Source organism: Lactobacillus helveticus DSM 20075 = CGMCC 1.1877 (genome assembly GCF_000160855.1).
Classification (GTDB): domain Bacteria; phylum Bacillota; class Bacilli; order Lactobacillales; family Lactobacillaceae; genus Lactobacillus; species Lactobacillus helveticus.
Genome location: NZ_GG700752.1, coordinates 312,438 through 365,916 on the forward strand (window position 1 = coordinate 312,438; position 53,479 = coordinate 365,916).

Consider the following 53,479-nt stretch of genomic DNA (forward strand, 5'->3'; position numbering starts at 1 on the left):
ATATTCGATATATTTATTATATATGACACTATGTCACTATGCAATAAACGTTTTTTGTTGCAGTAAAAGTCTTTTTTTGTTAACATAGTAAAAATTTTAGTGAATTTATGGGGAGGAATAAAAAATGGGATTAAATGCTTATATTCAAGGTTTTAATAGTTTAGAGTCAATCGATCGTGCACCGGGCTACTTTAAATATCATCATCATTCAGTTGCCGATCACTGCTTCAGAACAGCTGAACTTGCTCAAATGATGGGTGATATCGAAGAAGTTCATGGCAAGCAAAAGATCAATTGGAAGGCTCTTTACGAAAAGAGCTTGAATCACGACTATACTGAACGCTTCATCGGTGATATTAAGACGCCTGTTAAGTATGCCACTCCTCAACTTAGAAAAATGATTGGCGACGTCGAAGAAACGATGACCACCAAATTCATCAAGGATGAAATTCCTGAAGAATTCCAAGAGATTTATACTAAGCGCCTTTCAGAAGCAAAAGATGATACTCTAGAAGGAAAGATTTTATCTGTTTGTGATAAGCTTGATTTGCTTTATGAAGCATATGGCGAAATTGAGTTAGGCAATCCGAACCCAGTTTATATACAAATGTTTAAAGAAAGTCTTGAAACTATTAAGAAGTTCGATGATTTAGTTTGCGTGCAATACTTTATTAAAAAGATTTTGCCAGATTTATTTAAAGGCGATTTTGCAGGTAAGGATAAGATGCAATGGATAGCTTTTAGTATTCTTTTGTTAAGGAATGATGAATAGGTGAAATTTTTGTGCAGTTCATGCGGTTTGCGCATGGACTCTTTGCATTTTAAGCAGGAAGGGTTAATGAACCCTAAGCTAACTAGTATTTGTGATATTTGTTTAATTCGCGGCTTAAATGCAGATGATTATGCTAACGATGCGGTGGCTACTTTTGCCAAAAGTTTGCTCTATACTTTTGTAGGCAAAGAAAAAGATACTGCTCAACCTGATCCGATTGTAAAAAATAAAAAGCTCCGTAAAAGATACGAAGCTTTTTTGCAGGATTATGATGGTAACGAAATAGCTAAGAGGCAGGTTAAGCGCTCAGACTTAAATTTAGCTATGATTAAGAGCGAAGATGGGAAATTAGACTATGTACCCGATCAAGACGTAACCTTTGCTCAGAACATGGAAAAAATGGGTTTACGGGTCGATTTTCAATTAAATGAAGTAGATTATATTGATCGTGAACGTATTCGGGCAAAATATAAGTATCGTTGCCAGTATTGTGGTAGACGTGGTCGCAGCGTAGATCATAAGGATCCAGTGTCACTGAGCCATAATAATAGTCTTGATAATTTGACTTTGGCTTGTGCAGAGTGCAACAGGATTAAATCGGATATGCCATATGATTTGTTTATTAAATTAAATGATCAAATTTCTGGTATTAATAATAAGCTAGTCAAATATGAGAATGCTTTGGGAACCTTAAAAGAAGAATTTGAACATCGTAGGCGCTATCTGGCTGCTCAAGTTCATCTCAAAGGTGTAGTTAATGATCCCGAGCTTAATGCGATTCGGAAGGAAAATAAAAAGTTGCAGGATGCAATTGATAGTTTGCAAAGCGATTATGATGACCTGCGTATGACTCGGAAAAGTTATTTCGATACTGGATGGAAATTAGCACGAATTAAGCAAAATAACGATATTATTTAATTGAATAAAAAAATAAGCTTGAATTTTAATTTTCAAGCTTATTTTTGTTGTTTTAGAAGTCCATCTTTCTAAAGTTGCTTAAGAACTTCTGTGTCTTTTCATTTTGTGGATTGTCAACGATTTGATCAGGTGAACCCTGTTCAGTAATTACACCATCACTGATGAACAATACTCTATCAGAAATGCTCTTAGCAAAACCCATTTCGTGGGTAACAATGACCATTGTTAAACCAGTAGTAGCTAATTTTTGCATAACGTCTAGTACTTCGCCAACCATTTCTGGATCAAGGGCACTAGTAGGTTCATCGAAGAGTAATACTTCGGGATTCATTGAAATAGCACGAGCAATGGCAACACGTTGTTGTTGACCACCTGATAATTGTTGTGGCTTAGCCTTGATGAAAGGTCCCATACCAACTTTTCTAAGGTTTTCCATAGCGATCTTGCGTGCTTCATCTTTAGAACGTTTAAGCACTAATTCTTGACCAATCATGCAGTTTTCCAAAACATTTTTGTTTTCAAATAAGTCGAATTGCTGGAAAACCATACCAACCTTTGATCTGAAAGTATTACGGTTGTAGCCAGGAGATAAAATATTTTCACCGTGGAAATCAATCTCGCCGCCAGTTGGTTCTTCAAGCAAATTGATGCAGCGAAGAGTAGTAGACTTACCACCACCAGATGGCCCGATGATAGTAACGATTTCGCCTTTATTGATATCGCATGAAATATCTTTTAATACTTGGTGATTACCATATGCCTTTTGCATATGCTTTAAACTTAAAATTACTTCGTTTGATTTAGTCATTAATTATTTGCCCCCGCATCTTTTGGAGTACCAACTTGAACTTGGTTAGCCATCAAGTTGTAGTTCTTTTTACCTTCAAGCTTCTTTTCGATAAAGTTGAAGATTCTGGTAATAGTAAATGTCAAAATTAAGTAGATTGCTGAAATCATTAAGTAAGTTGGGAAGAACTTAAATGATTGACTGGCAATAGTTGTACCAACGAAGAACAATTCAGAAACTGAGATGATACTCAATACTGAAGTATCCTTGATGTTAACGATAAATTCGTTAGTAATTGATGGTAAACAGTTCTTAATAGCTTGAGGCAAGATAATGTGCCACATTTTTTGGTTGTGGGTCATACCTAAAGCACTAGCCGCTTCAAATTGTCCTTCTGGTGTAGAAATAATACCACCACGGATAACTTCGGCAAGGTAGGCACCAGTGTTAATTGAAACAATGATTAAAGCGGCAATAGTTCTGTTCAAGTTTAAGTGCCAGAATTGAGCAATACCATAGTAAATTACGGCAGCCTGAACCATCATTGGAGTACCACGGAAAATTTCAACGTAAACTGATAATAACCATTTTACAACGTTCAAAGCCCAGCGCTTACCGCGAGTAGTTGGGGTAGGGATGGTACGAACGATACCTACAAGCAAACCAATGAAGAAACCAACAACAGTACCAACTAAAGCCAAAAGCAAAGTCATGCCAATACCGGACATAATCATGCCGCCGTATTGCTTCCAAGTAGTTACTAACCAGTTTTCCTTCTTGGTTTCGTTACCAGCCTTAGGTTGTTCTCTAATAGCTTGTGACATTAATTGTTCACGCTTTTTGTTAGAAATAGTTCTTAAAGTAGCGTTAACTTCGTTAAGCAACTTAGTGTTGCCTTTCTTAACACCGATACTAGTTACGGAATCATCATGATCAACCTTAAAACCAGTCATCTTATTCAAGTTAACGGCAATGATGTTAGGATTAACATTGTGGTAACTTTCAAATTCGATGTCTTCTGCAACGTAACCATCGATGGTGCCAGAAGCTAAACTTTGACGCATGGCTGAGAAGTCACGCATAGCTGGTTCACGCTTAGCACCCTTTAATTGCTTGATTAAGTCGTAGTGCAAAGTACCTTGTTGAGCAGTTAACTTAGCACCCTTAAAGTCGGATAATTTCTTAGCGTTTGAGTATTTACTTGCTTTATTGGTAATAACGACAAAAGTACTTTTTCTGTATGGTTCTGAGAAGTTGATAGCCTTACGTCTTTCAGCAGTTGGACTCATACCAGCGATGATTAGATCAATCTTGCCAGAAGTTAAAGCAGGCAATAAACCATCCCATTGAGTCTTTTCAACTACAACTTTTTTGTGAAGTCTCTTACCAATGATTTTGGCGATTTGCACGTCGTAACCATTTGCATAAGAATTTGAACCATCAATTGGCACAGCACCGTTTGTCTTTTTAGGCTGAGTCCAGTTGTATGGTGGGTAATTGGCTTCCATACCTATTTTTAATACGCTGGAATCTTTTTTAGCAGCTTGGGACTCGCGGCTGTTAAAGCTGAATCCAATAAATAAACTGATTAGGATTGTCAATAATGCAGCAATCCATCTAAATCTTGACTTCAATGAAAAACCCTCCAATGTTTTTAACATAAAGCCAATACAATAAAGCGTAAATAAAAACCTCGTTGCTCCGTTCACAACAAGGTTATAATCATCAGTATTAAAACCAAATCACATAGCGCTCACTGGGGACTAACCAGGACAGTCTATAGAATGTTGTTCTATAGCCCAACAGGTCAACACACGAATATTAAACCTATTTCGGCAACAATCCTAAAATAACCTTCTTCGTCTTCGTGGACTCCAACTTACTTCGTGATTGTTGCAACCTCTATTGCATTGGAATATTATTTAACTATGGAAGAATAATAAAAGAAAAATGAAAAGATGTCAAGCCCATCCATTGTTTTTCGCATAGTTTCTCTTTTTCATATCTGAAACATAAGGATTGCCAGCGACGTAATAGCGTAATTTTTTATTAGCCCAAACAGGATCTGATTGGTTAATGCCAACTCGTTTGTCTGCAATAATTTCTTGAGCGGGCTTTCTATGATCGTCTTCAAGATCAATTTTAAATGGCGAATCAGAAAGAAAATGCAGGTTCCAATTTTTATCGTGTATTCCGAAGGCTTGCATCATTTTTGCTGGGCCGTTGGTAAGCAAGACACCGCTTTTCCCGCTTCTGTTTTTGATCATAGTATCAATTCCCCAGATGGGTTCGATTGCTCTGATAAGTACTCCTTGAGGCTCGTTTTCTTCTTGACAAGCAACGTCGAAAAAGAAGTATTGCCTCTGCGCATAAATATAAATGGTGCCTCCGCGGCGATAAAGCCCATCGTTGGCAGGACTCTGCGATGGCCGCCGTAAGAGTGGGCTGCGCGATCATTTTTGCCCATATATGCTTCAGCTTCAACAATATAGCCACCTAATTTTTCTTTTCCATTATCATAAATAAGAGGTCGTCCAACTAAATCACGCGTAATCTCATCTGTAGGACGATTGGTAAAGTAATCTGAATAATTCATATGATGCCTTTCTGGTTTCATTTTTTCTGTCTTAGCTATAGACTAATCTAAAAAAGAGGATTTTATCAAATGAGTGAAATAAAATTAGTAAGAATTTATGATCATGAACAACCTGTCGGTTATAGAATGCTCGTGGATCGGATGTGGCCACGGGGAATGAGTAAAATTAAGGCTGCTCTAGATGAATGGGATAAGCAAATTGGACCAACAAATGAATTAAGAAAATGGTTCAATCATGAGGATGAGAAGTTCCCTGAATTTAAGGCTAAATATATTGAAGAACTTGATAAAAATGAATTTACATCTGAATTTATAGAAACGGTTAAAAAGCAATTGATAAAAAATGATGTTCTCTTTTTATATGGTGCTAAGAATAGGAAACATAATCAAGCTGTTGTTTTAAAAGAATATGTACAAGAAAAATTAAAGTAAATGAAAAAGCTTATCGCAGTAGATAAGCTTTTTTATCTAGATATGTTTACGTCCATGGCGTTTGACGCGCCAGAAGTGAAACAGAATAGTCAAAATTAAAATAGTAAATACAATAATAGCAAAGACGGTGTTTGGCAATTCAAAGTGAAGTGGTGGAAGTGCTAAAAGCAATTTTAAGGCGATGATAGCAATTAACAGATAAGCCATTGGCTGCAATTCAGGAATGATATCCATTAATTTAATGATAATTTCCGCTACGCCTCTCATGCAGATGATACCAATCATTCCACCGATTAAAACTACAACCGGATTGCTTGAAACGGCTAATGCTGCAAGCACTGAATCGATAGAAAAGACGATATCCATTGATTCAATTGAAATAACTGTACGCCAGAATAAAGATAAGACGTGTTTCTTCTTCTTTTTGCCTTTATGATGAGCAGCTTCACGCTCTTCTTTTTCTTTTTCACGTTCAGCGGCCTGCTTAGGGTGACGCTGATCATAGAAAAATTTAAAAGCTAGATAGAATAAGTAGATACTACCTGCCAATTTAATTTCCCAAAAGTGAATTAAATATGTTCCGATTCCGATAACGATAAAGCGGAAAAGGTAGGCACCCCATAATCCGTATAATAATGATTTTTCCTTTTCTGCTTTTGTGGGCAGCACTTGCGTTTGCGCTGCCAAAACCACAGCGTTATCAACCGAAAGCAGGCACTCCATTAAGATTAGGGTAAGGATAATCATCCAATCCTTGTCACTAGTTAATACATGGGCCCAGTTGCCTAGGTCAAAAAATGGAGCATACATTTTAAAGATTGCCATGTAAATTACTCTTTTCTAATTCAATTAATCTAACTTTTTCTTTTTGTCCTAAACGGTAAGTACCCACTTGGTTATTAGATAGAATAATTCGATGATCTGGAATAAAAATCAAAACTGGATTTAACGCTACAGCATGTGCTACTGCACGTGAAGATGTGGCATTTGGTAACGATGTTGCGATATCACCATAGTTGGCTGTAAAGCCATATGGGATAGTCTGTATAAATTGTAACGTTTTTCTTTGAAATTCGGTACCAAATTTCGAAATATCAATAGGAACGTCAAATTTTTTTCTGGTCCCAGCAAAATACACTTTTAGTTGCTTGACATAAGGAGTTAGTTTCTCAGGGTCATGTGCAAGCATTCGGTGAGGGTAAAAGCTGAAGATAGGGGAAACACTTTCGTCTCCTTTAAGCCCTACATAAGTTAATCCAAACCTGGAAGCCGTTAAAAAGTAAGTCCACGGTTGGATTGTTACATAATCATAATAAAAAACCTCTGCCATGTTTTCACCGCCTGTATAATTTTTGTTTTGAAAATATTAAATGTTTATATATTAATTCAAGAATTTAAATACATCAATAGCATCACCAATAATTTGTTTAATTCCTGGCGTAGGAATTTCAGTTTTGTTAATGGCAATAATCTTTGCCTTCTCGTTGCTATAGGCTAAAAGTTGAGCAAATGGATATACCACAAAACTAGTTCCACAAATAATAACTAAGTCGGATTTTTGCATGATCTCAATCGATTTAGTTAAAGTTTCAGGATTGATTGATTCATCATATAATACTATTCCTGGTCGAATAATGCCACCACAATTTTGGTGGATATAATTTTGAGAATATTCTTCATAAGAAATTGAATGGTGGCATTTAGTACAATATATATTATATAGATTTCCATGAAACTCTGTCACGTGTTTATTTCCAGCTTTTGTATCCAAACGATCAATATTTTGGGTAATTAAATCACCTTTTTTATTACAGATTTGAGCAATTTTTTGATGAATTAGGTTAGGTTGGGCTTTTGGAAAGTACATATTATTCATTACAAAATGATAGAAAAATTCTGGTCGCTCATAGAGAGTATTTTCACTGAGGATAGTTTCGGGACTTTCCTGTACGCCGTTATAAATGCCGTTTTTTGAACGATAATCGGGGATGCCAGAATGAGTTGAAACACCTGCCCCCGTTAAGAAGACGATATGTTTAGCATTATCACTTTCCTTTTGCAATTCAGTTAAATCAGTTTGTTTCATAATTTTTGCCTCTATTCTGCAATCTGTTTATTTAATCATAAATCATGTCTTTGTTATAATGAAAAGAAATAAAGTTTTTGAGGGGATTTTTATGGCTTATATGTCTTACTTTTATATTGTAGTGAATGTATTAATGCTAGCTTATGCTTGTTACAGTTGGTATTGGCAGGCAAAAGTAGAATTTCGTGGACATTATCGCATCTCTTCAATCGTGTGGGCTCTTATTTTTATTTGGCTAGGTTTTACCTGGAACTACATTGAGAAAGGTGATCCAGGTGTTAATGTATTTTTGGCCTTATTCTTGTTAATTAGCATAGTTGATGGCTTTTCAGGTTTTAGTCCTAAAAAGATGGTAGTTTCAGGCTACTTTAAGCGAACAGTTAAATATAATGAAATTTCTAGCGTTACATTAATTAATGTCCCTAATCCTAAAAAGCCATTAGTAATGGCAATTTTTAGAACTGACAATAATAAGGCATACATGATGCGGTTCCGGATTAAAGTTAATGAAGTCATTGCCGCATTGCAAAAATATATTGGTAAAAATATTCCCATTGAAATTCAATCATAAGATTGGAGAAAGCATCCGTGAAAAACTTTGCAAGGTTCGCAATATGCGACCTTGCTTTTTTATTTCTTCACGAGTAAGCAAGTGAGATTTCTTCATGTCAGATTCAAAAACTTCAGTCATTTTTTTAGTAAATTTTTTATCATAGAAAATGGCATTATCTTCAAAGTTTAAGTCATATGAACGATAGTCTTGATTCATCGAGCCAACGGTCGAAAAACTGTCATCGATGATAGTGGTTTTGGCATGTAAAAAGCCATCTTCATAAATATAAATTTTCACGCCGCAACGAGTTAATTCGTTGGCATACCATTGGGTGGCACGATAAATAAAAGGATGGTCTGGCTTGCAAGGAATCATGATTCTCACATCAACACCTGACATGGCAATCGTCTGCCATGTGGCGAAAACGGCATCGTCAGGAATTAAGTAAGGAGTTTGAATCCATAGGCGTTTTCTAGCTAGTTGCATTAACCGCATCATGCCGTTACGCATATAGGGAATATAACGGTCAGGTCCATCAGAAACAATTTGGGTAGCAACATCTCCGCGATGGATCTTTTTTTCATCAAGATCAGGGAAGAGAGCGGAGTTAAAGCGGATAAGTTGTTCAGGGCACTTGATAGAGGCGTTCCAGTCCATTACAAAACGCTCTTGCAATAGCAAGGAAGCAGAACCAACGATGCGTACCTGGCTATCACGCCAGTGACCAAATTTCTTTTTTCGTCCTAGATATTGATCACCGATATTAAACCCACCAGTCCAAGATATGCGTCCGTCGATTACAACTATCTTACGGTGTAAGTGATAGTTAATGCGGTATCTGGTGATCATATTTCTAGAAGTAATGAAGGGCAAAACTTCTCCGCCTGCTTTACGAAGTTGATCAAACCAGGCTTTAGTTGCACCCATTGATCCCCATGCATCATAAATTACGCGGACTTTTACACCTTGCTTAGCTTTTTTTATTAAAAGCTGCAAGACACGATTGCCGATGTTGTCGCTATAAAAAGTATAGAATTCAACATTAATGGTTTCTTTTGCACGAACTATATCTTTGAGCAGATCATGAAAGAAGGTCTCACCTTCAGTATAAAGCTCTACGTTGTTGTTCTTGGTTAAAGGCGACTCATTATTTTGATTAAAAAAATGAATTGCAATTTCCCCTAATTTAGAAGTATCTGAGGGGCTAACCTCTTTAGGTGCCTTGGCAATCGATTTTTGCACATTTCGCAGACCAATGTGATGCTGCTTATTAATGGAAAAAATGTTTTCCTGGGAAATACCTCGGCCAAAAAAGGCATAAAGGGTAATACCAACTACGGGAAAAATTAGTAAAATAATAAGCCAAGCCCAAGTTGTAGAGACCGATCGTCTTCGGTGGAAAACGATGTAAAAAGCAAGGAGTGTGTTAGTAATAAAGATAATTCTGATAAAATCATGCCACCAGACCATGTTCTTCCTCCAAAATAGTTTATTTTTTCAAGTTAAGAAATTTATCAACAATATCAATCACGAATGGATTATCATGCATCCAGCTATGTTCGGCGTCATTTTTACCACGAACTTCTACTTCTTGGTAAAAATGTGCTTTAGGAGCCAAAATATAGCGGATGCTTTTGGCTGAAACTACAGAAATGAATTTGTCGGTGTTGGTATTATCAAGCACATTGCCATAGATGTTTAGCACTAAAATATTAGAATTAAATTTTCTGCGATTAAGAAGCAAATATAAGTAGTGTGGATTCATCATACTGGGGCGACCATTCTCATTAAGGATGTTTACGTTGGGAATATCACCCAAATAAGTTACGCCGTCAAAAGGTCCAGCAATTAATGCACATTTGACTAAATGAGGGAAAGTTTTGCTGTAGGCGTGTTTCATTTCAGTTCTAATAATGCAAGGACAGGCTAGGGAGTGAGCTACAGCAATATATTTTTTGAAGTGGTATCTTTTGGAAAGAAAGGGCAAAACAAAACTGAGGTAGTAATCGATTCCGTAAATTCCTACGATTCTTTGACGAAAAGCAACTTGTACGATGGGGTGTTGATCATTGGTCCAAGTGCCTTCTAACTTAAAATTGCCTAATAGATCAACCGACACCTTTAAAAATTTATCGGTTCCCTTATCTTGCATTGCTTGGTGAACCATGACGTTGGTGGTGTAATCTCCACCGCGAAAGCCATGAAAATAAATAATAGGAACTTGCTCTAGTGAGCTTTCTTGAATGACTGCTTTGTTTTCAATACGTCTTTTGTGCAACTTGAGGAAAATACGTGTAGGGGCAAAGGAGGCAAGCAGACCCAGTGAGATCATGTTAAACATGCTAGGTTCCTGCTTTAGATCATGTTTATGATTCTTTTCAGCTTCTTCGGCATATTTTTTGGAGTTAAAGAACATTTTTGCCACCTTCTTACATAATTCCCTATAATGAATAATAATTATATTTTAACATTGAGTAGAGATTTTTTGTTTTTGAGGTGAATCATGAAGTTTTATGCTGTAAAAAATGGTCGTGTGCCAGGCGTCTACCGCACATGGGATGAAGCAAAAAAGCAAGTAGATGGCTTTTCTGGGGCAGAGTATAAATCGTTTGAAAATATTACTGATGCAACGGATTATTTAGATTTAAATAAAGAAACACAACAGGATATTTTGCAAAAGGGTGAAGATACTTTACAAAATGCCATTGCAAAGATTAAGCAAGAAAGCAATAGGGTGAAAAATAAGCCACAAGCTAAGAAAACAAAGGCTCATCAAACTGCAGACTTTTTTGCCGTAACCTACACTGATGGCGGTACTCGCAATACAGGTGTTTATAAGGGCGGTCACGTTAAAAAGACAGACAAGGCAGCGTGGGCTTATTTGATTGAATGGGATGATCAAGAAGTTCATGGCTCAGGCGGTGAATATGGTGCAACCAATAACAAGATGGAACAAACTGCTTTGATTAATGCCTTGAAAAAATTAATCGAACTTGGCTTTAATGAAAAGCATTTATTGTTTGTATTGGATTCAAAATATGTTTTAAATGCGATTAACCAGCACTGGTTAGCCGGCTGGAAAAAACGCGGTTGGAAACGGTCTGGTGGACCATTGAAGAATGTGGCAGAATGGCAAGAACTTGATCGTTTGCTTAAGCATTTTCCAGACAGTACTTTTGAATGGACTAAGGGCCATGCCAATAATCGAGGCAACGAATTTGTAGACCATGAATTGAACCGTTATATGGATAACAAGATGTAAAAAGCATAAAAAAGACCTGACTTCAAAAGAAATCAGGTCTTTTTGTTTACTTAAACAAGCCGCTGAAGAAGTTGACAATGCTGTCCCAAATTTGTTGGAAAAAATTGTGATTTTCAGGAGTGTTGAACTTGTTAAAGATGTTCTTAGCACCATTTTCAATTTGGTTAGAAAGCTTAGCAGCTTGGCCCTTAAAGTCGCCATTCTTTAAAGCACCAGAATCACGAATCTCAATTAATAAATTAATGATTTGATTCTTTTGATTATTGTTAATGGTGTTGCCTAAGTGATTGATATTAATTTGATTATTTACAATGTCACGAATTTGACTATCGGAAATATTCTGTCCTTGCTTAGCCATTTCAGACTTGGCACCAGCAACGGCATTGTTTAATTGAGCATCAGAATAGCCATCTTTATTTTTGTTTTCTTTAGTAATGCCACTCAAAGTATTCATTTCATCTTGAGCTGCGTTGACTTGTTTTTGATTCAAGGCATTGCCGTTTTTGGCATAAGCTGCATAAACACCGGCTAAGGCACCAGAACCATCAATTGGAATAGCGCTGGTTACGTAGATGTTAGCGTCAGTAATTCCGGCGGTTAAAGCCGCATTTTTATATTGGTTAGCGGTGATAGATGTGATATTGTTTTTACCGTTATAGTCTAAAATCTTAACGTTAATTCCTGAACCTTTGTTAGTTTTTTGAATCATTGCACTGGACCAAACACCGGATGAAGTGGTGAAATTATCACCAGATGGGTTCAAATACTTAACTAGGTCTGAACCAGTAACTGTAATAGTTTGGTAATCGCTGCCGTTTAATGGGGCAGTCAAGGTCTTCAAAGTACCTTGTTTTTGTGATTCGGTTAAGGATGTACCTAGAGTAACAACTGGGGTATCGTCGTCAGCGAGTACCGTTTCTTTTTTACTAAAAGAAAATATCGCGACTACACTAAGCAAGATTGCTGTAATTAATGTAAGTGATTTTTTCATGATTAAATCTTCTTCCTCTTTTTATCGAAAATATATTCTGTTTAATACGCCCCATTATACTAGAATTTTGAAAAAATTTAATAGGACTACATTCTAAAACTTTCTTAAGTTCGACCTAATTCCTAAAGATGATATAATAAGTAGCAACAAAGGGGGACGTTATGTTACAAGTGCCAAAGTTAACTATTATTATGCCGGTTTATAATACGGCACAATACTTGCCACGTGCTTTCGATGCTTTGCTTAAGCAAGTTAATAAAGCATTTAAGCTAATTGTGGTTGATGATGGCTCAACTGATAATTCGGTTGAGGTAGCGCAAAGTTATGCCTCTCGTTTCCCATATTTCAAATTAATTCAAAAGGAGAATGGAGGCCCATCTGATGCACGTAATGTTGGTATAAAGTACATCGACACGCCATATGTCACCTTTCATGATGGCGATGATTGGGTAGATCCAGGTTATACTGCATTCTTTATTAATGCCTTTGAAGAACATCCAAATGTAAATCTTGTATCATGTGGTTATTGGATTGATTATCCTGATAAAAAAGAACGTGTTATTGGCCACCCAGAAGGTGGATTTTTAACACGTGGTGAAACTTACATTAAATTAACTAATGTATTTGGTTCACCAATGAAAGGATATAGCTGGAATAAAGCTTATAAAACAGCGATCATCAATAAATATCATTTAAGATTTGATTGTGATATTTCTTTGTTAGAGGATCAAATTTTCAATGTTAAATATACTTCAGTAGCTAGAGGCGTGTACTATACCCAAAAGCCGTATTATCACTATTGGCAAAGAAAAGGCAGTATTATTCACCAACCTAACTTTAAAAAGGTAGCAGATAATTTCCGCGGCAATTACCGTGTATGGCACAAGATCATTAAGACTATCATGAAAGATCGTGAAAAAGAGAAGATGCGTAAGAAGCTAAATCGTTCAGCTTTGCGTGATAGTGAGGCTCAGTAAGAGAGGTTTTTATGAAAAAAAAGGTTAATGGCATCGAATTTTATTATCATAAATTAGGCAAAGGGGCACCTTTGCTTCTTTTGCATGGTCACCATTTAGATGGAGGTATGTTTGATAAAATCGTTGCTCCACTTTCTCTTTATTACACTGTCTATGTACTAGATATGCGTGGGCATGGATTAAGTGAAGGCGATATTGCGGAACATTATCATACCGAAGTAGAGGATGTCTACGCTTTTATTAAACAAGTAGGCATCGAGGGGTGTTACTGTTTTGGTTTTGATGCAGGCGGATTAGTTGCCATGATGCTAGCTAGAAAATACCCAACAATTTTTAAGAAAATGATTGTTGCTGGTGTATTTGTCAATGGTGCGGGCATTCGTCCATACCACTATCTGACTGAAGGCTTCCACCGCTTTTTTAAGCTTGATCGCGATAGCCGCGTGGAATTAACTGAATCTTTTATTGCAGAAAATGACCTTAAAAAGATTACTACGCCAACTTTATGTGTGGTCGGAGAAAGAGATTGGGTTAAGGTTGAACACGTTCGCTGGTATAGTCAATTTATGCCTAATGCACGATTAGTGATTATGCCACGTCAAACTCATGAGAGCTATGCAGTGCGTAGCCTTAAGCTATTAGATTTGATTAAAGAATTTTGTAAATAATTAAGAAGGAGAAAAATTATGGTTAAAGTTGTAGTACTTGGTGCTCACGGACAAGTAGCACAAATTGCTGAAAGATTTTTGTTTGCTGATAAAGATGTTGAAACTTCATTGTTTTTACGTAATGCTAAACGCATGGAAGATAAAAAGAACCAAGCTACAATCTTTGAAGGCAGTGCAACTGATGCCGCACAACTTGAAAAAGCTATGAAGGGTCAAGATATTGTCTATGCTAACTTAGGCGGCAAGGATGATATTGATATTGAAGCAGAAGCCGTTATTGAAGCAATGAAGAATGCTCGCGTTAAGAGATTGATTTGGATTTCTACTTTGGGCATTTATGATGAAGTTCCTGGCAAGTTCGGTGAATGGAACAAAGAAACTTTAGGCGACTACATTACTGAATATGCTAAGGCTGCTAAGAGAATTGAAGAATCAGGTTTAGACTACACTATTATTCGTCCAACTTGGATGAATAATAAAGATGAAATAGACTATGAAAAGTCTAAGAAGGGCGAACCAATCAAGGATACTGAAGTATCACGTAAGTCAGTCGCTGCATATGTTTACCATTTGATCAAGAATCCTAAGGAAGACGTTGGCGAATCAATTGGCTTAGGCAAGCCAGGTACAGAAGGAGACAAGCCTGGCTGGTATTAGAAATGTGGATCATTTTAGTAATTAACTTATTAGTGGCAATGGCAATCGCCTATTTTGGCCTTAAAGAAAGACAAGAAGATTTTAATTTATTTACTGCAGGTGCAGTTTTCATAGTATTTGGACTGATTTTAATTATAGGATTAGTTCTTGTGATGAATAACTTTGAAGAATTATCAGTATTGCAGTTTGTTGGCGGAATTTTAATTGCTATAGGCATCATTAGTTTAATTATTGGTTTTGTAACAAAAGCAGTCAGAACTGTCAGCTTACGGGATGTGGCCATTGCGATGGAAGTTGCCGTAGTTTGTTTGCTTTATTTAACGCATAATGCCGGCTTAAGCTTTATGAACTTAGTAGTGCCAGAATTGGCAGCGATTGTCAGGTTGCGAAAAAATCTAAATTTGCGCGCAAAAAGGGACGTAAATTCAAAGTGAAAATAGAATTTCTTAAATAAAGAACCTCCTCTTTTATTCATCAGAGAAGGTTTTTCGTATATAATGGGTCTGTATATGATTTTTATTCAGAAGAGGTAGCTATGAACAAGGAAGAACTCCATAAATTATTGCACCCAATGAAGGTGATCGGGTTAGGTGGTAACCCAGCATTAAACGAAATGATTGCTGCAATTTTGCGTCAACCATTAATTGAAACTGCAGTTCATCACTTCAGCGATGGTGAAATCCAAGTTAATATTGGTGAAACTGTCAGAGGTTGTGATGTCTTTGTAATTCAATCAATTCAAGATCCAGTTAACGAAAACTTCATGGAACTTGAAATTATCTTGGATGCATTGCACCGTGCGTCAGCTCATACCATTAACGTGGTAGTCCCATATTTAGCATATTCACGTTCAGATACTAAGACTAGTTCACGTGAACCAATTACCGCTAAACTTGTTGCTAACTTGCTTCAATTAACTGGTATGGATCGTTTAATCACAGTTGATTTGCATGCTTCACAAATTCAAGGTTTCTACAGTGTTCCAGTAGATCACTTGCACGCTATTCCACTTCTTGGTCAATACTTCTTAGATAATGGTATTGCTACTAAGGAAGATGATGATATCGTAGTTGTTTCACCTGATCACTCAGGTGCTAAGCTTGCACGTAACTTTGGTCAATATTTCAACGCTCCAATCGCTATTGTTGATCAACGTGGTGCTCGTTATGATACTGAAGTGCACGATATTATTGGGGATGTAAAAGACAAGAAGTGTATCATCGTTGATGATATAATTGATACTGGTTCTCGTATTTCATCATCAACTAAGTCAGTTATTGGAGCAGGTGCCAAGAAGGTTTATGTTGCTGCAACTCACGCACTTCTTTCTAAGAATGCAACTGAAGTACTTAATGAATTACCAATTGAACAAATTGTTGTAACTGATACTATCAAGCATAATCGTTACCCAGACAGAATGGTTCGTATTTCTGTAGATCAACTTCTTGCTTGTGGTATTGATTACGTTTATAACGATCGTTCAATTCATCAAATTTTTGATGAACAAAATCGTTTAAAGTAAAAAATATAAATAGTTGATATATAATAATCCTCATCTGAATGAGGATTATTTTTATTTAAGATCGAGTTATAAAACTATTTATAAATAGCAATGATTGGTATAATTGATTTGTGTTGTATAGAATAGAAAGAGGAAGATAGAGGAATAACCATGGCACGACGGAAAAATATGAAAAGACGGAGAGTTATTCTTAGCAATACTTTTCATTTAATCAGAGAAAATGGAATGGATAATGTTTCTTTGCAAATGATTGCAGAAAAATCAGGCATTTCAAAGTCCCTGCTGCAGTCATATTATCCTCATAAAGCCAAGTTGACTAATGACATCATTCGTAATCTTTTTAACACTTTAGGACAACAAGTAAATAATTACGATATGGCTAATAGCAATACCCCATATGCACGAACTAAGGCTTTTATTTATACTATTGCCATTTTGGGGATGCACGATGAAGGCTTGGACCGAATTATCTCAGAAGCTTTTGTCAGCAACGCAACCCTAGATAACTGGGGCGTAATGCTTAATGATTGGATCAATGTCGATCACTTATTTGATGATGTTGATGTTGACGAAGACGAGCTTGAAACGGGTATTGCATTTGTAACTAGTGGTATTGGACGACTTTATCATGATCGTAAGAAGTACCACTTATCCGCAGAAGCTCTTGCAGATTATGCTACAAGTGCATTGATGCTTAGTTTCTTGCATTGCTCTTCTCGTGAAATTGATCAAGCTCTAAAAGAGGGACATGAGATCATCGAATCAGCTGATATAGAAGTTGTTCACCGTGCAATTGATACGATGTTTGATGAAGGTAAAGGAATTTTCAGCTAAAGGGGAATTGTTATGGTTGAAGGCAGAAGAGCTAATTTGCGACGAATGGGGCAAGAACAAGCCAGCCAGTATAAGCGCATGATGGCTTTTGTGATCTTTTTGGCTGCGGCTTTAACATTGATAACGGCTACTTTTCTAAATCCTATTTTTATGAAAAAACAGATTAGAACTAGTTATAATCAAGCCGTTGTTGTACGCCAAGTTAATAAAAATTTTGATGTTTTGGCAGATGTAATTGATGCTCGCGACGAAGATGATGCAAACTTACTTGCTCAGGCACAAACCCAGCCAATTGCCGACCATATAATTGATTATACGTTAGGCATTCACTGGTTTAAGGTTAATAATCTGGGACTTGCTCAACAGATTTTAACGGATATTAATCAAGGGATTGATAAGGGCTCTTCAAGTGGAGCACAAGTAATCAATAATAAATTAAAAAAACAGGGTGCTAATGCACCGTATGCAATTGTTAAGGCATTTGATTTAAATATCGTTACATTAGGTGCCAATATTGCTAGTTTATTGCTCATTGTTAATGTAATCATTGTAATTGTGACTATTATTACTCTGATTTCATTAATTAATGACATGAGATCTAAGGCTTCTACAAGAATGCTAATTCATAATGCGACTGCGGCAGGAATGTGGGCTGGTTTTTGGTTGATCCTAATTTCAGGATTATTAGCACTAGTTCCCGTAATTTTTGATGTTGATAACATTGAATTTGGTTCAATTCTTGAAATCGGCAGTAGCGTCTTCTTAGAATATGTCATTGTTGGAGCAATTATTTACGTTATTTGTGCTATTCCTTGGCAAGCCACTTCAACTAAATAAGTTTAGAAACCGTAATCATGCGACCATGATTGCGGTTTTTCTTGCAATGACGAATTTTCTGTATATAATTAAAAAATAATTAATAATTTTAGGTATATTTAACGAGAAAAATAGGTGAATTTTATGAAAAAAGCAAAAATTGTTAATTTGTTTCTTGCTTTCATTACAATAATTTCGACCCTTTTTTTGTTTAATCAACCAGTCGCTGCTGCAGATAAAAAGGTAGCCAGTGACTCCGTAATGAAGAAGATTAAACAGTCGAAAGAATTAGTAGTGGGCACATCTGCAGACTACCCGCCACTTGAATTTACCACTAGTGTAAATGGCAATACCAAGTATGTTGGGGTAGATATTGAACTAGCTAAAGATATTGCAAAGGATTTACATGCTAAGCTTGTAATTAAAAATATGAGTTTTGACTCTCTTTTAGTTGCACTTGAAACGGGCAAGGTTGACATGGTTATTTCTGCCATGACACCTAACCCTGAAAGAAAAAAGAGCGTAGACTTTTCACAGATTTATTACAAGCCAAGTGGTGAATATTTCTTAATTAATAAGCGTGACCAAACTAAGTATAAGAAAATTAAGGATTTTGCTGGTCAAACCGTTGGTGCTCAAACTGGTAGTATTCAATATCAATTGATTCAGTCGCAAATGAAAAAATCTAAGGCTAAGGGTTTAGGTAAGATCAACAACTTAGTTTTGGCTTTGAAGTCTGGCAAGATGTCTGGTGTAGTAATGGAAGAATTAACTGCCAAGGCATATGCTAAAAATGATAATAGCTTAATGGCTGTTAGAAGTGATTTGCGCGAAGAGCAAGCAGGTAATGCGGTAGCGATTGCTAAGGGACAACCAGGCTTAGTAAAGGCGGTTAATAAGACAATTAGCCGCGTTGAAAAAGAAGACTTGATCAACAAGAAGTATTTGCCTGAAGCCGCTAAATACATGAAGACAGCGCAAAAGACTAATACGATGGCGAAATACGCTCCATATTTTGTTAAGGGAATCGAATACACCATTATTATCACTGTCTTCTCTGTTTTAATTGGTATCGTATTAGGAATGCTTTTAGCATTAATGCGCTTGTCCAAGAACAAGTTGTTACACTGGATTGCGGTTTGCTACATTGAATTTATCCGTGGTACGCCGCAAATGGTCCAAATTTTGTTTGTTTACTTTGGCGTTGGGGCCCTTATTTCAAACTTATCTGCATTAGTAGCAGGTATTATTGCGATTGGACTTAATTCAGGTGCTTATGTTGCTGAAGATATTAGATCAGGAATTGCTTCAGTTGCTAAGGGACAAACAGAAGCTGCTAGATCTCTTGGTTTGAGTCAAGCTAAGGCATACCGTTACGTAATTATTCCACAAGCATTGAAGAATATTTGGCCAGCTTTAGATAACGAATTTATCACTTTGCTTAAAGATAGTTCATTAGTTTCAGTGATTGGGGTAACTGAATTGATGTACCAAACTGAACTTATTCAAACTTCAACTTACCGTGGCGTATTGCCATTATTCATTGCGATGATTATTTACTTCATCATGACCTTTACTTTGACTAGATTGCTTAACTATTTCGAAAGACGGATGAAACACAATGACTAAAATGATTGATATTCAACATCTAAAAAAGACTTTTGGTGAAAATGAAGTATTAAAAGATATTTCAGCCACCGTAAATAAAGGACAGGTAATTTGTATTATTGGACCTTCTGGTTCTGGTAAAAGTACTTTTTTGCGCTGTCTAAACGTGTTGGAACATCCTACAGCTGGAAAAATTGTTTTTGATGGCACAGATTTAGCTAGCTTAAAAGATGGCAAAGAATTAGATCAATTACGAGAAAAAATGGGAATGGTTTTCCAGAACTTCAACCTTTTCCCTAATATGAATGTAATTGAAAATGTAAAGCTTGCACCAATGAAAGTTAAAGGCGTTAGTGAAAAAGAAGCTGAGCAAAAAGGCTTAGAGCTTTTAGAAAAAGTAGGCTTGGCTGATCGTGCTAAGCAATTCCCAGCTAGCCTATCAGGTGGTCAACAGCAGCGTGTGGCCATTGCCAGAGCTTTAGCGATGGATCCTGAAGTAATGCTGTTTGATGAACCTACTAGTGCCTTAGATCCAGAAATGGTGGGGGAAGTTTTAAAGACAATGCAAGATTTGGCTAATTCAGGGATGACAATGGTAATCGTAACCCATGAAATGGGCTTTGCTCGTGAAGTAGCCGATGAAATCTGGTTTATGGCAGATGGCTATTTGCAAGAAAAAGGAACTCCTGAAGAGGTCTTTGAACATCCAACTAGTGATCGTGCTAAAGATTTCTTATCAAAAGTTTTGTAAACAAAAATCCAAGCGTTTTGCTTGGATTTTTTCATTTCATTCTGTGATGATGAGATTTTTCAATGCGTACTGTCTTATAAAAAAATTTTGATTCCATCCATCTTCGGCTAAAGTATTAAGCAGATTGTTGGATTGGTTTGGCAGAATTGCAGCCTTAGGCATAATAACAGCACGCAGAATTTTATTTTGCTTTAGTAAAGGTGACTGCACTTCCGTTTTATTGCTTAAAGTGGTAGCAGATTGATTGGCTACTGGAGCAGTAGTGTAGTTGGTGGTATCGTTAGTACCATCTTGTTTGAACAGTTTAAAGGTATATTTATAAACGCCCTTAATATTTATTTCGTATTCATGTCCAGCTACAAGTTGCGTATTTGCTGGAGAATAAGTAATAATCGTTTTGAAATTGCCATAGCCACTAGAACTATAATTCTTGACGTGAGTGGCACTGGTTGTGATCCCTGTATCTAAATCCTTGATTGATATTTCTGGCTTGGAGTTAACTGTTTTGTCAGATAAGTAAAGTGACCAAACAGTTTTGTTACCAGTAGCTAATTCTACAGGGAATAAACGCATGCTAGGGTAGGCCACTACAGGTTGGTTAGCTGCTCGAAACATATCATTGGTGTTCAGTACTTTTTGAACAGAATAGCGGTAGCCATTTTTACCGTATGCTGCTCCAATTCCAGTAGTAGTCAACCGAGTGGAAAGAAGCCAAGCACGGTGTCCTGTATCTGATCCGGTTAAGTTATAGTGGTCAGTTACAAGGTCCGTGATAACGTCACCAGCTGATTGATGCGAAACGTTGAAATTCAAGTTGGAAGTTTCAGAAGTATCTTTAGCTAGTTTCCAAGTGCCTTTTGAAATATAACTAGGTCTTTTCTCACTGGGAAGACCATGCTGATTAATAAACGGATTGGCATTAATTGCTGCCATCACTGCTGCAGTTTTTTGAGCATTATTGTTAAAAGTAGTAGTTGCAGTTACATTGGGTAAACCGAACAAAGAACGATAATAATTAATGTAATCGACTTGTGTTTGAATATATTTTGGATTTAAAGCTCCTGCATTGAATTTCTTCTTTAAATGTGGCTTTTTGGCGTAAATGTTTTGGATACTATAGCGGGTTTTATTGAGATTGCCGTATTCTTTTTGAAAACTGTGTACTTCGTTAATCTCTTGAGTAGTAAAAGTTGCACCCTTTGCAGTTTGACCAATAAATGGCACACATAAAATCGCTGCAATTGTAGTGATAGAGATTTTCCGTAGAAGCATATTTTTAACTCCCTTCTAGGATCTTTTAGTCTATTTAAATAATTATAAACTATTGTGAAAAGGCTTTAGTAAAAAAATATTCTATAATTTTAAGTTTTTTTGGTATTCTTTGCGTATAATAAAGGTTTGGTAACATTTAAAAGAGGTATAAAACAATGACTAAAAAAACACAAGTTGGATTGATTTTTGGTGGTAACTCATCAGAATATGAAGTATCAATTGTTTCATGTCGTAATATTTATAAAGCAATTGATAAAGAAAAATTTGATGTACACCCAATTTGGATTACTAATGAAGGCTACTTTGCAAATGAAGAAGAAAGTTTCAAGGTTTTAGAAGATCCTTCATACCAAGTAAAGAACCCACACAAGGTTCACAATATTTCTAATTTAATTGAATTAGAAAACTTACCAGAAATTGATGTCTTTTTCCCTATTGTTCACGGTAACTTGGGTGAAGACGGCGTTTTACAAGGTTTATTCCGTTTGATGAATAAGCCATTCGTTGGTGATGACGTCTTGGCTGCTGCCGTAACCATGGACAAAGAATTTACCAAGATTTTAGCTCAAAGAGTTGGCGTTCCTGTTGCTGACTGGATCACAATTAAACGTTTTGAATACGATGACAAAAATAATGATAAACTTGATTATGAAAAAGTTGCTGAAAAACTTGGCCGTGACATGTTTGTTAAGCCATCTAACCAAGGTTCATCAGTTGGTGTTAGCCATGTAACTAACGCTGATGAATATGCAGCAGCATTAAAAGAAGCATTTAAGTACGATGACAAGGTATTAGTTGAAGAAACTGTTCCTGGTACTGAAGTAGAAACTGCCGTACTAGGTAACGACAAGCCAATTGTAGCAGGTGTGGGACAAATCACCAATGCAAAAGGCTCATTCTACAGCTATAAGAACAAATACGATGACAATTCAACTTCTAAGTTACAAATCCCTGCAGATTTGCCACAAGAAATTATTGACACCGTAAGAAGAAATGCTCGTAAAGTTTATGAAGTTACCGAATGTAGTGGTATGGCTAGAATTGACTCTATGCTTACTCCAGGTGGTAAAGTAGTATTGACTGAAGTTAATGCTCTTCCAGGCTTTACTAATATCAGTATGTATCCTAAGTTGTTTGAAGAAGCAGGTGTTCCTTACACTGAGTTAATTACTCGTTTGATTGAAGTAGGAATGGAACGTTTTGATCATAAGAAGACTTTGCTTCATAAGCACGATTAATACCCAATTTTATAGAGGTAGATTTTAATGACGACTAATAAGCATGATTTTGAAGAACTCGCTGCACCTAAGGTAGCTGCAAAAGAATTAGGAATAGGTGTTGCCACATTAAGAAAATATTCTTTAATCGTGGAAAAAGTAACGGGCAATTCAAACTATTTTGCCCGGACTAAGCAGAAGGCACGTTTATATCATCAAAAGGATATTGACGATTTGAAGGCTTTCCATCACTTGTCTAAGAATAGTGGCTTGACTTTGCAAGAGGCGGCTCGTCAAATTTATGCTGTTAGTGAAAAGGGCGAAGAACCTAAGGTCAAGGAACCTGTGCGCTATACTGCTAATGATGTGATGGATACGCAACAAGTAGTTAAGCTTTTGAATACCTTGCAAAAGACTATTTCAAATCAAAATGAAGCGATCAGTTCTTTGCAAAAACAATTGAATGTCATTCAAAAGCAGAATGAAGATTTGATTGAAGCACAAAAGCAACTTGCTGCACCAAAAGATAATAGCGATAAAATCGCTGCTTTACCTGATATTTCTGGCGTTGTTGCTGATGACGATGAAAAATCAAAAGATGTTGCAGAAAAACGCGAAGAAGTAAAAGAAGACATGCATAAGAATCAAGAAGAGATGCATGACTAAATTATTTCTAAAGCAAAAGAAAATGCTAAAAAACGGGCAACTGCAAATGTTCATCGTACCTTAGAGGATATGCAGCTTCCAGAAACTAAGGAACATTGGTGGCAAAAAATCTTTAAGTTTTAAGAAAGATTTAAGCAAAAAAGTAAAGAATTAAAAGGTAGCTTAACATAGGGCTGCCTTTTGTTTTACAGTAATAACTGTGAAAAAGAAATAGGGAGTTGTTACCGTTGAATTTTAAATGGAAAAAGCGCTACACAGCGGCAGTTATTGCTGCAATCGTTGGCGCTATTTTGACAGTGTTAACGTATTTTGCAACTGATATTTATCAAAAAGATGAAGTTGCACTTATTACGGACAGTCAGATTAAAGATACTTTGATTGAAAAGAATGAGGATGTTTATAAGAATCAGGATCAAACGAGAGAACATATTCTACATTTAAAAGTATTATCTGGCAAACATAAGGGTGAAAAATATACCACCAAGAATATATATTATCCTTCACAGTTAACAACGCAGAAATATCGTGCTGGTCAACGTATTTTTGTCAATATTAAAAAGGGCGATCCGGCTATTGTTAACCCTAAACGTGATTGGGTATTAGTGATGGTAGTTACGATTATGGTAGCGTTAATGATCGCCGTATCGGGGATGCATACGATTGCGTTAGTAGTCTCTATGGCAATCAGTTGGGCACTGTTTTATTTAGTCATTGTTTGGGATGTTCACCTAAATGGGGCACACATTATTTTGCTCTTCGGTTTAGCTGATATTGTTTTATCCTTCTTCAGTTTATTGATTGTTCAAGGCTTTAATAAAAAAATGCTGGCAACTTGGTTAGCTACAGTTTTAGGTATTTTTGTTTCCTTTGCTTTATGCTACGTAATTATGCATGTGACCGGCGAATCAGAAATGAAATATGAAACAGGAGACTATGCAACGCAAGATCCACGTGGCTTGTTCCTAGCTCAAACATTAATCGGAATACTGGGAGCCGTTATGGATGAGGCAACCGATATTATTTCTAGTTTATATGAATTGATTCAAACTAAGAAAGATATTACTATTCGTCAATTAGTACACAGTGGTCGAACCATGGGACAAGAAATCATGGGACCATTGATTAATGTGTTAGTTTTAATTTTTATTGCAGGCGCATTGCCTGAAACAATTTTGTATTTGCGAGATAATAATACATTGGGCTCAGCATTTGGCTTCACCTTATCGCTTGGAGCAACGCAAAGTGTAATTTCGGCGATCGGAATTGTATTAACAGTCGTCTTTGCGACAGGCTGTAGTTTGCTTTTTGTTAAAGATAAAGACTGGAAGAGTTTATTTAGAAGAGAAGGTGAGAATAAATGAGTACGTTAATGGCATTAATTGTTGTTTTGGCTATTTTAATGACAATTGTTGGCGGAGAAACAGGAATTCGTAGTTTCTTTAGTGTCTTGATTAATACCATATTGTTAATTTTGGTAGCGATGCTAATTTCTTGGGGAATTAATATTGCAATTTTGACTTTGATTTTTATTCCATTAAAGCTAGTCACGATTATTTTCTTAGGTACGCATGATTATACAGTTGCCAAAAACTCGTTTTATTCTGCCTTCTTGATTTGTTTGATTGTGAGTGCATTTATTTGGGGATGCCAATATTTTGCTCAAGCTGCAGGCCTTGGCCCAGAAGCTGGAGAATTATTAGTTGGTCTTTCTCAGATGCCAGGACTAGATTACCCAATGATTGCAGTTGCAGTCGCAATTTTCTCAACGTTGGGTGCAATTGCGGAAGCAGCGGTTGCAATGAGCTCAGGCTTATTAGAAATTAAAAAGCATAATCCAAATATCAGTGAAGAAGAATTAATGAGCAGTGGCAACGCTATTGGTACTGACGTGTTAGGTACTGCGATGAACACAATTCTATTCGGACTGTTTGGTAGCTTTTTAGCTCTGTTTTTATGGTATTTCCGTTTGCACTATACGATCGGTGAAGTCCTTAATGAAAAACTTTTTGTTAATGAAGCCTTAATTATCATGTATTCTTTAATAGGGGTTATTTTAACAGTGCCTCTGTCATCCTTTATGTTGTCTAGAGGGATGAGTAAGAAGGGACTAAAAAATGAAAGTAGAAAATCTGACCATAACTAATTTTAATAAGCGTGAATTTAAGATCCATACTTATGTGCTGGATCAAAATCCAGAATTAGTGGAACAAAAACGCCCTTTAGCAATTGTGGTTCCAGGAGGTAGTTTTAATCATTTATCTAAAAGAGAAGGCGAACCAGTAGCACTCGCTTTTAATAATCAAGGCTTTAATAGTGTGGTTATGGAATATAACTTAGTTCAAGCTCCAGGTAAGATCTATCCGGATGCTGGTCTTGATGTACTTACTACGGTTAAATATTTTAGAGATCATGCAGATGAGTATCATTTGGATCCTAATCGCATTTTGACGGTTGGCTTTTCCGCTGGTGGTCACGTAGTTAGTTCGGCTAATAACATGGCTTTGAGCAGTGATTATCAGAGTAAATATGGTTTTAATAAAGATGATGTATTGCCTAATAAGACGATTCTAGGTTATCCATTGATCGATATTAAGAAAATTGGTTTTCCAATTCCAAATGATCAAAAGGATAAGATGCCAGTAGAACCGGAATTATTAGATAGTGCATTAGGTGTTACACCTGAAATACCAGATACATTTATTTTCCAAGCTTGGGATGATCCAATTGTCTTGATTGGCAATTCAATTGAATACATTGGTGCTTTGAATAAGAATAATGTAAAAACTGAAGCACACTTATTCAATCATGGCTATCATGGCTTTTCTTTAGCACGTCATAATGTGAAATCTAAGGGACGTGAATGGCAGGAAAATCCACATGCGGCTCATTGGTTTAACTTGGCGATGGAATGGCTGAGAAGCGAATGGGGTGAGTAAAAAAGCATTGCGTCATCGGCTTTAGTTTGTGCTAGAGTTGGTACTTAATAAATGAAATTAAGGCTGTTGAAACTATGCATGATATCTATCACGTTATTTTGAAGAATCGTAAAATCGATCGTTTGATTATGCCATTTGAAGCATTGTATTGCGTGTGGCTGATTATTACTTTGATCTTGAATTTTAAATTATTTGCATATTCAATCGATGCGCAATTTGTGTTAATTACGTTGTTTTACTTTAGTGGTTGGATATCATCATTGGTTAAAAAAACATAAAATGAAGCAGTAAAAAAGAGTTCTCATCATGAGAACTCTTTTTTACTTAATCATTATTCTTTTTTTCTTTATAGAAGATAACTTCTTCAGCAGCAACAATCGGACCAGATGATTTGTAAACCCTGATTTTCATTGCCTTAGCTTCGACGCCTCTCAAACCAACGACCTTATTCTTGCTATCAGACTTCCAAGTAAGTCGTTCGCCGTATGGCTTAAAGTTAGTGCCATCAACAGAAGTTTCGACGCTGACTTCAACAGGATCACCTTGATGGTCAATCTTTCTTGGTACCCAAACCATTCTGCTTAAGTGTTCCAATTGATTAAACTTGAAGGTTAATTCAAGTGGTTGATCTTCACTGACGCCATTAACAGTTTCCCATTCACTAGCTAGTTTAAGATCAGTCAAATACTTCAAAGGATGATCTTTTTGACTAGTCATATTGCTAGTAGTGTGAATATCTCTGATGGCGAAGTTCATTGGATCTGGTTTAGTAATTGCACCAAATGGATCTGACCATTCAGAGACCTTGTTTTTGGCAACATAACGCAAACGCATGCTATAGCGAGTATTAGGTGCTAATCCGTGGAATGTGAATGAGCTGCCATCGATACCATCATGCAAAATGCCGTTAACTTCAATTTGAACTTGATCAGTTAATTGTGGCCAAACTACTGTTAATGAATGTGAGCTGATCTTTTCTGGATCAACTGTTGGCTGCTTAGGTGAGCGCAATAATGAATCAGTAATTGCGTGTACTAAGGTTTCATTACCGTAATTAAAGTTGCGGATAACAATTTCAATTTTAGAATCGGTAATGTCACGTTTAGCTAACTTAATTTGCAAAGCAGTTTGCTTCTTTTCTTGATATTGATCAAATTCAGGCATCCAGCTGTAATTTGTATTGAAGAAGAATCCTTCCTTAGCATGTGCGAAGGTATCAACTGTACCATATTCCTGCATGTCAATGACCTGATCATTAATCTTAACAGTCAAGCCATCCGGATAACCATCACACATAATATTCAAGTTAGTGGTGCTCTCTGTTTGGAAGGTATTGAAATCGCCTTGAGTTGGATAAATCGTAATCTTAAGTTTGCTTGCCTCAAGTTCACTAGTAATTTGTGTAGCAACATGGTTTCTTGAATAATCGTTATAGCCATTATCGTCATAGGTAACCATCTTGCTGCGGCCTTGTGGGTAAAGGACATAGTTGCGTTCACCCAAGTCGAAAATAGAGCCGCCGCGAACAAAGACTGGCAAGTGCCAAGATGGGTATGACAACTTATTGTAAACTCGACCACCTAAGTATTTCTTGCCATCGAATAAATCAACCCACATTGTACGGTGATTTGGCAAATAAAGATTATCTTTTCTAGAATTGCCATTGCCGTCTTCTCGACCATTAACAATTGGTGAAATGAGCAAGTTAGGCCCAAGCATAAATTCATGGCTAACTTGTGGGGTGTAGTTGACTTGTTCATGTGGAAATTCTAGGAATAATGGCCGCATGATTGGTTCACCGACTTGAGCACGGTAGATCAGCGTGTACATATAAGTTTGCAATTGTTCACGTAATTGCAGGTATGCACGATTGATTTGCGTCATCTTGTTGTTATAAGCAAATGGCGTCTTGCTAAATTTACCTTGATCATCAAGATTGAAGAGCAGTGGAGTGAAGGCTTTCCATTCAAAGTCACGAATGCTGATTTGAGCATTGCCACCACCAGCGGTTCCATCTACAGCACTACCGATTAAAGGTTGACCAGATAGACTAGCACCTAAAAAGCCAGCAACTTGAGTTGGAATATTTTCCCAATTGCCGCCAATATCGCCGAAAGCGAGCATCGTTCTACTTTGACTGCCAGCAATTCCAGTATTTGAAAAGATGAGCGGTCTTTTAAGTTTTAGATTATCACGTAAAATCAAGGCATCGTTTTTCAAAATCTTAGGATCACTAGTATTGGTTTGAATAAAAGTGGTATTTGGGGTTACCTTTGGTGTTTGGTTCTCACTCCAAAGACCAGCATTAACGTCTCTACTTGCAGCGTAATCACTGAAGCTAGTCATTGCTTCCGCATTGAAATCTTGTACCTGGTAGTTAGGAACGATCCAGCTTAGCTTGAAATGCTCTTTTTGATAACGATCGACCATCGCACGAGCGGAGAATTGGTATTCTTCTTCCCCATTTAATGAAGCCTTGCCGTTGGCATCTTCAGGATTAGTAGTCCTAGTGTAATAGTTGCCATCTTCGAACATGGTTGCATTACGTTCTTTAGCTTCTCCTGGCTGCCACATTGTAGTTAAGAAGTTGCCGACATGGCCCAAACCTAAAGCGTATTTAGGCGGCATCAATGGTTTACCTGTTAGAAGATAATACTTAGCCAAAATATCCTTAGGTGAATTACCTAATAGGTAAAATGTATCGAACAACTTGCTATTGTGAGTTAAGATTGCGGCATCTTGATTGGTTTTACCAAAATCATAGCTCCCAGTGGTGTCAGTATTTCTTAATTCACCAAAGCCAGAGTTAGCCCAGAAAAATGGTACTTGAGTTAATACTCCGCCTTTGCCTGTAATATGGTCGCGTTCAATTTGAATAATTTTGCCTTTATGACTAAAGTAGCCATTTTGCATCCCGCCACCGAAATAAAATTCATTTTTGTGTTGTTTTAAAATTTCGGTAGTTTGATTGCTGCTTAGTTCAATTGGACTAAGCTGAGACAAACGACTACGATGCAAAGTCTCGTCAAAAATAGTCATGACTGCAGGCTTTTGTTGAAAAATTAATTGATAGTTGCTGGTTTGAATGATTAAAGAATCGCTAGTAGCCTTTGCTTTAGATTTTTCAAAGTAACTATTATTAAATTGAGACAGGTCAACGAAAGAAGAATGATTTTCGTCGAATTCCTTAGCTGGGTCAAGGAAATAGCGGAATATTCCGTCAGCTAAAATATAAAGACGAGCAACTTCTCCGGTAGAATAGTGAAGTTCATAGTAATGATCACGTTTATTCGCACCGATGAGTTGACCTAATTGATGTCTTTCTATTTGATTTTGTGTCATATTGCTTTCTTCCTAATAAAACTTGTTACCATATATTATAGCGAAAAAATCTTAACTTTTTGTGCAATTATGCTAAAAGGATAGTAGTCAAAGAAAAATTAATCTTTTATTTTAATGTAAGCGCTTTTACTTTTGGGAGAAATGTGCTATATTATGAGTGTAAAAAAATTAAGAAATAATATTAAAAAGAAAAGGTGAGGCCAATGACATAGTTAGTGTAGTTAGTCAGATATAAAGAAAGGCTTGTGATACCAATGGGCATTGAAAGCTAAATAACAACTTAGTAGTAAGATAATATGCCAAGTGATATATGATTTACATAAGTGACTCGGACTTCCATATGAAGTGGGTATAGAATAATAATTTTTTTGGAAAATCACTTGGAGTATATTTATTAAGAAAGATTTTATACATGACAGATAATATTAAAAAATGACCTATCGCAATTTTTAAGCGATAGGTCATTTAGTTTGCTTATTTTTTAATATACAGCTCCGTCGTAGAAATTGTAGCGAGGCTTGTTAAAGTCGAAGTCTTTTAATTCACTGATCTTGATGGCATTGTCACAAACGCCCCAGCTCATTAAGTTGATTGGCTTGCCGTAATCTTCATCTGGGATAACCAATAAAATATATTTTCCTTGAGATAATGCGTAGCCCAGTTCCATGCCTAAGCCGACGTCTTCTTCTTCTGGCAAATATACGCCAAGCATGACATCAGAAGTCTTAATTCCTACTAAATCATTGTGGTAGGTTGCAGAAGCCCATTCAATGTTGTGCAAGTATTCTGGATGTTCATCAATGCGAATACCCTTGTATTGGTTTTCAAGGGGCACATAACTATTTTCTAAATCAACTGTTGGATTTTCTTTTAAAGCTGCCATTGCTTCTTTGTAAGCTTTGTTTTGCTTTTCATTAAACCAACCGGCACCAAAATATAAAGTCTTTTTCTTGTTCATAATTTTCTCCCCATAAAAATTGCTGACGAATTAACTTTAACATATTTTCGATTGAAAAAAACGTCTTGTTAACTTACGCTAAAAATAGTAATTCCATAATGGAAGGTAAAATTCAATGACTAATACTGAAAATTTTTTTGCCCCAGATGCAGTTTTTGTAACAGATCAAATTAAGCAAGATTTGGTTTTAAAAGAAGTTTATGACAAGCTACTTGAACGAGGCTGTGTAAAAGGTAATTTCTTATCACATATTGTTGAGCGTGAACATAATTTTCCTACAGGCTTGGATACGAAGACACTAGGTCAAAACATTCCTAATATTGCAGTTCCGCACACAGAAGGCGAGTTTGTTAATACTCGTTTAATTGTGCCTGTTGCTCTTAAAAATCCGGTTCTTTTTCATAATATGATTAAGCCTAAGGAAACATTAGAAGTGAAGTTTTTGTTCATGCTTTTAGATAATGATCCTGATGGGCAGGCTAAGTTGTTAGCTAGCGTGATGGATTTTTTTGCCGATACTCCAGCTAATGAATTGCGAGAGGTATTTAATTTTACCGATCCGCAAGCTATCTATGCATTTTTAAAACAAAAATTCATGAAAAAAGAAGACTAGAATTTCTAGCCTCCTTTTTTAGTCTTCAAGATAAATTTCACGCAATTTCATAATGTCTGCGCTAGAGAGCTTCATCACGTCACGTAAGTAGTTATTGATGCCGCCGTATTCGTCATTCAATACCTTAATTGCATGATCAAGATATTCTGGACGAACGCTTTGAATATCTCGAATTGATTGAAGAACGTTTTCGTTGCGGCCGTTTTGACGAGCGTGTTCAACCATGCTGTCAACGAAGTCCTTAGTAGTGATGTTAGTTAAAAGGTAGTCTTTTTTGATAGTGCTGAACGGCACGCCTAAAGCACTTAAGACTAGCATTGCACCAAAGCCGGTTCTATCTTTGCCTGCAGTACAGTGGAAAATGACGCTTTCGTTTTCGCCATCGTTTTTAAGCAATACTTCAAAGAGCTTGCGATAAGCGTTTTGAGCAGATTCGCTTTCGATCATGTCTTCGTAAGCATAATGCATGTGATCAAAGCCGAAGTCGGCATCATTAGCGGCTTGTTTATTCAAATCATTTAGACTCTTGGATGAATTGGTTAAGTCTTCGCTAAAGACAGGATCGTAAATATATTCCACACCATCTGGAACACGGTCAGGTTGATTATATACTTCTTCTTTACTTCTGAAGTCAACGTCGTATTTTACGCCATAATCAGTTAAAAATTTCTTGTCAAATGGTGATAGATCAGCCAAATTGCCGGTTCTAAGCAATTTATGCATCTTGATTTTCTTGCCAGATAAAGTTTCATAACCTCCAAGTTCACGGAAGTTGCGGCCACTGGTTACGCCGATTAATTGATTAGTTAATTTTTTGGTCAAAAAATACTCCTTTCTGTAATTAAATCTTGTCATGCATATTATTTTAGCAACAAATATGAACCTAAACAATTATTTAGAAAAGTAATAGTTTACAAAATTATGTTAAAATAAACATTAAGAATAAAGCAATCGGATAGGAGATGAATAGAAGTGGCAAAAGATAAAGAAAGTATTTTAGTTCCAGTTGATGGTTCGGAATCAGCAGAAAGAGCTTTTGATAAAGCTGTTCGAGTTGGTTTGCGTGATGGTGCTCACGTTGATGTATTGAACGTTATCGATACTCGTCAATTTATGGGTGAAATGCAAGACACTTTGATTTCTGGCGATACTATTTACCAAATGACTCAAGACTCTGAAGAATATTTGAAGAGTTTAAAGAAATGGGCTCATGATAACTTTAACTTTGATGATGTAGATTACCACATTCGTTATGGTAGTCCTAAGCGCATCATTTCTTATGACTTCATCAAAGACCACCACAATGACTTGATTGCTATGGGTGCAACAGGTCTTAATGCGGTTGAAAGAATGTTAATGGGTTCAGTTACTGAATACGTTAACCAACACGCCTTAGCTGATGTTTTGATTGTTAAGACTGATATGGCTAATAACCCGGTTAAACCAACAATGAAGAAGAACTAATTAAATAGCGGTAATAGCTAGATGAGTATAAATTCATCTAGCTGTTTTTATAAAAAAACTTTCCTAAAAGGCTTGATAGAACCCGAACGTTTTTGGTATTATTTTAACAATGAACGTAGAGTTGCTGAAGGGAGTGGATGAGTTTTGCTTATGGGTGTGGATAAATTTATTGTTACTGGCAAGTCATCCGCTTTTGGAGACGTTTTTTTCTGTTCGTTTTACTAACTATATGTGCTATTAATAAGGCTTAATTATTGATCATTTTTGTCGACCCGTAATTAAGTCTTTTTTTATAGCGTTGATTGTTTTATCACTATTTTGCCCATGGAGGACAATATGAAAAGATTTAGAAAAATCTTGGTAGCAGTAGTTGCATTACTTGTTGCAGTGGTTGCAACTGCATGTTCAAGCAAGAGTAGTAGTTCATCTGATAAAGAAAACTACACTCCAAAGTCATTAACTATTCAATTTGTGCCAAGTCAAGCTGCAACTAAGTTGCAAGCTCGTGCTAAGCCTCTTGAAAAGATGCTTTCAAAGAGATTAGGTATTCCTGTTCATGTTTCTATGTCAACTGACTACAACACTGTTGTAGAAGCAATGAAGTCAAAGAAAGTTGATGTAGGTTTCCTTCCACCAGATGGTTACGTTTTAGCTCACAAGCAAGGTGCTGCTGATTTGCTTTTGCAAGCTGAACGTTACGGCGTTAAGCAACCAGGTGGTAAAGCAACTAAGGATTTAGTTAAGAACTACCGTGCTGAAATCCTTGTTAAGAAGGGTTCAAAGATTAAGTCATGGAAAGACTTGAAGGGTAAGTCAATCTCAGTTCAAAACCCAACTTCAGCAGCTGGTTACGTATTCCCAGTTGCTGAACTTAAGGAAAAGGGCTTAGACGTAACTAAGGATTCTAAGTTGGTTACTGTAACTGGTCACGACCAAGCAGTATTGAACGTATTAAACGGTGATACTGATGCAGCATTCGTATTTGAAGATGCACGTAACATTGTTTTAAAGGACAACCCTAAGATTATGAGTCAAGTTGTTCCAATTTACTTCACTAAGCCAATTCCAAACGACACTATCTCAGTAATTCCAAGCATGTCTAAGTCATTCCGTAAGAAGCTTGCTAAGGCATTTATTGCTGTAGGTAAGTCAAAGGAAGGTAAAAAAGTTATTGAAAGCGTATATAGCCACGAAGGTTACGATTACGCTAAAGATAGTGACTTTAACATTGTACGTAAATACGACAAGATGGTTGAATCATCTCAAAAATAGTAAATCAATTTAAGGGAGTTAAGAGTTAAATGGCAGATAAGCCAATGATCCAATTAAAAGATGTTTCTAAAGTTTATGACAACGGTACTGTAGGCTTAAAGGACATTAAGTTAACAATTAATAAAGGCGAATTCGTAGTAGTTGTTGGTTTGTCTGGTGCAGGTAAATCAACTTTGCTTCGTTCAATCAACCGTCTGCACAATATTACTTCAGGCGATATTTTAATTGACGGCAAGTCTATCACTAAGGCTAAGGGGAAGAATTTGCGCAACTTACGCCGTGATATCGGTATGATTTTCCAAAACTTTAACTTGGTTAAGCGTTCAAGCGTTTTGCGCAATGTCTTAGTAGGACGCGTTGCTTATTACCCAACTTGGAAAACTACATTTAATTTGTTTTCTAAAGAAGACAAGCAAAAGGCTTATGAAGCTTTGCAAAAAGTTGATTTGGCTGACAAAGTATATGCACGTGCCGATGAATTATCAGGTGGTCAACAGCAACGTGTGGCCATTGCTCGTGTATTGATGCAAGATCCAAAAATTATTTTAGCCGATGAACCAACTGCTTCACTTGATCCACAAACTTCAATTAAGGTTATGGATGACTTGAAGATGCTTAATGAAAAATATGGCATGACAGTATTGGCTAACTTGCACAGTGTTGAATTGGCACGCAAGTTTGGTCAACGTGTAATTGGTATTCGTGCAGGACAAGTAGTTTATGATGGCAAGATGGAGGATACTCCTGAATCAGTCTTCACTGATATTTACAACGGCGGAGACGGCAACAAGGAGGCAAAATAATGCCTGAAAAACAAAACTTGATGAAATTACCTAAGCGCAAATTTAAGGTGATGAACCTGGTTTGGGCAATTATCATGATTGCAGGGCTATTTATTTCAATTAATGTAACCAATACTCACATTAGCGTATTGTTCAAAAACTGGGATCAATTTGCGGATATTTTTGTACAAATATCACATCCCGATTGGAGCTATTTAAGTGTCATTTGGCCTAAATTGATTGAAACTATCAAGATGGCTGTTTTAGGTACTGTAATCGGTTCTGTAGTTGCATTTATTTATTCATTATCGATTGCCCGCAACATCGTTAAAAATAAGGCAGTTACTGGTGTGCTTCGTTTTATTATGAACATCATCAGAACTATTCCAGATTTGCTTTTGGGTGCAGTCTTCGTAGCCATCGTAGGTATTGGTCCAGTTGCCGGTGTTGTGGCCTTGGCCGTAGTTACATTCGGTATCGTAGTTAAGCTTTTTTATGAATCGATTGAAACTATTGATCCAGGTCCAATTGAAGCTTTGACTGCTGTTGGTGCCAATAAATTGCAAATTATCCATCATGCAGTTATGCCACAAATTATGACTTACTTTATTTCTTATGTTTTATATGCATTTGAAATTAATGTCAGAGCATCAACTGTCTTAGGGTATATTGGTGCCGGTGGTATTGGTCTTAACTTGCAACAAACTTTGCAGGTCTTCAATTATGCTCAAACTGGTACCATCATCATTGTTATTATCGTAGTGGTTGTTTTAATTGACTACGTTTCATCTAAGTCACGGGAGGCGTTAATGAAATAATGGATACTACTATGAAAAAATTACCCGCTAAACCCGTTGACCGTAAAAAGCAAATAATTCATTGGTTAATTGCAATTTTAACTATCGCTTTAATTGTTTGGTCATTTACTGATATTGATTTTGGTGATATTAAAGCAACCGCTGGTCAAATTGCCGGAGCTATTTTTGCTGGTATTTTCCATCCTGATTGGAAATACGTTTACAACGGTTCTGGTGAAGACCTGATTTCGCAATTATGGCAAACTATTTGTATTGCTTTCTTAGGTACATTTATTTCTGCTATTATTTCATTGCCATTTGCTTTCTGGGCAGCTCATACCAAGCACAAACATTGGTATACTTCTAGAACTGGTAAGATTGTCTTAGCAATTATTAGATCTTTCCCAGAAATTGTTTTGGCATTGATGTTCATTAAAGCCGTAGGACCTGGTTCTGCGGCCGGTGTATTGGCATTGGGTTTTCACTCAGTTGGGATGCTTGCTAAATTATTCTCAGAAGAAATTGAAAACTTGGAAGATGGACCAAATGAAGCTGTTGTAGCTGCTGGTGGTTCTAAGTTCCACGGAATCATGTTTTCAACCATGCCTAACTTAATGCCAGCACTTATTTCCAATACGTTGTATCGTTTTGATATTTCCATCCGTTCCGCATCTATTCTTGGTTTGGTAGGTGCCGGTGGTATCGGTTATCCACTGATCATTGCTTTGCAATACCGTCAATGGGATCGTGTAGGTATCATTTTGCTAGGAATCATCATTATGGTTGTCATTATTGACTGGATTTCTGGTTGGATCAGAAAGAAATTAGTTTAATTTTTAATTCCTAAAAAAGAGAAGACGCGCGTCTTCTCTTTTTTATCCATTATTTTTGAAGTAGCAATCTTCAAGATGGTCATTAATTAGGCCAATTCCTTGCAAGTAAGAGTAAATGATTACAGGACCTACGAAAAAGAAACCATCTTTTTTCATTTGCTTGGCAATCTGCTTAGCGATGTCGCTTGTGGTCGGAACCTCATCAATCGTATCGGGATGATGAACGATGGGTGAAGGGATAAAGTTTTGCAAGTATTTGGCAAAACTGCCGTATTCTTTTTTTACTGCTAGGATTGCCTTGGCATTTTTAATTGCGGCATTGATTTTAATATGGTTGCGGATAATACCCTTGTCTTGCATGAGTAGTCCCGCATCGTAATCAATCATTTGCGCCATTTTTTCTGCATCAAAATCTTTAAAAGCTTTTCTGAAATTTTTGCGTTTATGCAGAATCGTTGCCCAGCTAAGTCCAGATTGAAAAAGTTCAAGCACTAACATCTCATAGAGATATTGATCATCTAAATTTAATTTCCCCCACTCATGGTCATGATAGTTTCTCACTGTCGCATCTTGTACATCGCCCCAAGGGCAGCGAAATATCCTAGTTTCATTCATAAAAATTTCTCCTTTTAAAATAATATTTTTACTCTCTAATATTCATTACGCAAAAAAAAGTGGATTTTTTCTGAGAAATTTTATTTTTAAGTTTGAAATGCAGGCTTTAATTCCTTTTTTTGCTATAATTAGGGGTGAATTTTGAGGAGGTTCATATGGAGAAATTAGATACCATGATGTTGGCTGATGATTTAGCCTTATCACAAGACAAGATTTTGAATGGTGAACAAGACTTTGACGCTGAAGCTGTCTATAAAGTGATTGATAACTTAGGCGTTTTGAATAATCCTATTAAAGATTACTTTGATATGACCGAAGAAGAATACTACGAAGCAGAAAGCGATCATAAATTAACTTTGATCAAAATGGCTGATAAGTTGACTGATTTGCATGACCGTATCTTAACTAACCACGTTGATGGTTACGTTGATAAGGATGAAATCAATTTGACTTACAACCATGAAAATCCATATGAAGATGATTTCTATGATCCAGCCACTGATTATCGAGTTATCGTTTACAGTTTAAAGGTTATTGGCGCAGTTCAATCAATTGCTGCCAAGGATTTACAAGAAGTATTGGCTAAAGACGCTGTTTTGTCAGTAGGACTTGCTGCTTATGCTTTAGCACACAACGCATAAATTATTTGAGTCGGGTCGCGAGAGTCGGCTTTTTTTGTCTTTGGGGCGAAAAAATGAAGCTATTGAAATATACAAAAGGAATAGTTGATAAGATCATAGGAGCAAGAAAGCGTTCAGCCATGAATAAAGATGGTGAGCTGCTTGATCCTATGCAAAAATATACTACTATTGGTGAATACCATGTTGATGCAGAAGATGGTACGCCAGATGGTAAAAAATTTGTGCTAACAGTTTATCAAGATAAGGACGGAGTATTGCGTCAGGCACTTAGTTCAGAGAGTACTACTGAACTGGCTCCTGAATATGTTCGTAAATACAGCGATGAATTAGGCCGCTTTAGAGCTTTTCATAATAAAAAGACGGGTCGTCGTTACTTAGTAGAAGATTATCTTGATGATTATGTGAGTGAGGTCAAAAAACACATTCGTGATGGCAAAAATTCAGTCAATCTCGGGGTAATTACTGATACTCACTTTAAAGATAAAGATAGTGTTGATTTCTATGGCTGGAATGGTTTGCAGCATGTCCAAGAATTTTCTTATTTAGAAAAGTTTGGCTTACTAGATCTGAAAGCACACCTTGGCGACTGGATCGACGGCTCTGATGCTGGTTTGATTGGTGAAAGCGAGCTTATTAAATTAAAAGATTCATTTAAATCAGATAAAGTTCCGTATTTGAATATTAAGGGAAATCATGATGAAAATGATAAGTTTGACGAGCATCATGATCCTAAAGCCTCATTCCCTGAAAATGAGTTTGAAAATATTATGTGGCCTGATATGTATCGTCAAAAGGGCATTCACTATGTTTCTCGTCAACATGGCGTAGCTTATTTTGATATTGATGATGTTCGCGTGGTTTCCGTTAATACTTCAGATGTGCCATATATTTTGGATAATAAAGGTCATAAACGTTACGATAATAAGATTACTTTAGCAGTACGTGAAGACCAGATTGAAGAAATCATTGAAATTCTCACCAAGTCTTCTAATAAAAAAATTGTTTTCATGAGTCATGCTAATCCAATTAATCGTAAAGGCTCGAATGCATTGAAATACAATGGTCGTTCACTGCATGAATTGCTCGTTGCCTTTAATCAACGCGAAAAAGGACGCATGCATGCTAGCGAAGGTGAACCAGCAGAATTTCGCTTGTCTAATTACTTTGATTTCACTAAGGTGAAAAATGCTCGCATTATAGCCTACTTCTGTGGTCATCGTCATCGTGAAGATCAATATCGCATTAACGGTATTCAATATATCCTGTTCAATTGCTCAGCTTTAATGGGCCCAAATCATTCGTTAACAACTAAATATAATAAAAACTTGAACCGTAAAATCGATCATAATAATGAGTTTGCGGGATACATTGTAAATATTGATTTGAAGCGTCATCGAATTCAATCGTTTGGTTATGGTGCAGCTTCAAGAAGACGCGTTTACTTTATTTAGTTAAAGAATGGTAAAGCCATTTGGCTATTACAAGTCTTTAGCTTATAATAAGAAAGTTAACGTGAAAAAATAACTAGATATAATTTTAGAGAGATTAACTTAGGGGAATTTGACTATGTGCGGAATTGTCGCATTTTATGATCCAAAAATAAATGAAAAACAAGCTGTCATTGGTAAGATGATGGCGACGATCAAGCACCGTGGACCTGGTTCCGACGGTTATTACACTAATGATGAAGTTGCACTTGGCTTTAGAAGATTATCAATTATCGATCTTCGAGGCGGAAGTCAACCAATTTATAATGAAGATAAAACTAGAGCAATCATCTTTAATGGTGAAATTTACAACTTTAAGCCATTAAGAGAAGAATTAATTAAAGCTGGACACGTTTTTTCAACTAAAGCAGATACTGAAGTTCTTCTTCATGGATATGAAGAATGGGGCATGGATGGCCTTCTTAAGCGTGTACGCGGAATGTTTGCTTTCCTTATTTGGGATGACAACAACAAGACCCTTTATGGTGCACGTGACTTCTTTGGTATTAAGCCAATGTATTACAGCAACCAAAATGGCCACTTGCTAGTTGGCTCAGAACTTAAGAGTTTCTTGGAATTTCCAAAGTTCAAGCGTGAATTAAACGTAGAAGCTGTTAAGCCATACTTAATGAACCAATATAATGACCTTGAAGAAACCTTCTTTAAGGGCGTTTACCGTTTTCCAGCTGGGCACTGGTTCGAATACAAAGATGGTGAAATGAAGACCCATCAATATTGGGATGCCGAATATAAAGAAAACAGCTTAAGCTTTGAAGAAACTTTAAAGCGAATCAACGATGATTTAAAGGAAACTGTTGATTTATACAGAAACGCTGATGTTAAGGTTGGTGCATTCTTATCTGAAGGTATCGACTCATCATACTTGACTACTTTGCTTAATCCAGATGATGTTTTCTCTGTCAGCTTTGATGATTCAACTTACGATGAAGCTTCAAAGGCTAAGGCCTTAGCTGATATCAATCACTGGACTTTCTTTAGTGACAAGGTAGACGCTGATGAAGCTATGCATGACTTCCCAGAAATGCAATACCACATGGATGAACCTGATGCCAACCCATCAATCATTCCTCTCTGGTACTTGTGTAAGTTAGCTCGTAAGCACGTTACTGTTGCTCTTTCTGGTGAAGGTGCCGATGAATTGTTTGCTGGTTACGTAAACTACGGGATGCACACTCACAATGACATCATTAAGGTCTTTACTAGTGAGTTAAAGAAATTGCCTAAGAAGAAGCAAGTGAAGTTAGCTCATAAGATTAAGAAGATGCCTAACTTCCCAGGTAAGGTTCACATGTATACTAATTTGGCTGAACCAAGTGAATTTTATGTAGGTCAATCAGTCATCTATGACATGGATTACCCAACTATCTTTACTTCTAAGGATGCTAATAGTATTTTGCAGCCAACTTACCGCAATAAATTGACTGTTAATGGCATTTACCAAAAGGACTTCAAGAAGGTTAAGAACATCGATAACGTTAAGCAAATGCAATACATTGATTTGCACCACTTTATGCTTAATGATATCGAACAAAAGGCTGATAAGATTTCAATGGCTCACTCACTTGAAGTTCGTGTGCCATATCTTGATAAGAAGATTGCAGAACTTGCTAACTCTATTCCAACTAAGTACTTAGTTAACCGTCATGATACTAAGTATGCTTTGCGTAAAGCTTCAGAAAAAGTCTTGCCAGATGAATGGGCTAAGCGTCCAAAGCTTGGATTCCCAACACCAATCAAGCAATGGCTTAAGGAACCACGTTTCTACAAGCAAGTTCGTAGTTTGTTTGAAGAAGAATTCGTTAATGATATCTTTGACCAAAAGAAGATTATTAAGTTGCTTGATGATAACTACGAAGGTGACGGCTCACACAGAAGACAAATCTGGGTTATCTACACCTTCCTTGTTTGGTACAAGTTGTTCTTTGTTGATTACGAAAATACTGTTAAAAAATACCAACATGTTCAACCTGAAGTTGCTAATTTAATTTCACAAGGCAAATTACTATAATTTAGGGGTTTAATTTAGGATAATGACTAAAAAATTTACACCAATTTTACTTGGTAGTGACATTAATGTTTATGGTATGGCTCGTTCCTTTAATGAAGCCTACGGTATCAAAGTAAAAGCTTTAGCTGACGTTCAACTTGCTGCAACGCGTTATTCCAGCATTGTCGATGTTGAATTGCACCATGGCTTTAGTAGTGATCCAACTTTCATGGATGTAATGCACAAGAAGATGGAAGAATACAAGAATCACGAGGAACCAGTAATTCTGATTGCCTGTGGTGACGGTTATGCGGAACTTTTAGCTAAGCACAAGGAAGAATTGAGCAAGGTCTTCATTGTTCCTTATATTGACTATGACTTGCTTGAAGTTTTAATTTCAAAAGAAGGCTTCTACAAGACTGCAGAAGAATATGGCTTGCCATATCCTAAGACTAAGATCATTACTATGGATGACTATAAGTCTGAAAAGTATTTGGATGTGCCATTCGACTTTCCTGTAGAACTTAAGCCAGAAGATCCTGTTTCATGGCTTAAATGTCAATTTGAAGGTCGTAAAAAGACTTTTGCTATTCAAGATAAGGCTGAATTTAAGGACATTGTTACCAAGATTTATACTCATGGCTACAAGGCTGACCTTATTTTGCAAGACTTTATTCCAGGTGATGACTCTAACATGCGTACATTGAACGCATATGTAGATAAGAATCACCAAGTAAAGATGATGTGCTTAGGTCACCCACTTTTGGAAGATCCAACACCACAATCAATTGGTAACTACATGGCTATTTTGCCAGAATACAATGAAAAGTTGTATGAACAAGTTCAACAATTCCTTGAAAAGTTGAACTACACTGGTATGGCTAACTTTGATATTAAGTACGACCCAAGAGATGGCGAATTCAAATTCTTTGAAATCAACTTGCGTCAAGGTCGTTCTAGCTTCTACGTAACCTTGAATGGCTACAATTTAGCTAAATGGTACATTGATGATTATGTAGAAGATGCCTTGAAGGACAAGGAAACTATTTACGGCAACAAGCTTGAATCTAAGTACAAGTTATGGCTTGGCGTACCTAAAAAGATCTTTAATGAATATGCTTTTGAAAATGAATACAAGGATAAGGCTGATGAATTAATTCGTGAAGGTCGTTATGGTACAACTGTCTTTTATGATAAGGACAAGAGCTTCAAGCGCTGGTTGTTAATGAAGTACATGTTCCATAATTACTACAAGCGCTACAAGACTTACTATGAAGTTAATAAGGGCAAGATCTTCAAAGAAGAGAATGCTAAATTAGATAAAGAATGATAATTAAGGTCACCGAAGTTGTTTCGGTGGCTTTTTTGCTTGCCATGGATTTACAATGAACGTGAACAGAACAGAGTATTTTGAAAAGGGAGGATTAAGATGAATGAAAAATCAAATAAAACCGCTTCGAAATCAGACTTAGAAAAAGCTGATTTGAAGCAAGTATTAACTAAATTAGATATTGATCCTAAAACTGGTTTATCTAGTTAAGAAGCTAAAACGCGTTTGAACTAAATATGGTCCTAATGCAATTACTGCTAAAACTGAACCAATGTGGTTAAAGTTTTTAAAGGACTTCACAGGACCAATTGCATATATGATTGAAGCTGCCGCAATTGTTTCAGCGATTATTAATCACTGGGATGATTTGCGAAGTCTGGATTTACAACATTGCTTGGATGTTCGTTTTGAATATTATCAGAATGTTGATTGAAAAAGCTCAAGCTAAAAAATAAATAGAAATTAATATTATTTGAGGGATGAAGCAATTTGAATTGCTTCATCTTTTTTTGAAATTATTTTTGCATAAATTATCCCCTTAAGCGCGCTGTTTTATCTAATACAAGATATACTGAGCTATATTTGAACATAATACAAGATATTGTGTCTATGGTATAATTTAGATACGACATTTTGGAGGGATGATTATGCTTAAACGAGAATTTGACTATCAAAAAGAAACAGAATTAAACTTACCAACTACCTTTATCAAGCGTGATGGGGCAAAATATCCATTTGAAATTTTTAAATTGAAAATGGTTTTGCATAACTTAGATCTTGATGATGAAGCAGATGCCGTGATTGAGAAAATTGCGGCTAAATTGACTGGTGCTACTGTGAAAGCAGAAGACGTAGCGCACGCTTTTAAGGAAAGCCTGAATGAATTGGGCTATCTTGATGAGGCTAAGGCTTATGTAGATTACCGTAAGCAAGATGAAAAGAATTGGCTCAAGCAAACCGATACGCGTACTAGACTTGAACGCATGGTGAATGGTGATCCAACGATCGTTAACGAAAATGCTAACAAGGATAGCGAGATCTTCAGTACCCAGCGTGATCTAACGGCTGGTACGGTGGGAAAGACTGTTGGTTTAACCATGATGCCGCAACATATTGCTAAGGCACACTTGCGCGGCGATATTCACTGGCATGACTTGGACTACACACCGCTTTCTCCAATGACTAACTGTTGTCTGATCGATTTTAAGGATATGCTTACTAACGGCTTTAAGATCGGTAACGCTTATATGACTAGTCCTAATTCAATCAATGTGGCAACGCACCAAGTTACCCAAATTATTACTAACGTTGCTTCTAGTCAATATGGTGGTTGTTCATTTGATCGTGCTGATGAAGTGCTAGCTCCATTTGCGGAAAAGAACTACCAAAAACATTTAAAAGATGCAGCCGAGTTTATTGATGATTCTGAAAAAGTAGAGCAATATGCTAAAAAGCAAACCAAGAAGGACATCTATGATGCAATGCAGGGGCTTGAATATGAGATCAACACCATGTTTTCTAGTCAGGGTCAAACGCCATTTACTACTTTAGGCTTTGGTCTTGGTACTTCTTGGATTGAAAAAGAAATTCAAAAAGATATTTTACGCATCAGAATTAAAGGTCTAGGTCGAGAAAGAAGAACGGCTATTTTCCCTAAGTTAGTTTTCACTATTAAAAAAGGATTGAACCTGCATCCCGGTGATCCCAACTATGATGTCAAAGAGTTAGCTATTCAATGTTCTACCAAGAGAATGTACCCAGATGTCTTGATGTACGACATGATTAAGAAGATTACAGGTTCATTCAAGGCACCAATGGGCTGCCGTTCATTCTTGCAAGGTTGGAAAGATAAAAATGGTCATGAGGTCAACTCAGGTAGAATGAACTTGGGTGTAGTTACCGTGAACTTGCCTAGAATCGCTATGGAAAGCCACGGTGATAAAGAACTTTTCTGGAAGATCTTTAATACTAGAATGCGGACATGTCATCAAGCTTTGGCATTTAAGGGACGCCGTGCAATTCAAGCTAAGCCTGAAAATGCGCCGATCATGTACCAATATGGTGTCTTTGGCAAACGACTCAAGCCAGGGGATGATGTAAACGAATTCTTCAAAAACGGCCGTGCCACTATTTCTTTAGGCTACATTGGTCTTTACGAAGTCGGCACCGTTTTCTATGGTCCAGACTGGGAACACAATGAAGAAGCGCATGATTTTACAATTGAAATTGTTAAAAGAATGCATGACTTGTGTGCTAAGTGGGAAAAAGAAGATCCATATCACTGGCACTACAGTTTATATTCCACACCAAGCGAGAGTTTAACTGATCGCTTCTGCCGTCTTGATACTGAAAAGTTTGGCAAAATTAAGGACATTACAGATAAGGAATACTACACTAACTCATTCCACTATGATGTCAGAAAACACCCAACTCCTTTTGAGAAGTTAACCTTTGAAGCACCATATCCATACTATGCAGCTGGTGGTTTCATTCACTACTGTGAATACCCTAACTTGAAACAAAATCCGGCTGCACTTGAAGCTGTCTGGGATTGGGCTTACGACAAGGTAGGCTATCTTGGTACCAACACGCCAATTGATAAGTGTTACAAGTGTGGCTTTGCTGGTGAATTTGAAGCAACTGCTAAAGGTTTCCAATGTCCTGAGTGCGGCAACCATGATCCAGCAACTTGTGATTGTGTTAAGAGAACCTGCGGCTATTTGGGTAATCCACTGAAGAGACCGATGGTTCATGGCCGTCACGAAGAGATCATCCACCGTGTGAAGCACATGGATTCTGGCATGGAAGATAGCTTGGCTACTGAAGAAGAAGTGAAGAAGTTAAGAATGGTGAATATTAATGCCTGAAAAAGATAAAAATCCGCAAAAAGGGCCTGATATCCGTAGCAATCTGATCAAGGTGAATATGGGTGGAGATACTATGTTTGTTGATCCAGACCAATATAAACCGCAGATTGAGCATCAAAAAAAGCTAAAAAGATTGCACCGTAAGCCTAAGAACCCTAAACCAGGTGAATGGGTATCCAAGGATTATTCAAAACATAAGGTAGCTGATTATAAGCCTTTTAACTTTGTTGATGGCGAAGGGGTCCGCTGCAGTCTATATGTTTCAGGATGCTTGTTTGATTGCCCTGGTTGCTACAACCTAGCAGCGCAGAATTTTAACTATGGTTTTCCATACACACAAGAATTAGAAGACAGAATTATTAATGATTTATCTCAGTCTTACGTACAAGGTCTAACCTTATTGGGTGGCGAGCCTTTCCTAAATACTGATGTTTGTCTAAAAATCATTAATCGCATTAGAAAAGAATTCGGTCATAAGAAGGATATCTGGTCTTGGTCAGGCTATACTTGGGATGAATTGCAAAAAGAAACGCCTGATAAAAAAGAGATGCTTTCGAAGATCGATATTTTAGTCGATGGTCGATTTATGAATGATTTAAAGGATTTGACATTGCAGTTCAGAGGCTCAAGCAATCAACGAATTATTGATGTGCCTAAATCAATGAAGGCAGGCAAGGTAGTAATCTGGGATAAATTGCAACGATAAAGTAAAATAAAGTCTGGAAGATTTTCCAGCCTTTTTTGCTAGGTAGGAAAAATGAGAGAAGAAAATATAAAGCAAGTAGATCAAATTATGACGGCATTGACTCAGGTGATTGATCCAGAATTACAAGTTGATGTAGTTAATTTGGGTTTGATTTATGGTATTGATATTGAAGAAGAAAAAGCCACTATCAAGATGACCTTGACTATCATGGGCTGTCCTTTATCAGATTATTTGCAAAATAGCATTCAAAAAGCAGTATTGCAGGTAGATGGCATCAATGAATGCGAGATTCAACTGGTTTGGTACCCGGTGTGGTCGCCTGAGCGCATGTCGCGTGCTGCTAAGGAGCAGCTGGGGATGCAGGAAGAAAAGAAAGCTGAATCGCAAAATGAGGATAAGATAATCGATTTTAATTTGCCAATTAAGAAGATGGCGGATAAATATCCCGATTTTGTCCAAATTATGTACGATTGCGGCTTTACCCGGATTAAGATTCCAGGCTTGCTTAATACTGTAGGCAGGGTAATGACGATCCCACTTGGAGCCCAAGCAATGAAGATTGATCTGACCAAGGTAAAAAAGGTATTTGAAGAAAAAGGGTATAAGGTAATCAATGACTGATAAAAAAAGACAAGATGCAATTTTGAAAATTTTGCATTATATCCAAAATGGCGGCGACTTTAAGACTGCCAAGAAAATGTTTCAGGAAGAATTTGATCAGGTCGACGTGGCTGAAATTACGGCGGCTGAACGAGAATTGATCAAACAGGGCCTGAATCCAGCTGATATTCAATATTTGTGCAATGTCCATGCTGATGTATTTAAGGGCAATATTAAGCAAAATGAAGAAAATCCTGATTTTGCGATTCCTGGGCATCCCGTTCATACGATCAAGTTGGAAAATACGGTGCTTAAATCTCTGGTTAATGATGCACTTTTGCCAGATCTTGCTAAATATGAGCAGGGAAAAGATACGTTGAAGAAGATTAGACAAGAATTGAAGGATCTGGCAACGATTGATAAGCATTATCGTAGAAAAGAGACTTCGCTTTTCCCAATCTTGAATAAGTACGGCATTACCGCTCCGCCGGAAGTGATGTGGGGTGTGGATGATGATATTCGTGCATTGATTAGGGATGCACAGAAGGCCGCTAGCCAAGATAAAGTAAATGTAGATGAGTTAGACGAGACCATTAAAAAAGCTTGCCATGAGGTCTTAGAAATGATCTTTAAGGAAGAAGAGATCATGATTCCAATGATCGATGAAGTCGCAAGTCAAGAAGATTGGTACAACGTTAAAAATGAGGAAAAGCAAATTGGTTATACCTTGATCCGTGAACCAATGAATTGGCAGCCTCAGCTTCCTAAAAAGAGTTCACCAGTTGATGTGAAAAATCTGAGTTCATTTTTTATCAACTTCAAGGAGGGTGCGCTTAATTTAGAGCAATTGAATGCAATTTTTGATTTATTGCCATTTGCTTTAACCTTTATTGATGAAAATGACAAGGTGGCTTATTTTGGCGGTGGTGCCGCAATTTATCCGCATTCTAAAAATGCCATTGGCAATTCGGTCTTCTCCTGCCATACGGCTAAGAGCCGGCCGTTGATTGAAAAGATGTTTAAACAAATGCATGAAGGTGAATTTGATAAATATGAATTTCATTTCACACCGCATATGATGGGGCGTTGCTTATATTTACGGTACTATGCTGTCCATAATCAAGAAGGAAAATACTTGGGCTGTCTAGAAGTGGCACAAGATGTAACCGATATAAGAAACTGGACTAGTGAAAAGAGAACAATTTAAATGATCAATTATCTTTCAAGAGTGGTCTTGTCCAAGATCGCTCTTTTTTGTTACACTTAAGGTCAAGGGTAATGATGAAATAAGGAGGGAAATGATTAAATGAAATTTGCACATGGGAGAACACAAGGTGATGAAATCAAATTACGTTGGCTTATTGTAGGTGTATTAGCCACTTGGATTGGAGCAAGTTTTATTTGGCCACTGACCTCGGTTTATTTAAATAAGCAGCTGCACATCAGCCTGTCTATGATTGGGGTTGTTCTATTTTGCAACTGTGCCGGCAATATTTTGGGCTCAATTATTTCAGGCCGTCTTTACGATAAATACAACCCATATCCGTTAATCTTATGGGGTGTCGGGCTTAATGTTGCCGTTTTATTCCTAATGGCAATCTTCCACGGTTGGCCTGAATATTGGGTATGGCTGACAATTACCGGCTTTTTAGGCGGCTGGAATGGTACTTTAATTAACTCAATTGCCACGAGTTTGCGGCACTATCAAGGCAGATATGTATTCAATGTGCTGTATTTCTCCCAAAACTTGGGTGTGGTAACTGGTACCTTGATCGTTGGATATTTGTATGATTACTCAGTTACTTTGCTGTTCGTGATTGCGGCACTGCTCTTTGTCATTGCCTTCATCAATGCGTTGTTTAATTATCGACCAATCATTGGCTTTCATAAGGAGAGAGTTGCTAAGGGACAGAGTGGGGATACACAAAAAGCGGTTCCTATGCCTAAGCGCAACTTCATTATGACGATGGCCTTCTTCACAACGCTAGGCGTAACTTGGCTAATGTACATGAACTGGGAATCTAACTTGTCTGTTTATATGGTGTCATTAGGCATCCCATTCCACTTGTACAGTTTGCTTTGGACTTTAAATGCCAGTGTGATTGTAATTATGCAGGGAATTTTGGCTAGATTTCCAAATATGTTCAAAAATCTTTTCCATCAGATCATCTTTGGAATTTGCATGTTCTCACTGTCTTTCATTACATTAGTCTTTGCCAAAGATTTCGCTCACTTTGCACTATCAATGTTTATTTTGACTTTGGGTGAATCTACCGCCTTTCCAGCTATTCCAGCCTACGTGAATGATTTATCACCTAAAACAAGTAAGGGTAAATATCAAGGAGCAACGATGGCTGCCAGCGGTATTGGCCGTGCCTTTGGCCCGCTATTTGGTGGTCTAGTAATTGATCAAGCAGGCTATATTCCTTTCTTCTGGGTAGCTGCGATTGTAATTGCCTTGATGATCGTCATGATGATTCCAATTTATTTAAAGTTAGCCAAAAAGCTTACTTTGTATAAGTAAAAAAGCAGACTATATTAAATCAAAATGATATACTTAGAATGATTTAATATTAATTTGATAATAAGGGGGATTTCTCTTTGAATAATAAAATGACTGTACGCGGCGGTGCTGGCGACATTACTGAAGCCGATTTATCAGCTCGTCCACAAGATAATTTATACTTAGCCGTTAACTCAGAATGGTTAAAGAATGCCAAGATTCCATCAGATCGTTCCAGAACTAGTAGTTTTGATGGTATTGACTTAAACATTGAAAAAGAATTGATGCAAGACTTTGCAGATTTCGCAGATGGCAAAAAAGATTTGCCAGATGTACCTAACTTTGAAAAGGCAGTAGCACTTTACAAGATCGCTAAAGATTTTGATAGAAGAAATGCGGATGGCGCAGATCCAATTCAAGCAGATTTACATGAAATCTTAGGCTTGCGCAACTTCGCCGACTTTACTTTGAAGGCTGCCGACTTCTTCAAGAATGGTTTTCCTATGCCATTTGATTTTTCAGTTGAAGCAGATATGAAGAATACTAAGATTCATTCACTTCAATTTGGTGGTCCAGGCACATTCTTGCCAGATACTACTACTTACAAGACTCCCGCTGCTGAAAAGCTTTTGGCTGTTTTGAAGGAGCAATCAATCAACTTGTTAACAATGAGCGGCATTAGCAAGTCTGAAGCTGAAGACTATGCTGAAAAGGCTCTGGCATATGATGCTAAGATTGCCAAGGTAGTTAAGTCTGCCGAAGAATGGGCTGACTATCCTGCTACATATAATCCAATTTCTCGTGATGATTTTGCCGATAAGTTCAAGTCATTCAAGATGGATTACTTCTTAGGTGAACTTTTTGCTAAGAAGCCAGAAAGAGTAATTAATACTGAACCACGTTACTTAGATTACGCTGAAGAACTCTTGAATGAAGATGTTTTTGCAGAAATTAAGGCTTGGATGCTAGTTAAGTTCGTCAATGGCGTAGCTAGTTCATTGTCACAAGAATTTCGTGAAGCTGCCTTTCCATTTAGCCAAGCTTTGTCTGGTCAACCTGAACTTCCAAGCGGTGTTAAGCAAGCATATCACATTGCTAACAGCGACTTTAGCGAAGTAGTTGGTGTTTACTATGGTCAAACATACTTTGGTGCAGAAGCTAAGGCTGATGTGACTGACATGATTCATAAGATGCTTGACGTTTATGAAAAGAGAATCCGTGAAAATTCATGGCTTTCACAAGCAACTAAGGATAAGGCAATTGTTAAGTTGCGTGCTTTGATCTTGAAGATTGGTTACCCAGATAAGATTGAAGAAATCTATGATCGTTTAACTGTTGATCCAGAAGCTAGTCTTTATGCTAATGAAGCTCAATTTGGCAGAGAACAAATTAAGTACAATTTGGAAAAGTTAGATCAAGATGTTGACCGCAGCGTATGGCTTATGCCAGGTAACCTCGTTAACGCATGTTATGATCCTCAAAGAAACGATTTGACTTTCCCAGCTGCTATTTTGCAAAAGCCTTTCTACGACTTGAAGCAATCACGTAGCTTGAACTACGGTGGTATCGGTGTTGTAATTGCCCACGAAATTTCTCACGCCTTTGACAACAACGGTGCTCAATTTGATGAATTCGGTAATATGAAGAATTGGTGGACTGAAAAGGACTTCGCTGAATTTAAGAAGCGGACTCAAGCTGAAATCGACTTGTTTGACGGTATTAAGTACGGCCCTGTAACTCTTAACGGTAAACAAATCGTATCCGAAAATATTGCCGATCAAGGTGGTTTAACAGCCGCTGTTGAAGCCAACAAGGGCGAAGATGGCAACATGAAGGAATTATTTGAAAACTTTGCTCGTGTCTGGGCAACCAAGCAATTGCCAGAGAGTATTAAGACGCAAGTATCAGTTGATGTTCACGCACCAGGTCCAGAACGTGCCAATGTTCAATCACAATGCCAAGAAGAATTTTACAAGGCATTTGATGTAACTGAACATGATGGCATGTGGCTCGATCCTGAAAAACGTGTTGTAATTTGGTAATAATCAATAAAATAACCTTGCTCAGCAAGGTTATTTTTTTGCCATTTTAGCTAATTTGTTATTTTTAAATGCTAAAGAGTAGTTTTTTTGCATTGACTCCTATAATGAAGATGACTACAGTGCTTGCTACTACACTGTGGCCTTTATAACTTATACCCATATAAATTTATGCACTAAAAAAGGCTCCCATTTGGGAGCTTTTTTTAGTTGTTATTTTAACTATTTTGTTTTTGCATGGGAATAATCTTTAGGCTTAATCCTCTTGATGTAAGATGGATTTGGTTTACCTAAAATTAATGGTACACGCTCAATGACGGTATCTGCATATTCCAAGCCGAACCATGAAGCAGGGTTAGAAGACAGGTTTTGTAAACGAACACGAGCTTCAACTAACCACTTCTCGTAACCAACTAATTGGGTTTGAGGACTGATGACATCGTTGACAATAACGAATGAGAAGTCACCAACGTCACGCCCTGGTGTAGTGGTGTATTCCTGTGGTTGTGGTTCAATTGTACCGTCAGCGATCAAATCATGTACGATTTGACGGATGTAAACATTCACGCTTGTTTGCTTCTTGAAACCTAGGTACAGCTGAATGTTAATTACGTTCTTGGTACCGTAGGTGTTAACGGCATATTCAGCGGTGAATGGCTCGTTGGTTACATTAACGGTAACGAACCAGTAAGCCTTGGCACGTTTTGGACGCTTATCCAAAATGGAGTACAAGATCTCACGTTTAATGAACTTATTGTACTTAACATTAGCCATGTAGACTAAGTTAGTGGCATAAATTGGGTAATCTTCATCGTGACTCAAGTTGGTGAGCATGTCGGTATACTCGTCTAGGCGAACGTAGGCATTTCTTGATTCACGCTTGTCACGTACCTTGTTACCGTAGTACCAAACGTACATGATGAAGCCGATCACAATAGTGATGAAGAGTGATATGTAACCACCGTGGGTAAACTTGGTCAAACTTGAAATCATGAACATGATTTCAAGAACACCGAATAAGATCAAGAAGATCCAGTTCCAAAGTGGGTTGATTTTTTTAATGACTAACCATTCATAAAGCAAGATGGTAGTTGCAAGCATTGAGATCGTGATGGAAAGACCATAGGCTGCTTCCATGTGAGCAGAAGTTTGGAAGTACAAAACAATAGCAATAGTTGCAACACAGATCCCTTTATTGATGGAAGGAATATAAATCTGACCCTTTTCAGTTGATGGGTAATTAATGTTCATTCTTGGCAAGAACTTAAGCCCACTAGCTTCAGCGACCAAGGTGAATGAACCAGTGATCAAAGCCTGTGAGGCAATAACAGCGGCAATAGTAGCCAAAATGATGGCAAACAATCTGATGTTGATTGGAATCATTTCATAGAATGGGTTAAGCACGCCGCCGTCGGCAGGAAGGAAGTTTGAGTTATTTAAAATCCAAACCCCTTGACCGAAGTAGTTGAGTGACAAGCAAACAAATACAAATGGCCAAGAACCAATAATATTCTTTTTACCAACGTGACCAACATCGGAGTAAAGGGCTTCAGCGCCAGTAGTAGCCAGGAAGATTGATCCTAAGATAAAGATTCCGGCCTTGTTGTAAGGACTGAAGAGCAACTTAATGGCATAAACTGGGTTAATTGCTTGAATGATTGACCAGTCGCCAGCCATGTTGATTACACCCATGATTCCCAAGAATGAGAACCAAATAAACATAATCGGTCCGAATGCCTTACCAATGATACTTGTTCCCATTTTTTGGATAGAGAAGAGTACCAGCAGGATAATTACGGTAATCGTAATTACCATTCCCTGGGTAGAAACAGGAACGCTGCCACCGAATCGAAGACCTTTTAGACCTTCAATCGCTGTCGTAACAGTAACAGCTGGGGTTAAAGTACCATCGGCTAAGATGGCAGCCCCACCAATTAAGGCAGGCAATACCAGCCATTTGGCCCGCTTTCTAACCAAAGTATACAGGGCAAAAATACCACCTTCGCCATGGTTGGTTGCTTTCAAGGCAATCAACACCGTCTGTAAGGTGGTTAGCAGTGTCACAGTCCAAAGAACTAGGGAAATGGAACCGATGATGAAATCACGGTTAACATTTCCAATACCACCATTGCCTTCGACAATAGACTTCATAACATAGAGTGGACTAGTACCAATATCACCATAGACAATACCAATGGCGATCAGCAAGCCAGCCGCGCTCATACGTTTTGACGTAGTATTCATTTATATATCTCCCGCAAATAAATTGTAGCTATTAATAAAAAAAATGCCACGATGGCA

Annotated in this window: 52 protein-coding genes, 1 pseudogene and 1 riboswitch; of the genes and pseudogenes, 37 read left to right on the plus strand and 16 right to left on the minus strand. The window is 37.1% G+C overall.

What is annotated here, in order from left to right:
* Positions 1–124: 124 nt before the first annotated feature.
* Complete coding sequence (locus HMPREF0518_RS01450; RefSeq protein WP_003625398.1) at positions 125–772, plus strand: YfbR-like 5'-deoxynucleotidase; 648 nt, start codon at positions 125–127, stop codon at positions 770–772.
* Positions 773–1,690 carry an HNH endonuclease gene (locus HMPREF0518_RS01455; RefSeq protein ID WP_003629454.1) on the plus strand — a complete coding sequence of 306 codons (918 nt, stop codon included), beginning with the start codon at positions 773–775 and terminating at the stop codon, positions 1,688–1,690.
* Between the two features lie 52 nt (positions 1,691–1,742).
* Here the strand turns inward: HMPREF0518_RS01455 and HMPREF0518_RS01460 are convergent, their stop codons facing one another.
* The 4 genes from HMPREF0518_RS01460 to HMPREF0518_RS11160 form a co-directional block, all read right to left on the minus strand.
* The gene (locus HMPREF0518_RS01460) at positions 1,743–2,498 is read right to left on the minus strand and encodes an amino acid ABC transporter ATP-binding protein (protein ID WP_003625404.1); all 756 of its coding nucleotides are present in this window, start codon (positions 2,496–2,498) and stop codon (positions 1,743–1,745) included.
* Entirely contained in the window at positions 2,498–4,111 is a 1,614-nt protein-coding gene (locus HMPREF0518_RS01465; RefSeq protein WP_003629455.1) for an ABC transporter substrate-binding protein/permease, read from the minus strand. The genes HMPREF0518_RS01460 and HMPREF0518_RS01465 overlap by 1 nt, the downstream gene beginning before the upstream one ends.
* Before the next feature lie 105 nt (positions 4,112–4,216).
* Positions 4,217–4,390: riboswitch (Lysine riboswitch) on the minus strand.
* Positions 4,391–4,438: 48 nt separating this feature from the next.
* On the minus strand, positions 4,439–4,858 hold the full coding sequence (locus HMPREF0518_RS01470) for a DNA-3-methyladenine glycosylase (protein WP_307913935.1): 420 nt from the start codon (positions 4,856–4,858) through the stop codon (positions 4,439–4,441).
* On the minus strand, positions 4,741–5,073 hold the full coding sequence (locus HMPREF0518_RS11160) for a DNA-3-methyladenine glycosylase (RefSeq protein WP_023192819.1): 333 nt from the start codon (positions 5,071–5,073) through the stop codon (positions 4,741–4,743). Before HMPREF0518_RS11160 ends, HMPREF0518_RS01470 begins: the two co-directional genes overlap by 118 nt.
* A 69-nt stretch (positions 5,074–5,142) precedes the next feature.
* Between HMPREF0518_RS11160 and HMPREF0518_RS01475 the strand changes: the two genes are divergently transcribed.
* A complete protein-coding gene (locus HMPREF0518_RS01475; RefSeq protein ID WP_003625411.1) occupies positions 5,143–5,505 on the plus strand; it encodes a DUF488 domain-containing protein in 363 nt (120 codons plus the stop codon).
* A 36-nt stretch (positions 5,506–5,541) separates the two neighbouring features.
* Here HMPREF0518_RS01475 and HMPREF0518_RS01480 read toward each other — a convergent pair whose 3' ends face one another.
* From HMPREF0518_RS01480 to HMPREF0518_RS01490, 3 genes are read right to left on the minus strand one after another with little or no spacing between them, the layout of a single operon-like run.
* Positions 5,542–6,330, minus strand: coding sequence for a TerC family protein (locus tag HMPREF0518_RS01480; protein ID WP_003625412.1), 789 nt, complete (start codon positions 6,328–6,330; stop codon positions 5,542–5,544).
* Positions 6,317–6,835 (minus strand): methylated-DNA--[protein]-cysteine S-methyltransferase, encoded by a 519-nt coding sequence (locus HMPREF0518_RS01485; protein WP_003625413.1) that lies wholly within the window; start codon positions 6,833–6,835, stop codon positions 6,317–6,319. The genes HMPREF0518_RS01480 and HMPREF0518_RS01485 overlap by 14 nt, the downstream gene beginning before the upstream one ends.
* A gap of 51 nt (positions 6,836–6,886) precedes the next feature.
* Positions 6,887–7,591 (minus strand): NAD-dependent protein deacylase, encoded by a 705-nt coding sequence (locus HMPREF0518_RS01490; protein ID WP_003625414.1) that lies wholly within the window; start codon positions 7,589–7,591, stop codon positions 6,887–6,889.
* 91 nt (positions 7,592–7,682) lie between these two features.
* Here HMPREF0518_RS01490 and HMPREF0518_RS01495 point away from each other — a divergent pair, with 91 nt between their 5' ends.
* Positions 7,683–8,162: a hypothetical protein gene (locus HMPREF0518_RS01495; protein ID WP_023191536.1), complete on the plus strand. Its 480-nt coding sequence runs from the start codon at positions 7,683–7,685 to the stop codon at positions 8,160–8,162.
* On the opposite strand, the gene cls is transcribed toward HMPREF0518_RS01495, so the two are convergent.
* Both cls and HMPREF0518_RS01505 read right to left on the minus strand, forming a co-directional pair.
* The gene (gene cls, locus HMPREF0518_RS01500) at positions 8,157–9,614 is read right to left on the minus strand and encodes a cardiolipin synthase (protein WP_003625416.1); all 1,458 of its coding nucleotides are present in this window, start codon (positions 9,612–9,614) and stop codon (positions 8,157–8,159) included. The two genes, HMPREF0518_RS01495 and cls, sit on opposite strands and share 6 nt — an antisense overlap.
* 19 nt (positions 9,615–9,633) lie before the next feature.
* The gene (locus HMPREF0518_RS01505; RefSeq protein WP_003625417.1) at positions 9,634–10,560 is read right to left on the minus strand and encodes an alpha/beta hydrolase; all 927 of its coding nucleotides are present in this window, start codon (positions 10,558–10,560) and stop codon (positions 9,634–9,636) included.
* A gap of 87 nt (positions 10,561–10,647) precedes the next feature.
* On the opposite strand from HMPREF0518_RS01505, the gene HMPREF0518_RS01510 reads away from it, so the two are divergent.
* Positions 10,648–11,406 carry a ribonuclease H family protein gene (locus HMPREF0518_RS01510; protein ID WP_003625419.1) on the plus strand — a complete coding sequence of 253 codons (759 nt, stop codon included), beginning with the start codon at positions 10,648–10,650 and terminating at the stop codon, positions 11,404–11,406.
* A gap of 46 nt (positions 11,407–11,452) precedes the next feature.
* On the opposite strand, the gene HMPREF0518_RS01515 is transcribed toward HMPREF0518_RS01510, so the two are convergent.
* A complete protein-coding gene (locus tag HMPREF0518_RS01515; RefSeq protein ID WP_003625421.1) occupies positions 11,453–12,397 on the minus strand; it encodes a DUF1002 domain-containing protein in 945 nt (314 codons plus the stop codon).
* 161 nt (positions 12,398–12,558) lie between these two features.
* Here HMPREF0518_RS01515 and HMPREF0518_RS01520 point away from each other — a divergent pair, with 161 nt between their 5' ends.
* The 9 genes from HMPREF0518_RS01520 to HMPREF0518_RS01560 all read left to right on the plus strand — a co-directional run bounded on the left by HMPREF0518_RS01520 (position 12,559) and on the right by HMPREF0518_RS01560 (position 20,230).
* Positions 12,559–13,374, plus strand: coding sequence for a glycosyltransferase family 2 protein (locus HMPREF0518_RS01520; protein WP_003625424.1), 816 nt, complete (start codon positions 12,559–12,561; stop codon positions 13,372–13,374).
* 11 nt (positions 13,375–13,385) lie between these two features.
* On the plus strand, positions 13,386–14,042 hold the full coding sequence (locus HMPREF0518_RS01525; protein ID WP_003625425.1) for an alpha/beta fold hydrolase: 657 nt from the start codon (positions 13,386–13,388) through the stop codon (positions 14,040–14,042).
* Between the two features lie 18 nt (positions 14,043–14,060).
* Positions 14,061–14,699 carry an NAD(P)H-binding protein gene (locus tag HMPREF0518_RS01530; RefSeq protein ID WP_003625428.1) on the plus strand — a complete coding sequence of 213 codons (639 nt, stop codon included), beginning with the start codon at positions 14,061–14,063 and terminating at the stop codon, positions 14,697–14,699.
* 2 nt (positions 14,700–14,701) lie between these two features.
* Positions 14,702–15,133, plus strand: a complete 432-nt coding sequence (locus tag HMPREF0518_RS01535) for a hypothetical protein (protein WP_003625430.1) — start codon at positions 14,702–14,704, stop codon at positions 15,131–15,133.
* 101 nt (positions 15,134–15,234) lie between these two features.
* Positions 15,235–16,221, plus strand: coding sequence for a ribose-phosphate diphosphokinase (locus HMPREF0518_RS01540; RefSeq protein WP_003625433.1), 987 nt, complete (start codon positions 15,235–15,237; stop codon positions 16,219–16,221).
* A gap of 150 nt (positions 16,222–16,371) precedes the next feature.
* The gene (locus HMPREF0518_RS01545) at positions 16,372–17,055 is read left to right on the plus strand and encodes a TetR/AcrR family transcriptional regulator (RefSeq protein ID WP_003625435.1); all 684 of its coding nucleotides are present in this window, start codon (positions 16,372–16,374) and stop codon (positions 17,053–17,055) included.
* Positions 17,056–17,067: 12 nt separating this feature from the next.
* Positions 17,068–17,892 carry a hypothetical protein gene (locus HMPREF0518_RS01550; RefSeq protein ID WP_003625437.1) on the plus strand — a complete coding sequence of 275 codons (825 nt, stop codon included), beginning with the start codon at positions 17,068–17,070 and terminating at the stop codon, positions 17,890–17,892.
* Positions 17,893–18,015: 123 nt separating this feature from the next.
* Positions 18,016–19,500, plus strand: coding sequence for an ABC transporter substrate-binding protein/permease (locus HMPREF0518_RS01555; RefSeq protein WP_003625439.1), 1,485 nt, complete (start codon positions 18,016–18,018; stop codon positions 19,498–19,500).
* The gene (locus tag HMPREF0518_RS01560) at positions 19,493–20,230 is read left to right on the plus strand and encodes an amino acid ABC transporter ATP-binding protein (protein WP_003625442.1); all 738 of its coding nucleotides are present in this window, start codon (positions 19,493–19,495) and stop codon (positions 20,228–20,230) included. The genes HMPREF0518_RS01555 and HMPREF0518_RS01560 overlap by 8 nt, the downstream gene beginning before the upstream one ends.
* A gap of 36 nt (positions 20,231–20,266) precedes the next feature.
* On the opposite strand, the gene HMPREF0518_RS01565 is transcribed toward HMPREF0518_RS01560, so the two are convergent.
* Positions 20,267–21,502: a CAP domain-containing protein gene (locus HMPREF0518_RS01565; protein WP_003625444.1), complete on the minus strand. Its 1,236-nt coding sequence runs from the start codon at positions 21,500–21,502 to the stop codon at positions 20,267–20,269.
* Positions 21,503–21,657: 155 nt separating this feature from the next.
* Here HMPREF0518_RS01565 and HMPREF0518_RS01570 point away from each other — a divergent pair, with 155 nt between their 5' ends.
* The 6 genes and pseudogenes from HMPREF0518_RS01570 (at position 21,658) to HMPREF0518_RS01595 (ending at position 26,599) form a co-directional block, all read left to right on the plus strand.
* Complete coding sequence (locus HMPREF0518_RS01570; protein WP_003625446.1) at positions 21,658–22,740, plus strand: D-alanine--D-alanine ligase family protein; 1,083 nt, start codon at positions 21,658–21,660, stop codon at positions 22,738–22,740.
* A 27-nt stretch (positions 22,741–22,767) separates the two neighbouring features.
* Positions 22,768–23,508, plus strand: a pseudogene (locus HMPREF0518_RS01575) (transcriptional regulator).
* 104 nt (positions 23,509–23,612) lie between these two features.
* Entirely contained in the window at positions 23,613–24,746 is a 1,134-nt protein-coding gene (locus HMPREF0518_RS01580; protein ID WP_003625450.1) for a YibE/F family protein, read from the plus strand.
* Positions 24,743–25,528, plus strand: coding sequence for a YibE/F family protein (locus HMPREF0518_RS01585; RefSeq protein WP_003625451.1), 786 nt, complete (start codon positions 24,743–24,745; stop codon positions 25,526–25,528). The genes HMPREF0518_RS01580 and HMPREF0518_RS01585 overlap by 4 nt, the downstream gene beginning before the upstream one ends.
* Positions 25,500–26,321: an alpha/beta hydrolase gene (locus HMPREF0518_RS01590; protein WP_003625453.1), complete on the plus strand. Its 822-nt coding sequence runs from the start codon at positions 25,500–25,502 to the stop codon at positions 26,319–26,321. The genes HMPREF0518_RS01585 and HMPREF0518_RS01590 overlap by 29 nt, the downstream gene beginning before the upstream one ends.
* Before the next feature lie 74 nt (positions 26,322–26,395).
* Entirely contained in the window at positions 26,396–26,599 is a 204-nt protein-coding gene (locus tag HMPREF0518_RS01595) for a hypothetical protein (RefSeq protein WP_003625455.1), read from the plus strand.
* 46 nt (positions 26,600–26,645) lie between these two features.
* Here HMPREF0518_RS01595 and HMPREF0518_RS01600 read toward each other — a convergent pair whose 3' ends face one another.
* Entirely contained in the window at positions 26,646–29,663 is a 3,018-nt protein-coding gene (locus HMPREF0518_RS01600) for a TIM-barrel domain-containing protein (RefSeq protein WP_003625458.1), read from the minus strand.
* Positions 29,664–30,144: 481 nt separating this feature from the next.
* A complete protein-coding gene (locus HMPREF0518_RS01605; RefSeq protein ID WP_003625461.1) occupies positions 30,145–30,621 on the minus strand; it encodes a nucleoside 2-deoxyribosyltransferase in 477 nt (158 codons plus the stop codon).
* A 115-nt stretch (positions 30,622–30,736) separates the two neighbouring features.
* Between HMPREF0518_RS01605 and HMPREF0518_RS01610 the strand changes: the two genes are divergently transcribed.
* The gene (locus HMPREF0518_RS01610) at positions 30,737–31,234 is read left to right on the plus strand and encodes a PTS sugar transporter subunit IIA (protein WP_003625463.1); all 498 of its coding nucleotides are present in this window, start codon (positions 30,737–30,739) and stop codon (positions 31,232–31,234) included.
* Positions 31,235–31,252: 18 nt separating this feature from the next.
* Here HMPREF0518_RS01610 and HMPREF0518_RS01615 read toward each other — a convergent pair whose 3' ends face one another.
* On the minus strand, positions 31,253–32,056 hold the full coding sequence (locus tag HMPREF0518_RS01615; RefSeq protein WP_023192817.1) for a tyrosine-protein phosphatase: 804 nt from the start codon (positions 32,054–32,056) through the stop codon (positions 31,253–31,255).
* 150 nt (positions 32,057–32,206) lie between these two features.
* On the opposite strand from HMPREF0518_RS01615, the gene HMPREF0518_RS01620 reads away from it, so the two are divergent.
* The 5 genes from HMPREF0518_RS01620 (at position 32,207) to phnE (HMPREF0518_RS01640) (ending at position 36,382) form a co-directional block, all read left to right on the plus strand.
* Entirely contained in the window at positions 32,207–32,698 is a 492-nt protein-coding gene (locus HMPREF0518_RS01620; protein WP_003625468.1) for a universal stress protein, read from the plus strand.
* Between the two features lie 336 nt (positions 32,699–33,034).
* The gene (locus HMPREF0518_RS01625) at positions 33,035–33,970 is read left to right on the plus strand and encodes a phosphate/phosphite/phosphonate ABC transporter substrate-binding protein (RefSeq protein WP_003630002.1); all 936 of its coding nucleotides are present in this window, start codon (positions 33,035–33,037) and stop codon (positions 33,968–33,970) included.
* A gap of 29 nt (positions 33,971–33,999) precedes the next feature.
* Positions 34,000–34,773: a phosphonate ABC transporter ATP-binding protein gene (gene phnC, locus HMPREF0518_RS01630; RefSeq protein WP_003625472.1), complete on the plus strand. Its 774-nt coding sequence runs from the start codon at positions 34,000–34,002 to the stop codon at positions 34,771–34,773.
* Positions 34,773–35,570 carry a phosphonate ABC transporter, permease protein PhnE gene (phnE, locus tag HMPREF0518_RS01635; protein ID WP_003625473.1) on the plus strand — a complete coding sequence of 266 codons (798 nt, stop codon included), beginning with the start codon at positions 34,773–34,775 and terminating at the stop codon, positions 35,568–35,570. Before phnC ends, phnE (HMPREF0518_RS01635) begins: the two co-directional genes overlap by 1 nt.
* Entirely contained in the window at positions 35,570–36,382 is an 813-nt protein-coding gene (gene phnE, locus HMPREF0518_RS01640; RefSeq protein WP_003625474.1) for a phosphonate ABC transporter, permease protein PhnE, read from the plus strand. The genes phnE (HMPREF0518_RS01635) and phnE (HMPREF0518_RS01640) overlap by 1 nt, the downstream gene beginning before the upstream one ends.
* Positions 36,383–36,424: 42 nt before the next feature.
* Here the strand turns inward: phnE (HMPREF0518_RS01640) and HMPREF0518_RS01645 are convergent, their stop codons facing one another.
* Positions 36,425–36,997, minus strand: coding sequence for a DNA-3-methyladenine glycosylase I (locus HMPREF0518_RS01645; protein ID WP_003625475.1), 573 nt, complete (start codon positions 36,995–36,997; stop codon positions 36,425–36,427).
* Positions 36,998–37,152: 155 nt separating this feature from the next.
* On the opposite strand from HMPREF0518_RS01645, the gene HMPREF0518_RS01650 reads away from it, so the two are divergent.
* The 11 genes from HMPREF0518_RS01650 (at position 37,153) to HMPREF0518_RS01695 (ending at position 51,181) form a co-directional block, all read left to right on the plus strand.
* Positions 37,153–37,638 carry a hypothetical protein gene (locus HMPREF0518_RS01650; RefSeq protein WP_012211290.1) on the plus strand — a complete coding sequence of 162 codons (486 nt, stop codon included), beginning with the start codon at positions 37,153–37,155 and terminating at the stop codon, positions 37,636–37,638.
* Positions 37,639–37,691: 53 nt separating this feature from the next.
* Complete coding sequence (locus HMPREF0518_RS01655; protein WP_003625477.1) at positions 37,692–39,089, plus strand: metallophosphoesterase family protein; 1,398 nt, start codon at positions 37,692–37,694, stop codon at positions 39,087–39,089.
* Positions 39,090–39,204: 115 nt separating this feature from the next.
* Positions 39,205–41,154, plus strand: coding sequence for an asparagine synthase (glutamine-hydrolyzing) (asnB, locus tag HMPREF0518_RS01660; protein WP_003625478.1), 1,950 nt, complete (start codon positions 39,205–39,207; stop codon positions 41,152–41,154).
* Between the two features lie 22 nt (positions 41,155–41,176).
* On the plus strand, positions 41,177–42,463 hold the full coding sequence (locus tag HMPREF0518_RS01665) for a carboxylate--amine ligase (RefSeq protein WP_003625479.1): 1,287 nt from the start codon (positions 41,177–41,179) through the stop codon (positions 42,461–42,463).
* Positions 42,464–42,734: 271 nt separating this feature from the next.
* Entirely contained in the window at positions 42,735–42,896 is a 162-nt protein-coding gene (locus HMPREF0518_RS09590) for a hypothetical protein (protein ID WP_003625480.1), read from the plus strand.
* Between the two features lie 214 nt (positions 42,897–43,110).
* The gene (nrdD, locus tag HMPREF0518_RS01670) at positions 43,111–45,330 is read left to right on the plus strand and encodes an anaerobic ribonucleoside-triphosphate reductase (protein ID WP_003630012.1); all 2,220 of its coding nucleotides are present in this window, start codon (positions 43,111–43,113) and stop codon (positions 45,328–45,330) included.
* Positions 45,323–46,036 (plus strand): anaerobic ribonucleoside-triphosphate reductase activating protein, encoded by a 714-nt coding sequence (nrdG, locus tag HMPREF0518_RS01675; RefSeq protein ID WP_003625482.1) that lies wholly within the window; start codon positions 45,323–45,325, stop codon positions 46,034–46,036. Before nrdD ends, nrdG begins: the two co-directional genes overlap by 8 nt.
* A 51-nt stretch (positions 46,037–46,087) precedes the next feature.
* Positions 46,088–46,657 carry an iron-sulfur cluster assembly protein gene (locus tag HMPREF0518_RS01680; RefSeq protein WP_003625484.1) on the plus strand — a complete coding sequence of 190 codons (570 nt, stop codon included), beginning with the start codon at positions 46,088–46,090 and terminating at the stop codon, positions 46,655–46,657.
* On the plus strand, positions 46,650–47,843 hold the full coding sequence (locus HMPREF0518_RS01685; protein ID WP_003625486.1) for a DUF438 domain-containing protein: 1,194 nt from the start codon (positions 46,650–46,652) through the stop codon (positions 47,841–47,843). Before HMPREF0518_RS01680 ends, HMPREF0518_RS01685 begins: the two co-directional genes overlap by 8 nt.
* A 99-nt stretch (positions 47,844–47,942) precedes the next feature.
* Positions 47,943–49,160 carry an MDR family MFS transporter gene (locus HMPREF0518_RS01690; protein WP_003625488.1) on the plus strand — a complete coding sequence of 406 codons (1,218 nt, stop codon included), beginning with the start codon at positions 47,943–47,945 and terminating at the stop codon, positions 49,158–49,160.
* 89 nt (positions 49,161–49,249) lie between these two features.
* Positions 49,250–51,181: a M13 family metallopeptidase gene (locus tag HMPREF0518_RS01695; protein ID WP_003625492.1), complete on the plus strand. Its 1,932-nt coding sequence runs from the start codon at positions 49,250–49,252 to the stop codon at positions 51,179–51,181.
* Between the two features lie 219 nt (positions 51,182–51,400).
* On the opposite strand, the gene HMPREF0518_RS01700 is transcribed toward HMPREF0518_RS01695, so the two are convergent.
* Positions 51,401–53,422, minus strand: a complete 2,022-nt coding sequence (locus tag HMPREF0518_RS01700) for a KUP/HAK/KT family potassium transporter (RefSeq protein ID WP_003630022.1) — start codon at positions 53,420–53,422, stop codon at positions 51,401–51,403.
* Between the last annotated feature and the right edge of the window lie 57 nt (positions 53,423–53,479).

Bases quoted from the DNA above. Each gene is read 5' to 3' on its own strand.
- HMPREF0518_RS01450 (WP_003625398.1), top strand. From the start codon at position 125: ATGGGATTAAATGCTTATATTCAAGGTTTTAATAGTTTAGAGTCAATC.
- HMPREF0518_RS01460 (WP_003625404.1), bottom strand. From the start codon at position 2,498: ATGACTAAATCAAACGAAGTAATTTTAAGTTTAAAGCATATGCAAAAG.
- HMPREF0518_RS11160 (WP_023192819.1), bottom strand. From the start codon at position 5,073: ATGAATTATTCAGATTACTTTACCAATCGTCCTACAGATGAGATTACG.
- HMPREF0518_RS01475 (WP_003625411.1), top strand. From the start codon at position 5,143: ATGAGTGAAATAAAATTAGTAAGAATTTATGATCATGAACAACCTGTC.
- HMPREF0518_RS01480 (WP_003625412.1), bottom strand. From the start codon at position 6,330: ATGGCAATCTTTAAAATGTATGCTCCATTTTTTGACCTAGGCAACTGG.
- HMPREF0518_RS01485 (WP_003625413.1), bottom strand. From the start codon at position 6,835: ATGGCAGAGGTTTTTTATTATGATTATGTAACAATCCAACCGTGGACT.
- HMPREF0518_RS01490 (WP_003625414.1), bottom strand. From the start codon at position 7,591: ATGAAACAAACTGATTTAACTGAATTGCAAAAGGAAAGTGATAATGCT.
- HMPREF0518_RS01495 (WP_023191536.1), top strand. From the start codon at position 7,683: ATGGCTTATATGTCTTACTTTTATATTGTAGTGAATGTATTAATGCTA.
- cls (WP_003625416.1), bottom strand. From the start codon at position 9,614: ATGGTCTGGTGGCATGATTTTATCAGAATTATCTTTATTACTAACACA.
- HMPREF0518_RS01505 (WP_003625417.1), bottom strand. From the start codon at position 10,560: ATGTTCTTTAACTCCAAAAAATATGCCGAAGAAGCTGAAAAGAATCAT.
- HMPREF0518_RS01510 (WP_003625419.1), top strand. From the start codon at position 10,648: ATGAAGTTTTATGCTGTAAAAAATGGTCGTGTGCCAGGCGTCTACCGC.
- HMPREF0518_RS01515 (WP_003625421.1), bottom strand. From the start codon at position 12,397: ATGAAAAAATCACTTACATTAATTACAGCAATCTTGCTTAGTGTAGTC.
- HMPREF0518_RS01520 (WP_003625424.1), top strand. From the start codon at position 12,559: ATGTTACAAGTGCCAAAGTTAACTATTATTATGCCGGTTTATAATACG.
- HMPREF0518_RS01525 (WP_003625425.1), top strand. From the start codon at position 13,386: ATGAAAAAAAAGGTTAATGGCATCGAATTTTATTATCATAAATTAGGC.
- HMPREF0518_RS01530 (WP_003625428.1), top strand. From the start codon at position 14,061: ATGGTTAAAGTTGTAGTACTTGGTGCTCACGGACAAGTAGCACAAATT.
- HMPREF0518_RS01535 (WP_003625430.1), top strand. From the start codon at position 14,702: ATGTGGATCATTTTAGTAATTAACTTATTAGTGGCAATGGCAATCGCC.
- HMPREF0518_RS01540 (WP_003625433.1), top strand. From the start codon at position 15,235: ATGAACAAGGAAGAACTCCATAAATTATTGCACCCAATGAAGGTGATC.
- HMPREF0518_RS01545 (WP_003625435.1), top strand. From the start codon at position 16,372: ATGGCACGACGGAAAAATATGAAAAGACGGAGAGTTATTCTTAGCAAT.
- HMPREF0518_RS01550 (WP_003625437.1), top strand. From the start codon at position 17,068: ATGGTTGAAGGCAGAAGAGCTAATTTGCGACGAATGGGGCAAGAACAA.
- HMPREF0518_RS01555 (WP_003625439.1), top strand. From the start codon at position 18,016: ATGAAAAAAGCAAAAATTGTTAATTTGTTTCTTGCTTTCATTACAATA.
- HMPREF0518_RS01560 (WP_003625442.1), top strand. From the start codon at position 19,493: ATGACTAAAATGATTGATATTCAACATCTAAAAAAGACTTTTGGTGAA.
- HMPREF0518_RS01565 (WP_003625444.1), bottom strand. From the start codon at position 21,502: ATGCTTCTACGGAAAATCTCTATCACTACAATTGCAGCGATTTTATGT.
- HMPREF0518_RS01570 (WP_003625446.1), top strand. From the start codon at position 21,658: ATGACTAAAAAAACACAAGTTGGATTGATTTTTGGTGGTAACTCATCA.
- HMPREF0518_RS01585 (WP_003625451.1), top strand. From the start codon at position 24,743: ATGAGTACGTTAATGGCATTAATTGTTGTTTTGGCTATTTTAATGACA.
- HMPREF0518_RS01590 (WP_003625453.1), top strand. From the start codon at position 25,500: ATGAAAGTAGAAAATCTGACCATAACTAATTTTAATAAGCGTGAATTT.
- HMPREF0518_RS01595 (WP_003625455.1), top strand. From the start codon at position 26,396: ATGCATGATATCTATCACGTTATTTTGAAGAATCGTAAAATCGATCGT.
- HMPREF0518_RS01600 (WP_003625458.1), bottom strand. From the start codon at position 29,663: ATGACACAAAATCAAATAGAAAGACATCAATTAGGTCAACTCATCGGT.
- HMPREF0518_RS01605 (WP_003625461.1), bottom strand. From the start codon at position 30,621: ATGAACAAGAAAAAGACTTTATATTTTGGTGCCGGTTGGTTTAATGAA.
- HMPREF0518_RS01610 (WP_003625463.1), top strand. From the start codon at position 30,737: ATGACTAATACTGAAAATTTTTTTGCCCCAGATGCAGTTTTTGTAACA.
- HMPREF0518_RS01625 (WP_003630002.1), top strand. From the start codon at position 33,035: ATGAAAAGATTTAGAAAAATCTTGGTAGCAGTAGTTGCATTACTTGTT.
- phnC (WP_003625472.1), top strand. From the start codon at position 34,000: ATGGCAGATAAGCCAATGATCCAATTAAAAGATGTTTCTAAAGTTTAT.
- phnE (WP_003625473.1), top strand. From the start codon at position 34,773: ATGCCTGAAAAACAAAACTTGATGAAATTACCTAAGCGCAAATTTAAG.
- phnE (WP_003625474.1), top strand. From the start codon at position 35,570: ATGGATACTACTATGAAAAAATTACCCGCTAAACCCGTTGACCGTAAA.
- HMPREF0518_RS01645 (WP_003625475.1), bottom strand. From the start codon at position 36,997: ATGAATGAAACTAGGATATTTCGCTGCCCTTGGGGCGATGTACAAGAT.
- HMPREF0518_RS01650 (WP_012211290.1), top strand. From the start codon at position 37,153: ATGGAGAAATTAGATACCATGATGTTGGCTGATGATTTAGCCTTATCA.
- HMPREF0518_RS01655 (WP_003625477.1), top strand. From the start codon at position 37,692: ATGAAGCTATTGAAATATACAAAAGGAATAGTTGATAAGATCATAGGA.
- asnB (WP_003625478.1), top strand. From the start codon at position 39,205: ATGTGCGGAATTGTCGCATTTTATGATCCAAAAATAAATGAAAAACAA.
- HMPREF0518_RS01665 (WP_003625479.1), top strand. From the start codon at position 41,177: ATGACTAAAAAATTTACACCAATTTTACTTGGTAGTGACATTAATGTT.
- HMPREF0518_RS09590 (WP_003625480.1), top strand. From the start codon at position 42,735: ATGTGGTTAAAGTTTTTAAAGGACTTCACAGGACCAATTGCATATATG.
- nrdD (WP_003630012.1), top strand. From the start codon at position 43,111: ATGCTTAAACGAGAATTTGACTATCAAAAAGAAACAGAATTAAACTTA.
- nrdG (WP_003625482.1), top strand. From the start codon at position 45,323: ATGCCTGAAAAAGATAAAAATCCGCAAAAAGGGCCTGATATCCGTAGC.
- HMPREF0518_RS01680 (WP_003625484.1), top strand. From the start codon at position 46,088: ATGAGAGAAGAAAATATAAAGCAAGTAGATCAAATTATGACGGCATTG.
- HMPREF0518_RS01685 (WP_003625486.1), top strand. From the start codon at position 46,650: ATGACTGATAAAAAAAGACAAGATGCAATTTTGAAAATTTTGCATTAT.
- HMPREF0518_RS01690 (WP_003625488.1), top strand. From the start codon at position 47,943: ATGAAATTTGCACATGGGAGAACACAAGGTGATGAAATCAAATTACGT.
- HMPREF0518_RS01695 (WP_003625492.1), top strand. From the start codon at position 49,250: ATGACTGTACGCGGCGGTGCTGGCGACATTACTGAAGCCGATTTATCA.
- HMPREF0518_RS01700 (WP_003630022.1), bottom strand. From the start codon at position 53,422: ATGAATACTACGTCAAAACGTATGAGCGCGGCTGGCTTGCTGATCGCC.